Below are 53,342 nucleotides of genomic sequence, written 5' to 3' on the forward strand. Positions count from 1 at the left end.
CCTGATCCCATGCCGAACTCAGAAGTGAAACGCCGTAGCGCCGATGGTAGTGTGGGGTCTCCCCATGTGAGAGTAGGGAACTGCCAGGCATCAAATTTAGCGTGCTGATATGGCTCAGTTGGTAGAGCGCACCCTTGGTAAGGGTGAGGTCCCCAGTTCGACTCTGGGTATCAGCACCACTTTATACTTAGGTTAAAGTTCGGCAAGAAGTAAAAGAATTTGTCTGGCGGCTTTAGCGCGGTGGTCCCACCTGACCCCATGCCGAACTCAGAAGTGAAACGCCGTAGCGCCGATGGTAGTGTGGGGTCTCCCCATGTGAGAGTAGGGAACTGCCAGACATCAAATAAGTGAGAAGGCCATCCGAAAGGATGGCCTTTTTGCGTTATGATTCTCGTGAAAACGGTAGGCCCGGCAAGCGCAGCGTCACCGGGCAAAAAGATCTGATTAATGAATCACCTGCGACAGGAATGCTCGCGTACGTTCTGACTTCGGATGCGCAAAGAACTCATCCGGCGGCGCCTGCTCAACAATCTCCCCACGATCCATAAAGATCACCCGGTCGGCCACGGTTCTCGCGAATCCCATCTCATGCGTGACGCACAGCATGGTCATGCCGGATTGGGCCAGCCCAATCATGGTATCCAGAACCTCCTTCACCATTTCCGGATCCAGCGCAGATGTCGGTTCGTCAAACAGCATGATTTTGGGTTTCATGCACAGCGAACGGGCGATAGCCACACGCTGCTGCTGTCCACCCGATATCTGACCAGGAAACTTATTGGCATGCTCTGCGATACGTACACGCTCCAGATAGTGCATTGCCAACGCCTCGGCTTCCTTTTTCGGCATCTTTCGTACCCAAATCGGTGCGAGCGTACAGTTCTGCAGAACGGTCAGGTGCGGAAAAAGATTAAAGTGCTGAAATACCATTCCCACTTCCTGACGCACGCGTTCGATATTGCGGATATCTTCATTCAGCTCGATACCATCAACCACGATGCGTCCTTGCTGATGCTCTTCAAGGTGGTTAATACAGCGAATGGTTGTGGATTTCCCGGAGCCGGACGGGCCGCACAGGACGATGCGCTCTCCCTGCTTGACCTTAAGATTAATATCCTTCAGGACATGAAACTGTCCGTACCATTTGTTCACGTCTTCCAGCGTAATCATCGCGTCGGCGGGTGTCATAGTTATTTGGCTCATATTTTCCTCAGTGCGGTGTACGCCCGGTGTTAAAGCGCTTTTCCAGATGCTGGCTGTAGCGCGACATGCTAAAACAAAAGATCCAGTAGATCAGGGCAGCAAAGACATATCCTTCGGTGGACATGCCCAGCCAGACAGGGTCAACGGTTGCCTGTTGTACGCTGCTAAAGAGATCGAACAACCCGATGATGATCACCAGGCTGGTATCCTTGAAGAGGGCAATGATCGTGTTGACCAGGCCCGGGATGACCAGCTTGAGTGCTTGTGGAAGAATCACCAGTCCCTGCGTTTTCCAGTAACCGAGAGCCAGTGATTCCGCCGCTTCGTACTGGCCTTTAGGCAACGCCTGCAGACCACCGCGCACAACTTCAGCGACATAGGCGGACTGGAAGAGAATTACCCCGACCAGGGCACGAATCAGTTTGTCGATCGTTGTTCCTTCTGCCATAAATAGCGGCAGCATGACCGATGACATAAACAGAACGGTGATAAGCGGTACGCCGCGCCAGAACTCAATGAAGATAACGGAGAGCACGCGAACGATCGGCATTTTTGAACGCCGTCCGAGGGCAAGTAAAATCCCCCACGGCAGAGCACCGGCTATCCCCACTGACGCGATAATCAACGTCAGCGTCAGCCCACCCCATTGGCGTGTTTCAACGCGTTCCAGCCCCAGAAAACCGCCATACAAGAGCACCCAGACAATAATTGGATAAACCACTGCCCAGACGGCAATATAGCGTCCACGATGAGGTAACTTTTTCCAGAACATGACCGCAACAGAGAGCAGGCCGATAACCAGCGCCAGATTAATCCGCCAGCGCTGTTCATGCGGATACAATCCATACATGAACTGACCGAAACGTTCATGAATAAACACCCAGCAGGCACCGGCTTTTGTACAGTCAGCTCGGGTTGAACCGACCCAGTTGGCCTGTAAAAACGCCCAGTTCAGCAGGGGAGGAATCAATTCCCACATGAGCCACAGGCAGACAATCGTCAGCAGGCTGTTACTCCAGCTGGAGAACAGATTCTTTCGCGCCCAGAGAATGAAACGTCCACCTGTCGAGTTGGCAGGGCGCGAGGCGTGCGACAGTATCGCTTTTGTCATCATAGATCCTTAGCGCTCGACCAGTGCTATACGACGGTTATAGAGGTTCATCAGCAGTGAAATTACCAGGCTGATGATGAGATAGACAGACATGGTGATGGCGATGGTTTCAATGGCTTGTCCGGTCTGGTTAAGCACGGTTCCGGCGAAGAGGGACACCATATCCGGGTAACCAATAGCGGCGGCCAGCGACGAGTTTTTGACAATGTTGAGATACTGGCTGGTCAGCGGCGGAATGATGACCCGTAATGCCTGTGGAATGATGACCTGACGAAGCGTCACCGTATGCGGTAATCCTAGTGAGCGTGCCGCTTCGTGTTGCCCGTGCGGGACGGCCTGGATCCCGGCACGAATAATCTCAGCGATAAAGGCTGAGGTATAAATCGATAGCGCCAATGTCAGGGCCGCCAGTTCAGGAATTAACACCATTCCACCCTGGAAGTTAAAGCCTCGCAGATGGGGAACATCCCAGTGCAACGCGGCGCCAAACAGCCAGTGTGCCACTAGCGGCAGGCTAACGATCAGGATGACTGCGGTGGGCCAGGTTCTACGAAGCTGACCGGTTTTGATCTGATGCTTGCGGTTAAAACGGAATACCCCAGCGGAGAGGGCAAGCGCTATCACAATCGCGCCGATGAAAGCGTACAGTCCTTCGCCCGGCTGAGGAGAAGGAATGGACAACCCACGGTTACTCAGGAAAAACAGCTCAAACGCGTCGACGGCCTGACGGGGACCAGGAAGGTTACGCAGTACGGCGAAATACCAGAAGAAGATCTGCAGCAGCGGGGGGATATTGCGGAACGTCTCGATATAAACAGTCGACAGTTTCCGCAGGAGCCAGTTATCTGAAAGACGTGCCAGGCCAATAAAGAAGCCCAGTATCGACGCGAAGACGATACAAAGCGCCGATACCAACAGCGTATTCAGTAAACCGACCACGAATACGCGTCCGTACGTGTCACCTTCCTGGTAATCAATAAGATGCTGAACAATGCCAAAGCCCGCGCTGCGATCCAAAAACGCAAAACCGGAGGTAATGCCGCGATTGTTCAGGTTGGTGATGGTGTTGTGGATGAGATACACGGCGATGAGAACAACCGCAACAATAGCAATAATCTGGAATAGCCAGGCGCGGACCGCGGGATGAGAAAAGGATAGCGATCCTTTTACGGCTGAGCGGCGATGGGACATAAAGAAACCTCAGTAACCATGACTCTGGAGTGGGCACTGCATGAGCAGTGCCCGTTACAGCTATGACTTAACGTACTGGTGGCGCGTACTGAATACCGCCGTTGTTCCAGAGATTGTTCTGGCCGCGTTTGATCTTCAGCGGGCTTTCCGATCCCACGTTGCGTTCAAAGATCTCAGAGTAGTTGCCCACCTGTTTGATGATGTTGTAGGCCCACTTGTTATCCAGCTTCAGATCCTTGCCGAAATCGCCTTCTTTACCCAGCAGGTGCGCCATATCCGGGTTAGATGGATTAGCCGCTTTCTCATCCACGTTTTTCGAGTTGATGCCCATCTCTTCTGCGTTCAGCATGGCAAACAGCGTCCAGCGAACAATAGAGAACCAGTCTTCATCGCCGCGACGAACGACAGGGCCGAGAGGTTCTTTGGAGATCACTTCAGGCAGGACAATCCACTCTGCCGGATTGCTCAGCTTAATGCGTAAGGCATACAGCTGTGACTGGTCAGAAGCCAGCGTGTCGCAACGGCCGGATTCCAGCGCTTTAGCCGACTCATCCGAGCGGTCGAATGTCACTGGCGTGTATTTCATGTTATTTGCTTTGAAATAATCGGCGACGTTCAGCTCGGTATCGGTGCCCGCCTGAATACAAACGGTGGCACCATCCAGCTCTTTGGCGCTTTTCAGGCCTGCTTTATTGTGGGTCAGGAAGCCGATCCCGTCATAATAGGTCACGCCCGTAAATGACATCCCCATACCCGCGTCGCGGGAGGAGGTCCAGGTGGTATTACGGGAGAGCATGTCAACCTCGCCGGACTGCAGTGCCGTAAAGCGTTCTTTTGCCGTCAGCGGGGTATATTTTACCTTGCTGTCATCGCCAAAAACGGCGGCGGCAACACCGCGGCAGACATCTACATCAATACCGGTAAATTTACCGTTCGCATCGGCATAAGAGAAGCCAGGCAAACCGTCACTGATACCACATTGAACAAAACCTTTCTTTTTAACGGCATCCAGTGTCGTTCCCGCATGGGCTTGACCGGCTACGGCAAACATCATACCTGCAGCGGCCAGGCTGGCTATCATCGTCTTTTTCATAATGCTTCCTGTGTGGCGAAATTTATCGTTATAGAGGCGTTTTTAAACGCTTTACCTGTCTGTGGCTTTGGCCAACGTTTATAAAGCAAACGTAATGCCAGTTTTGCGTTCGGCAAAATAAGAGATGAGTGAACGCTTAATGCTGAGTGTAGACAGGCTTAAATAAAACGAGCGCCCTGGAACGGTGCGAAATTACAACCTGTGCCACAAATTGGAGCAAAAGTTTTGAGTCGCGCCAGAGAAAAGAAGAGATAGTTTCCAGAGTGAATATTGGCAGGGTAGTCAATAATATTAATGTGTGAAAATCATCACAATAGAACAGGTAATTTAAAAAAGTGTACGAAAAAGATGTGACTGGCTTCAGGCTGAAATGAAAGGCACGAATAAATACGGGGCTATTTTTTTACTTCTTTGAAAATAGTGCACTGATTAAAAGCAAAAGCGCGGCCAGAGCCGCGCTTTCTTAACTGATGTTACTTCGTCAGGGCAACAATACCCAGCGTCAAGCCCGCCACTGCGGCAGCGCCGCCAGCGATAGCACCTGCTGTTTCCCAGTTGTCCTGGGTGGTGCCTTTCATACAGGTATTGGTATGAACCAGTCGGCCCTGGTCGTCGTAAACCGGTACACATGGAGAGTCGTGCGCGCAACCAGCAAGCAGCGCAGCGAGTAGTGCAACGGAAATGAATCTTTTCATGATGTTACCTCAGTATTATTTCTCGTCCGCTATAAAGCCAGGAGGGCAATTAACGAACTGGAGGTTATTTTACCACCGGGGTAAGTCCGCGTTACACGAGGAATAATCTCAAATTATGTAGTTTGTAAAAATCGTGGAGAAAAATCGATTTCCGGACGAATTAATGGAGACATTATGAAGGGGTAAGAGAGTGTTTTTACTTAATGCAAATCACTGTATTTTTTAACATGGCTTTTGCTTAATGCCTAATTCATTGTTTATGTTAAAAATAAAAAAGGCACCAGAGGTGCCTTTTTAGGGAAATGTTAATCTTTATGGCGGGTAAAGCGTCGACGAACAACCACAAAGAAGACGGGCACGAAGAAAATCGCCAGAAGCGTTGCGGAAAGCATTCCCCCCATCACACCCGTACCGACGGCGTTTTGCGCACCGCTCCCGGCTCCGGTACTGATCACCAGCGGCATGACGCCAAGGATAAAGGCCAGGGAGGTCATCAGGATCGGTCGAAGGCGCATCCTTGACGCTTCAAGCGTAGCTTCAATGATGCCTTTACCTTCTTTCTCCATCAGGTCTTTAGCAAATTCGACGATCAGGATGGCGTTTTTCGCCGACAGACCAATTGTGGTCAGCAGGCCGACCTGGAAATAGACGTCATTGTTTAACCCGCGCAGCGAGGCTGCGAGAAGGGCCCCGATGACCCCCAACGGCACAACCAGCATAACGGAGAACGGAATGGACCAGCTTTCATACAGCGCTGCCAGACACAGGAACACCACGATCAGTGAAATGGCGTACAGTGCAGGCGCCTGGTTACCCGAAAGTCGCTCTCGGTAAGACATTCCTGTCCAGTCATAACCGATGCCGGAAGGCAATTTTGCCGCGAGGCTTTCCATCATAGCCATGGCCTCACCGGTACTTTTACCCGGGGCTGATTCGCCGAGGATCTCCATCGAAGGCATTCCGTTGTAGCGCTCCAGACGAGGTGAACCATAAACCCAGTGAGCGTTGCTAAAGGCTGAGAACGGCACCATTTCCCCGTTCGCGCTGCGCACATAAAGGTTGTTAATATCCCCTGGCAACATACGGAATTTCGCGTCGGCCTGTACATAGACTTTTTTCACGCGGCCATGATCGATAAAGTCATTCACATAGGTGCCCCCTAAGGCCGTCGAAATCGTCTGGTTGACGTCAGAAAGACTGACGCCCAGCGCCTGTGCTTTCTCCTGATCGACATCCAGTTTGAACTGAGGCGTATCTTCAAGACCGTTTGGACGTACGCGCACCAGCAGGTCAGGATGCTCTTTCACCATGCCGAGCAGCTGGTTACGCGCCTGCGTCAGCTGGGTATGCCCCAGGTTAGCCTGATCGATAAGTTCAAAGTCGAAGCCCGTTGCGGTACCTAACTCAATAATAGCGGGCAGGTTAAACGGGAATACAAGGCCGTCTTTAATCTGACTGAAAGCTTTTGTCGCGCGACCCACAATGGCTTCAACGCCATTTTCCGCCCCAGGACGCTCTTCCCAGGGCTTCAGGCTGATGAAGGCAATACCGGAGTTCTGACCCTGGCCGCTAAAGCTAAAGCCGTTTACGGTAAAGACGGATTCAACATTTGCTTTCTCTTTGTTCAGGTAGTAGTCCTGAACCTGGTCGAGAACCTGCTGAGTACGCGTCTGGGTTGCACCTGCGGGGAGTTGAACCATTGTCATAAACACCCCCTGATCCTCTTCGGGGAGGAAGGAGGTCGGTAAGCGCAGGAAGAGCACCGCCATTCCACCGACAATAATGACGTACACCAACAGATAGCGTCCGGTCTTGCGCAAGATACCGCTCACGCTGTTACTGTAGTGCTCAACACTCTTATCAAAGAGCGCATTAAACCAGCCGAAGAAGCCCCCTTTTTTCTCATGATGATCGGCTGAAACAGGCTTAAGCAACGTTGCACAGAGCGCTGGCGTCAGGATTAGCGCAACCAGTACTGACAATGCCATAGCGGAAACGATGGTCAGCGAGAACTGGCGATAGATCGCCCCCGTCGAGCCGCCAAAAAAGGCCATCGGGATAAAGACCGCCGAGAGCACCATGGCGATCCCCACCAGTGCTCCCTGGATCTGTCCCATCGATTTCTGCGTAGCCTCTTTCGGCGGCAGCTTGTCCTCGACCATGACGCGTTCAACGTTCTCAACGACCACGATAGCGTCATCAACCAGCAGACCTATCGCCAGCACCATGCCGAACATTGTCAGGGTATTGATGGAGAAACCGAACGCCGCCAGAACCGCGAAGGTACCCAGCAGAACGACCGGAACCGCGATAGTCGGGATGAGCGTTGCCCGCAGGTTTTGCAGGAACAGGTACATAACCAGGAAGACGAGAATAATCGCTTCAAACAGGGTCTTCACCACTTCGTGGATGGAGATTTTCACAAACGGTGTGGTGTCATAGGGGTAGACGACTTTTAGCCCCTGCGGGAAGAACGGCTGCAGTTGTGCCAGCTTGCTCTTGATGGCTGCCGCTGTATCCAGCGCATTTGCCCCTGTTGCCAGCTTAATCCCCAGGCCGGTTGCCGCCTGCCCGTTGATTTTTGTCACCATGTTGTAGTTTTCGCCACCCAGCTCAATGCGAGCCACATCCTTCAGATGCACCATTGAGCCGTCCTGGTTCACCTTGAGCGTCACGCGGCCAAACTCTTCCGGTGATTTCAGGCGGGTTTGCGCGATGATCGAGGCATTCAGCTGCTGTCCTGGGATGGATGGCGTCCCGCCCAACTGGCCTGCCGCTATCTGGTCGTTCTGCGTTTTCAGCTGGTTGATAATATCCAGCGGCGTCAGCTGGTATTTGTTCATCGCATTGCTGTCGAGCCAGATACGCATCGCATATTGGGCGCCGAACAGCTGCACGTCACCGACACCAGACGTTCGGCTGATTGCATCTTTGACGTTCGAGGCAACATAGTCGGAGATGTCATTCTGCGTGAGGTTTTTGTTGTCTGAAACAAAACCGGCGACCAGCAGGAAGCTACTGCTGGACTTCTCAACGCCAATCCCTTGCTGCTGCACCTCTTGCGGCAGCAGCGGCATGGCGAGCTGCAGCTTGTTCTGCACCTGCACCTGGGCGATGTCCGGATCGGTTCCGGACTCGAAGGTCAGGGTGATGGTGACGTTACCCGCTGAATCGCTGGTGGAGGACATATACATCAGGTTATCGATACCGTTCATGTTCTGCTCGATAACCTGGGTTACGGTATCCTGCACCGTTTGAGCATCTGCTCCCGGGTAGGTCGCGGATATCGCCACGGCGGGAGGCGCAATGGTCGGATACTGTGCGACGGGAAGTTTGAGAATGGCCAGCCCACCAGCAATCATCAAAATGATGGCAAGTACCCAGGCGAAAACCGGTCTCTGAATAAAGAAATTAGCCATGTCGTCGTCCCTTAACTGGCTGGAGCGGTGGTGGTATCAGGCGTAGCGACGACGGTTACGCCCGGTCTGACCTTTTGTAGCCCGCTAACAATCACGCGGTCACCGTTTTTCAGCCCTTCCGTCACCAGCCAGCGGTCGCCAATCGCCTGAGGCGCAACGACGGTGCGAGACTCAACCTGATTTTTATCGTTCACCACCATCACGGTGGCATCGCCTCGTGGCGTACGAGTCACGCCTTGCTGGGGAACCAGAATCGCATCCGGCTGCGTACCTTCATCAATCCGGGCGCGAACGAACATACCCGGTAACAGCAGATGTTGAGGATTCGGGAAAATGGCGCGCAGGGTAATCGAGCCGGTACTTTGATCCACCGTGACGTCTGAGAATTGCAATGTGCCTTTCAGCGGATAGGGCTGCCCGTTCTCCATCAGTAGCTCAACGCTGCTGGCGGTATCGCCTTTTTGCAGGCTCGTCTGCTTCAGGCGCAAAAAATCATTACTGGACTGGGTGACATCGACATACATCGGATCAAGCTGCTGAACCGTTGCCAGCGCCGCTGCCTGCCCGTTGGTGACCAGCGCCCCTTCCGTTACGCTGGATTTACCGATGCGACCATCAACGGGCGATGTCACTTTGGTATAGGCAAGGTTGATGCGCGCGCTTTCAACGCCCGCTTTGGCGGCGACGACGCTGGCGTCTGCCTGCTGGGCCGTGGCCACGGCCTGGTCATACTCCTGCTTGCTGACATACTGTGTACCGACCAGCGGGAGATAACGTTTCACCGTCAGGTGAGCAATATTGGCTGCCGCCTGGGCCTTCGCCAGCTCGCCTTTGGCGTTGTCGTAAGCCGCCTGATAGGTTGCAGGATCAATCTGGTAAAGCGAATCTCCAGCTTTTACATCGCTGCCCTCGGTGAAGTTGCGACGCAGGATAATACCGCTAACCTGCGGACGAACCTCTGCAACGCGGAACGCATCTGTTCTGCCCGGGAGTTCAGTGGTGACAGCCAGCGGTGCGCTTTTCACAATATGCACAGTGACCTGGGGAGCCTGCGGATGTTGTTGTTGGTTTTCCTGGCCATCGCATCCTGAGAGCAGCACAGCGCAGACAATGAAACCGGCTAAGGGTAAGCGTCTGAAATGATTCGTCATTACTGTTCCTTTAAATACCCGGTAACCGATATTTAGCATGAATCGGTAGCAGGGGCAGCGGGATAAAAAAATAAAATGTAGCTGCGTATAATAATGAGGGTATTTAATGTTTTTTAATTTATAAGTGCGAATGGCAAGGTCTGAGCAGAAAAATCAGAATCAGACTCGGTTTATTTCTCTGTCTTCTTCCTGCAAGCTAATCAGTTAAATAGCGCTTAATGTACCTCATTTATTCATGGCATGAATTTAAACTTAAATATGTATTTAGCTAAACTATAAATTAAGAAGATTGACTTTTTTTGTGCAAAACTAAAACGGGAATTGGTGAATACTTTCGTTCTCCTGACCTGTGTTACGTATAAACTTTGTGAGTAGCGAGTCGTTGTCTATGGCGCGGAAAAAGAAAGAAGAAGCTCAACAAACCCGGCAGCAGTTGATTGAGGCGGCTATCGGGCAGTTTGCGACGCGTGGCGTAGCCAACACCACGCTGACGGACATCGCGGATGCTGCAAATGTGACGCGCGGTGCAATCTATTGGCACTTCACCAGTAAAGCTGAAATATTTAATGCCATCTGGGAGCAGCAATTACCGCTTCGCGACATTATTCGCGACAGGCTTTCCCTTTCCGAAGGTGATGATCCATTGTTAATACTTCGTGAGCAATTTATTACTGCGTTGCAGTATATTGCGCGTGAGCCTCGACAATGCGCACTTTTACAAATTTTGTATCATAAATGTGAATTTAGCAGTGACATGATTTCAGAGAGAGACATCAGAAAACGGATTGGATTCAATTATGACACGCTGCGTGCCTCGCTGGAGGCCTGTATTTCACGGAACATCATTTCGCCAAAGGTAAATGTTGATCTGACCTTGATCGTATTCCACGGCTTTTTTAGCGGAATAATTAAAAACTGGTTAATGAATAACGAAAGTTTCAATCTTTATCAGCAGGCGCCCGCCTTGGTCGATAGCATTCTGGCGACACTCCCTGTCATTCGCGTATCGCCTGATGATGCTTACAGCCCTGCGCCAGGTAGCATCTCCCCTCGCGCACAAAGCGCCTCTATGGTTTGCGCGCTGACGGGTTTACCTAACAGATAACCCTGAAGGGTGTTGCAGCCCAACTCGGTCAAAAAGGCCTGCTGTGCTTCGGTTTCTACGCCTTCAGCCACGACTTTCAGATTGAGTGTTTTGGCGAGGGCCACAATCGCGGAGACAATGGTGGCATCCTCGCTTTCTCCACTGAGCTCTTTCACGAACGCCCTGTCGATTTTCAATTCACAGGCGGGTAAGCGCTTGAGGTACAGCAGGCTTGAATAGCCGGTGCCAAAATCATCAATGGAGGCCTTTACGCCCGCTTTCGTCAGCTCTGTCAGCACCCGTACACTTTCATCCGGGTTGCTCATGGCCGTGGTTTCCGTCACCTCCAGGATCAACATTTCTGGTGGCACATGATGAAGTGCCAGGCAGTTGAGAACCGTGTTGACCAGCGAAGGCTGTTCAAACTGCAGCGTCGACAGGTTTACCGCCATTGACCAGCTTTGATGTCCCTGAAGATGCCATTCACGCAGCTGGCGACAGGCTTCATTAATTACCCAGTTGCCGATAGGGATAATCAGCCCCGTTTTTTCCGCCAGCGGCAGGAAAAGGTCCGGGGTCAGTAACCCCTGCTTAGGATGCTGCCAGCGCAATAACGCCTCAAATCCAAGGAGAGGGCCGGCGGGGGCGTGAAATTTTGGTTGATACAGCAGGCGGAGCTCATTGCGATCGATCGCCATCCACAGATCGTTCATTAACTGAAGGTGGGTCTGCGCCAGCGTATTCATCGAGGGCTGGAAAAAGTGGTAACCGTTCCGGCCCATATGCTTAGTATGGTACATCGCCGCATCGGCGTTAAACATGAGCTCACGTTCGGTTTTGCCGTCGTGAGGATACAGCGCGATCCCAATGCTGAGGGTGACCATCAGTTCATAGTGCTCGAGGTTGAACGGGCTATCGATCGCGCGCACCAGCGAATTCGCCAGCGATGCCGCATCGTCCGGGCCTTCCCCCTCAGCCAGCAGAACAAACTCATCACCGCCGATACGTGCCAGGGTGAACTGGCCCTTCAGGAGATGCAGCAGGCGCTCCGTTACGGCAATCAGCAGCTTGTCACCGACATCATGGCCGTAAGCGTCATTGATGGCTTTAAAGCCGTCGAGATCCATGAACATCAGGGCAAAATGGGTTCCCTCGCGATCGGCTTTGCTGATGGCCTGATCGAGTCGGTCTTCCAGCAGGATACGGTTGGGCAGACGCGTCAGGGTATCGTGCAGGGCCAGCTGTGCGAGTTCCCGGTTAGCTTCTGCAAGGGACGAGGCCAGAAGGGCGGTACGCGCCTGAAGGCGGGCGTCCAGCATTGATACCAACAGGGTAATCCCAAGAATAGAGAGCGCGACAACGCTCACCAGCACCGCCAGCCAGCTCCCGTTAATACCCTCATGGTGAACCATTGTGGACATCGGAAACTGTGCGGCTTTCATCCCGGCGTAGTGCATCCCGGCAATGGCTATGCCCATGGTGATGGCGGCACCCGTGCGCATCAGCACGACCTGCGCGGCGTCGTGACGCAGGCGGAAGGTCAGCCATAATGCCGCGAGTGAAGCGGCAAGCGCAATGGCGACCGAAATGGCCACCCAGACCTTATCCCAGATAATCCCGGGCATCACTTCCAGCGCAGCCATGCCGGTGTAATGCATGGCAACAATACCGCTTCCCATCACCAGCGCACCGGGCAGCAGACGGCGCAAGCGTAATTGATCGCAGCTCACGAGCCAGAGCGCGAACAGTGACGATCCGACGGCGATGACCATGGATAACACCGTCAGGCTAGCGTTGTAGCTCATGCTCATGGAGAGATCCATCGCCAGCATGCCGATAAAATGCATGGCCCACACGCCGATGCCCATTGCAATACCGCCGCCAGCCAGCCAGACGCGGGCAGCGACACCCTCACTCCCGGCGACACGTGCCGCCATATTCAGTGCGGTATACGCCGCAAGGATGGCAACAACAAAGGAGAGGACAACAAGGATAGGGTTGTATTGGCTGACCAGCATGGACGGTTCTACTCGAGTGTGGGGTTACGCTAGAGCGGTTGAGAAGGGCGAGACATTATCACCGTCGGGTAATGGCTCAAAGGGATTTAAATCCCCGTTTTTAGTGGGTAATCACGGGGAGTTTGCGCAATCAGGCGGCTAGTCGAGCTCTGAACAGTTTACGAGTTTCAGGGGATTCACGGAGTTCATATTGCGACACTTATCGGTTTCGGTGCTCATCAGTTCAATCCACTGCATCAGAAGTGCATCGAAAATCAAAACGGAGATTGCAAAAACAACCAGCCACCAGTATTTACGAATCATTGTGTCATTCCGCGAGAAGAGCGCCAGTAAAGTGGGGGAAATATACACCAAAAGCGGCGGTTTTAAAGCGGGATAAGTGAAGGTTTACAAAGCGTTGACGGAGTGAAGCAGGGAATAAAAAAGGCGCTTCCCCATGCCGAAGAGCGCCTTTTTAAACAAGCATTTAACTGATTAGTATCAGTTCATGCCGTATTTTTTCAGTTTCTTACGCAGAGTACCACGGTTGATACCCATCATCAGCGCAGCGCGGGTTTGGTTACCGCGGGTGTATTGCATCACCATGTCCAACAGTGGCTGTTCAACTTCAGCCAGTACCAGCTCATACAGGTCATTAACATCCTGACCGTTCAGTTGAGCAAAATAGTTCTTCAGTGCCTGTTTAACCGAGTCACGCAGGGGCTTTTGAGTTACCTGATCCTGAGAGTTAACGGTAGAAACGGTCAGTACGTCAGAATTTACGCGTTGTTCGAACATAGTTCTGTCAGCTCTTTATTTCATTACGCAAGATTTTCGAAGTATGCCTCCAACGCCTCCAGCTGTTCGCTGGCATCCTCAATGGCGTTGAATGTGCGCCGAAACTGGTCATCTGGAGCGTGCTCCTGGAGATACCAGGAAACGTGTTTACGCGCAATTCGGTACCCTTTCGCCTGACCGTAGTGGTCATGCAGTTCCCGAACATGCGAACAAAGCAAGCGCTTAACCTCTGCCAGAGGCAGGGGAGCAAGCAGCTCTCCAGTGTCCAGATAATGCTGGATTTCCCGAAAGATCCAGGGTCTTCCCTGAGCGGCACGTCCTATCATCAGAGCATCAGCTCCCGTATAGTCGAGCACCGCTCTGGCTTTAAGCGGGTCAGTTATGTCGCCATTCGCGATAATCGGAATGGAAACTTTCTGCTTAACTGCCCGAATGCTGTCGTATTCAGCTTCACCGTTGAACAAACAGGCGCGCGTGCGTCCATGAATGGTCAGGGCCTGAATGCCACAGTCTTCGGCCAGTTGGGCAATCTCTACACAGTTACGGTGTTCCGGCGACCAACCCGTGCGAATCTTTAACGTAACAGGAACGTCCACTGCGCTGACAACCGCCGTCAGGATAGCTTTCACCTGGTCGGGGTATTGCAGAAGGGCTGAACCTGCAAGCTTGCGATTCACTTTTTTGGCCGGGCACCCCATATTGATATCAATAATCTGGGCACCACTTTCCACGTTGATACGCGCGGCATCTGCCATCTCTTCAGGCACGCTTCCGGCAATTTGCACGGTGCGAATACCGGGTTCATCAATGTGCACCATCCGAAGGCGGGATTTATCGCTTTCCCAAACCTGCGGGTTAGACGACATCATCTCGGATACGGTTAAACCGGCTCCCATCTCATAGCACAGCGTCCTGAACGGCCGGTCGGTAATACCTGCCATAGGGGCTGCGATCAGGCGATTTCTAAGCTGGTGGTGTCCGATGCGCATGAGTTAAGAAATGACCATACTGTGACTGCAAGGCGGCGTATATTACGCATTTTTTGCACGAGATGAAAGGCCAAACTTTGAACAATCCACTGTTGTAGATCAAGGAATCGCCGCTCAATCTTTCCGTTAAGAATTATTCACTATTTAAATCATTGTGTTAGGTAGGAATGGCTATTTTATGAGCGCTTACAATTTCCCGTAACTTCTCATCATTTCTGAATAAATGGCTTACCTGAGCGGGATAATCTGCTGTTTTTAGCAGCAGATTTTCCCTCTTCTTTGCGATCTACGTCGCATTTTAGAACATGATCTTAAGCCTCAGAATGGGCGTTATTCGACCACAACGCGCCCATGCAGAGACTGTACCGGGCGGTTATTATCGTGATGCATGGTATGGGTAAATTTCTCAAGCTGTTCTGCTGAGACGGTTAACGGCTGTTTGAGCACGATCCAGGTGACCCCTTCAGAACACGGTGGCGTGGTCAGAGATCCGCTAAAGCGCCAGTAGGTTTTCACCTTCGGCAGCAGTTTGTTCAGGTTGAGATCCTTCTCAATGGAGACGTTCTGTTCAGCCTGCTGCGGCATCACGCTCCACAGCTTATCCAGCTCCGGATTCGCAGCCCCTTTATCAAACATGACGGCTACCACAGTCAGCTCACCCGCGCTGTTTTTATGTACCAGATGCATCTCCATCGCGTACTTCTTGCCGTGCACGGTGTTTTCGCTTGGTGCATGGAAGTGGAACTGCTGGAGCGTCCAGGTTTGCTTGTCCAGAGTGATGGTGTCACGGGTGTCAGCCTGTTCGCTAGCCTGAATGGTATGGCCATTATTGGTCAGCGTTACAGGACCATCAATGTAGTGTGTTTGCAGCGGGGAGAGATGGGCGTTAGCGGTCGAATCAATATTTATCGGAGACTGGTTCATCCCGCTCTGGCAGGTCTTGTAGGCCTCGTCCAGTTCACCCCAGTGTTCCGGTGAACCTTCCCCTTCATAGCCCCAGTGTGATGCGAATGCTGAAGCCGAAACCATGCTCAGCGCAAACAGCGCTGCCTTGCCTGTAATGTGTTTCATCATATTCTTCCGGTGAATTTTTTAATACAAATCAACATGATTTGTGGGGTTATTTTACCGAAGAATGGCAGAGGGAGAGAGGATTATCAGAGGAAGAGGGGCGTGGTCAGAGGACCACGCCAAATGCTTATTTTTTACGACCGGTAATACGGCACCATTCTTCTTTCTCCACCACCGGGTCGAGAGCGAAAAGATCGGCGTAGGCTTCACACACGCTGTCTGCCTGGCTTGCCAGGATACCCGAAAGTCCCAGCAGACCGCCCTCAACGGGCAGCACGCTGATTAACGGAGCCAGCTCGCGCAATGGGCCCGCCAGAATGTTTGCAACCACCACATCGGCTTTCATGGCTTCTGGCTGCGCATCCGGCAGATACAGCTCCAGTCGATCGGAAACGCCGTTGCGCTCGGCGTTGTCGCGACTGGCCTGAATGGCCTGCGGATCGATATCGATCCCGATAGCTTTTGCCGCGCCCAGTTTCAGGGCGGCAATCGCAAGGATCCCGGATCCACAGCCGAAGTCGATCACCGTCTTACCATCCAGATCGAGACCATCCAGCCACTGCAGGCACAGGGAGGTCGTTGGATGGGTGCCGGTACCAAACGCCAGACCCGGATCGAGCATGACGTTAACCGCGTTTTCATCAGGAACCTCGCGCCAGCTTGGGCAGATCCACAGACGCTTGCCGAACTGCATCGGGTGGAAGTTATCCATCCATTCGCGTTCCCAGTCTTTGTCTTCCAGCTGTTCGATTTTGTGCGCAAAGCCCGCGCCCAGCAGAGGGTGGTTTTCCAGAATCGCGACGACCTCTTTCATGTCGGTTTCAGCATCGAACAGGCCAATCACGTCGGTATCGCCCCACAGGCGGGTTTCGCCCGGTAGCGGTTCAAAGACCGGCGTGTCATGCGTGTCCTGGAAGGTGATAGAGACCGAGCCGGCCTCCATCAGCGCATCGCTCAGCTCTTCGGCGTTCGCGCCGGTTGTATTCAGTTTTAGTTGGATCCACGGCATGGCAAAACTCTTTATTTATCAGTAGAAATCATAGCGGGCTGTGGGACGGGCTGACCGAAACGGTTCCCCACCACAAACGCCAGTAAACTTAGCAGTAACGAAGGCACAATCGGATGGAAGCCCAGGTACTGAATCTTAAACGTTGCGAGAACGGCGTACAGCACGCCGCCAACAATCATCGCGCTCAGCGCACCGGCAGCATTTGCGCGTTCCCAGTAGAGCCCTAACACCAGCGGCCACAGGAATACCGCCTCAAGCCCACCAAATGCCAGCAGGTTCAGCCAGATGATCATCTCCGGCGGGCGCCATGCGGCTAACAGCAGCAACGCGCCTAGCACCAGCGTAATCACCGCTGACATATGCTTCAGGCGACGTTCATTTTCAACCTGCTCAGGGCGCAGGTTTAGATAGAGATCTTTAATGATCGTAGCGGAACTTTGCAGTAACTGAGCGTTGATGGTCGACATAATGGCGGCCATTGGCGCGGCGAGGAAAATCCCGGCGGCAAAGGGGGGCAGTACTTTGACCATCAGCGTCGGGATAACCAGATCCGGCACGGTAAGATCGGGGATTACCGCGCGCCCTAATGCCCCCGCCAGATGCATACCAAACATCAGGACAGCGACCACAATCGTCCCGATGATGATGCCCTTGTGAACGGCTTTGCTGTCTTTATAGGAGATACAGCGCACGGCGGTATGCGGCAGACCAATTACTCCGAAGCAGACTAACACCCAGAATGAGGTCATAAAGGTCGGAGAGAGGATATCATCTGCGCCCTGCGGCGAGACCAGTTTCGGGTCAATCGCTTCCAGGGTTTCCACCGCGTGAGTGAGTCCACCCGCCGCATGGACAATCCCCACCAGCAGAACGATCGTACCGATGAGCATCACCATTCCCTGCAGCGTATCGTTCAGCACGCTGGCGCGGAATCCGCCAAACGCAGTATAGAGCGCGATGCTTACCCCGAAGATGATGAGGCCTGTCTCGTAAGGGATGCCGGCCGCCGTTTCCAGCAGACGCGCACCGCCGATAAACTGTACGGTCATCGCACCGATAAACGCCACCAGCAGGCTCAAGCTCGCCAGCCACACCAGCAAGCGGCTCTGGTAACGGGCAAAGAGCATATCGTTGAGCGTCACGGCATTGTAACGGCGCGCCAGAATGGCAAATTTTTTACCCAGTATGCCCAACGAGAGCCAGACGGCAGGCAGCTGGATCATCGCCAGCAAAACCCAGCCTAACCCGTATTTGTAGGCCGCACCGGGGCCGCCAATAAACGAGCTGGCGCTGATATAGGTCGCGGTCAGCGTCATTGCCAGCACAACGCCGCCCATCGAACGGCTGCCGAGGAAATACTCGTTCAGAAAGGCACCGGTCGTTCTTTTGCGCATGGCGTAAATGGACAATCCAAATACGACCAGCAGGTAAGCGACAAGCGGCAGAATGACTTCAAGCTGCATCATCGTCCTCCAGCGAAATATCCCGGTAGATAAATTTCACCATTGCCCAGCACAGCAGGATAAACACCAGCGGAACCAGCAGGCAGGCCAATTCGAACCAGTGCGGCAGGCCGGTGATGCCAATAGCAGAGTCTGGTAAGTAAGCGGTTACTAACCATGCAGCAAGATAGAGAAGGGTCAGCCACAGCGCCCAGCGCGCTTCTTTATGGGCCTGAACAAAACGTTTGTCCATTTTTTGTCCCTTGTGGATGAAGAAAGCGGGGATTGTACATGATGAGGCTTTCCAGGCCCCAGAAATAAAAAAGGCCGGATAATCCGGCCTTTTCACAACACAGGTCTCTTACTTCTCGTTCAGACCGAGTTTTTTCTCCAGATAGTGGATGTTGGTTCCACCATTCTGGAAGTGCTCGTCGCTCATGATGCGCATCTGCAGATCAACGTTGGTTTTGATTCCGTCGATGATCAGTTCCTGCAGGGCGTTCTTCATGCGGGCAATCGCCACGTCACGGTTTTCGCCGTAGCAGATGAGCTTGCCGATCATTGAGTCATAGTACGGCGGTACGGTGTAACCGGCGTAGATATGAGACTCCCAGCGCACGCCAAAGCCACCCGGCGCGTGGAAACGCGTGATTTTACCCGGGCTTGGCAGGAAGGTGTTCGGGTCTTCGGCGTTGATACGGCATTCTACCGCATGGCCTTTCACCACAACTTCTTCCTGCTTGATGGACAGCGGCTGACCGGCTGCGATACGCAGCTGCTCTTTAATCAGGTCAACGCCGGTGATCATTTCGGTAACCGGGTGTTCAACCTGAATACGGGTGTTCATCTCAATGAAGTAGAACTCGCCGTTTTCGAACAGGAACTCAAAGGTACCCGCTCCACGATAGCCGATATCGACACACGCTTTAGCGCAACGCTCGCCGATGTAGCGACGCAGTTCCGGAGTAATGCCCGGCGCTGGCGCTTCTTCGACCACTTTCTGGTGACGACGCTGCATGGAGCAGTCACGTTCAGCCAGATAGATCGCGTTACCCTGACCGTCAGCCAGCACCTGAATTTCGATGTGGCGTGGGTTTTCCAGGTATTTTTCCATGTACACCATGTCATTGCTGAAAGCGGCTTTCGCTTCTGCTTTGGTCATGGAGATGGACTGCGCCAGTTCAGCATCGCTGCGCACAACGCGCATACCGCGACCGCCGCCGCCGCCGGACGCCTTGATGATAACCGGGTAGCCAATGCGTTTAGCATGAGCACGGTTAGCATCCATGTCGTCGGTCAGAGGGCCGTCAGAGCCTGGTACGGTTGGTACACCGGCTTTTTTCATCGCGGTGATCGCAGACACTTTGTCGCCCATCAGGCGGATGGTGTCGGCTTTCGGGCCGATGAAGATAAAGCCAGAGCGTTCAACCTGCTCAGCAAAGTTGGCGTTCTCAGAGAGGAAGCCGTAACCCGGATGAATTGCCACCGCGCCGGTGATTTCAGCGGCGCTGATGATAGCCGGGATGTTCAGATAGCTTTTTACGGACGGAGCCGGGCCAATACAGACCGTCTCATCCGCCAGCAATACGTGTTTTAAATCGCGATCCGCGCTTGAGTGCACAGCGACAGTCTTGATGCCCAGTTCTTTACAGGCACGAAGAATACGCAGTGCGATCTCGCCGCGGTTGGCGATAACAATTTTATCCAGCATGTACGCCTCGTTACTCGATGACGACCAGCGGCTCGTCAAATTCAACCGGCTGACCACTTTCGACCAGAATCGCTTTCACAGTACCTGATTTGTCTGCTTCGATCTGGTTCATCATTTTCATCGCTTCAACGATGCACAGGGTATCGCCTACGTTGACTTTCTGACCCACTTCGATGAACGCCTTCGCGTCCGGGCTCGGGGTGCGGTAGAAAGTACCAACCATTGGGGAACGTACGATGTGACCACTGATTTCTGCTGCAGCGGCAGGTGCGGCTTCAGCTGCTGCTGGTGCAACGGCTGCGGAGAGCGCAGGCTGCTGCACTGGCGCAGCGTAAGCTTGCTGCATTACCGGGAAGCTAGCGGCTGGGGCTGCACGGCTGATGCGTACAGACTCTTCGCCTTCAGAAATTTCCAGTTCGGAGATGCCTGATTCTTCAACCAGCTCGATCAGTTTTTTAATCTTACGAATATCCATGAGTGGGTTCCGTACTCTTGTTTAGTGTGATTGTGACAAGCGTTTTACCGCTGTCTGTAAAGCGTATGAATAGCCGTCTGCGCCCAGTCCACAGATAACGCCAGCAGCGATATCCGACAGATACGAGTGGTGACGGAACGGCTCTCGGGCGTGCACGTTACTCAGGTGGATCTCGATAAACGGGATACTCACCGCAAGCAGTGCGTCGCGGATAGCAACACTGGTGTGCGTAAACGCGGCCGGATTGATCAGGATATAGTCCACATTGTCTTTAGCCTGATGAATACGGTCGATGATTGCGTACTCCGCGTTTGACTGAAAATGATCCAAATCCACATTCAGCGACGCTGCTTCCGTGCTCAAACGGTTAACAATTTCGCTTAATGTCAGCGTGCCGTACTTCTCCGGCTCACGGGTGCCGAGCATGTTCAGGTTCGGTCCGTTCAAAACTAAGATCTGGAACTTATCAGTCATTATGCCGCTATCTCCTGCGATTTTCGGGTAAAAAACAAAATATACCGTCGAAGCGCAAATGTCACCTTTTCAGAGGCCAAAAACCACTGTCAGGCGAACCAAGGTCGCACATTATAACGATTTCGTAGCATTTGGCAGCTAAATACTGGTCTTATCAGGGAAGATTATCAACCGCAATCCAAAAAAGATTTGCGGTTGAGAGGCAATCTGCGGGAAAACGCACAGTTTCGCGAACTATCGCAACCACTGGCGGAACTTCTTGTAACGCCATGCTAAAAGCGCCACGGCCGCCAGCGCGTAAAGGACCGGCTGCGGAGAGAGGATCTTCACCGACCACAGATAATGAATGGGGGCGAGGATCGCGACAAGATAGACGAAGTTATGCAGCAACTGCCAGCGACGGCCCAGCTTTCGCTGCGCATATTGCGTGGATGTCAGCGCTAACGCCAGTAAAATCACCCAGCTCACAATACCCAGCGTCAGATAAGGGCGCGTCACCAGTTCGCGGCCAAGCAGTGTCAGATTGTTAATTCCCAGTTCCAGCAGGGCATAGCTGGTCAGATGCAGCGTGGCCCAGGCAAAACACCATAGCCCCAAAAGCCGACGGGTGCGTATCAATAGTGGCTGTTTAGCGTAGCGCGCCAGCGGCGAGACGAGCAAGGTGGCCAGTAAAAATTTCAGAGCCATCCGACCGGTAAAATGCTGGATATCCTTGGCCGGATCGGCGCTAAAAAGCCCCTGGCTGGCGGCCCAGAACAGCCAGAGAAAGGGGAGTATTCCGGCTAAATGCAGCAGCACTTTCAGCCAGGTAATCTGTTTTGCCGTTAAACGCACTCAGAAGTTCTCCCGTAAATTGAGGCCACGGTACAGCGAGGCCACTTCATCCGCATAACCGTTAAATAGCAGCGTTGGCTGGCGCTTCACGTCCAGCGCGCCGCCGGAACCGATAAAACGCTCGGTCGCCTGCGACCAGCGCGGATGATCCACGTGCGGATTCACGTTGGCGAAGAAACCGTATTCGTCCGGAGCCGCCAGATTCCAGGTGGTTGGCGGACGCTCGCGGGTGAGCTTAATGCTGACGATAGACTTAATTCCTTTGAAACCGTATTTCCACGGCACGGTTAAACGGATGGGCGCGCCGTTCTGCGGCGGAAGCGCCTTGCCGTAAACGCCGACGGTCAGCAGCGTAAGAGGGTGCATGGCTTCGTCAAGGCGTAACCCTTCAACGTAGGGATACTCCAGCCCGCCGCCAATGAACCGGTCTTTCTGGCCCGGCATCTCGTCCGGCGCATAGCGCGTCTGGAAAGCGACATATTTTGCGTTGCTGGTGGGCTCCACCATCGCCAGCAATTTATGCAGCGGGAAGCCGATCCAAGGCACCACCATCGACCAGGCTTCCACGCAGCGCATGCGGTAGATACGCTCTTCGAGCGGGAAACGGGTGGTCAGATCGTGGTGGTCCAGCGTCAGGGGTTTTGCCACTTCGCCGTCGATTTTCAGCGTCCACGGATCGGTTTTGAGACTACCGGCGTTGGCCGCAGGATCGGCCTTGTCGAGGCCAAATTCGTAGAAGTTGTTATAGCCCGTCACTTTATCTTCTGGCGTAAGCGTCAGTTTGTTCTGCCATTGGGCGGGTTTCGTAAAGGTGAGCGGGGCGCCGGAAGGGGCCTTCGGCCGATCGTTGCCTTTAAACCAGTCGAGCAGGTCAGCGTGAGCCGAAGGCGAGAGCGAGAGCGCGGTGGCGCTGATGCCAAGCATTTTCAGGATCTGGCGGCGCTGTAACATAAAGACAGACTCGGACGTTACGTCGGCTTCCGTCAGTTTTCGGTTTTTCATGGCATCCTCCGTCATGCGTTTTCCTAAGCATGACGGAGGTGAGTGATTCGCGCGAATATGTCACGAAAATTTGAAGATTAGGCGATTTTCACCAGCGCGCGACCGTGGAACTGGTTATCCATGATCTTACTGGCATAGTCCGGTGCCTGGCTGAGCGTAATCTCCGTGGCGCTTTGGGTGTAGAAAGATTCCGGTAAATCGCGCACCAGACGTTCCCATGCCTCAGTACGACGAGCCGCAGGTGTCATCACGGAATCCACGCCCTGCAGGCGGACGTTACGCAGAATGAATGGCATCACGGTGGTTGGCAGGGCAAATCCGCCCGCCAGCCCGCAGGCGGCCACGCAGCCGCCGTAGTTCATCTGCGCCAGGACTTTTGCCAGCACTTTATCACCGACGGTATCCACCGCGCCCGCCCAGACCTGTTTTTCCAGTGGACGGGTTTCGGCGAATTCGTCACGGCTGAGAATGCGGTTTGCACCGAGCTGGCGCAGGTAATCGTGGGTACTTTCCCGACCGGAAACCGCCGCAACCTGATAGCCCAGCTTGTGCAGTAGCGTCACTGCCGTGCTGCCCACGCCCCCGCTGGCACCGGTGACGACAACTTCCCCCGATTCAGGGCGGATGCCTGCATCTTCCAGCGCCATCACGCACAGCATCGCGGTAAAGCCTGCCGTGCCGACGATCATCGCCTTGCGGCCATCCATACCTTTCGGCATCGGCACCAGCCAGTCGCCCTTCACGCGCGCCTGCGTGGCCAGCCCGCCCCAGTGATTTTCACCTACGCCCCAGCCGGTGAGCAGGACCTGCTGGCCCGGATGGAAGCGCGGATCCTCGCTGGTATGTACCCGGCCAGCGAAATCAATACCCGGCACCATAGGGAAATTTCGGATGATTTTACCCTTCCCGGTAATCGCCAGCGCATCTTTATAATTTAAACTGGACCAGTCGATGTCGACGGTTACTTCGCCTTCCGGCAGACGACTCTCTTCTACCGCCTGCACTGAGGCAAGCGTTTTGCCGTCCTGCTGTTCTAAGATCAAAGCCTGCATACGGGGTCCTCTCGACTCGTTTGATTGGAAAATAATTTCTGAAGACTATACTCGCTCAGGGAAACGCAGTGCCGATTTAACGCAATAAATTGCCAGATACACCCGATTTGGTAGTATGCCGCATTTGAAATGCAAGTTAGCGCTTACTCGCTACCCCATCAACCCACGGAGTAATCTCAAGGATGCGATTAACGACGAAGTTCTCAGCTTTTATCACCTTGCTGACGGGGCTTACCATTTTTGTCACCCTTCTGGGCTGCTCTCTGAGCTTTTACAACGCCATTCAGGACAAACTGGTTAACCGGGTACAGTCTGTCGCGTCGGTAATTGATACGCGTCTGCTGACGACGCCGCTACCGGCGCTCTCCAGAGAGCTCGATGAGTTGATGGTACCTGTTGATATTGTTCAGATCGACATTCAGCAGGGAAAGCATCGTGTGTTAAGCCACGAACGCCCGGGAAGCTATCGGCCTGCGGGCGTGGTGAGCCAGTATCGGGAAGTGACCGTACATTCCCTTAAAAATCCGGGGATGACCATACGCATGGTCTATCTCGATCCGATGGCCAGCTATTTTCGTTCCATGATGACCACTGCGCCGCTCACCGTCGCGGTGGCGTTTATCGTCCTGCTGATCTTTCTCGCGGTCCGCTGGCTGCGCCGCCAGCTCTCCGGCCAGGAGCTGCTGGAGATGCGCTCCGTGCGGATCCTTAACGGTGAACGCGGCCCGCAGGTCCGTGGTTCAGTCCACGAGTGGCCTTCACGCGCCAGCAGCGCCCTGGATACGCTGCTCTCGGAAATCCAGTTTGCCAGCGACCAGCGCAGCCGAATGGATACGCTGATCCGCTCCTATGCCGCCCAGGATAACAAAACCGGCCTCAACAACCGCCTTTTCTTTGATAATCAGCTCGCCACGCTGCTCGACGATTCGGAAAAAGTGGGGACGCACGGGGTGGTGATGATGATTCGCCTGCCTGATTTCGATCTCCTGCGCGACACCTGGGGACAGCGGGCCGCGGAAGAAAATCTCTTTACGCTGATCAACCTGCTCTCCACCTTTATTATGCGCTACCCGGGCGCGCTGCTGGCCCGCTACCACCGCAGCGACTTTGCCGTGTTGCTGCCGCATCGGACGCTGAAGGAGTCGGAAAGCATCGCCAGCCAGCTGCTGAAGGCGGTTGATGCGCTGCCGCAGAGCAAAATGCTCGACAGGGACGATATGGTCCACATGGGGATCTGCGCCTGGCGTGGCGGACAATCGACAGAACAGGTGATGGAGCATGCGGAAGCGGCCACCCGCAACGCCGTGCTGCAGGGCGCGAACGGATGGGCGGTCTATGATGATTCGCTGCCGGAAAAAGGGCGCGGTAACGTGCGCTGGCGTACGTTGATTGAGCAAATGCTAAGTCGCGGCGGACCGCGTATTTATCAAAAACCCGCGGTCATGAAAAACGGCAACGTTCATCACCGTGAACTGATGTGTCGTATTTTTGACGGTACGGAAGAGGTTATTTCTGCGGAATATCTGCCAATGGTGCTGCAATTTGGGCTGTCCGAAGAGTATGACCGTCAGCAAATTAGCCGCTTGATTCCGTTTTTATCATTCTGGCCTGAAGAGAGCCTGGCGTTACAGGTCACCGTGGAGTCATTAATACGCCCGCGTTTTCAGCGCTGGCTGCGTGATACATTAATGCAATGCGAAAAATCGCAACGCAAACGCATTATTTTTGAACTTGCTGAGGCGGATGTAGGTCAACACATCAGCCGGTTACGTCCGGTGGTTCGTTTGATCAACGCGCTCGGCGCGCGCGTCGCGGTGACGCAGGCAGGTTTAACGCTGGTCAGCACCAACTGGATCAAGGAGCTGGATGTGGAGCTATTAAAGCTACATCCGGGGCTGGTAAGGAATATTGAAAAGCGCACGGAAAACCAGCTGCTGGTACAGAGCCTGGTTGAGGCGTGCAAAGGAACGCGAACACAGGTGTTTGCCGCGGGCGTACGCGCCAGAGGCGAATGGCAAATGTTAACAGAGCGCGGTGTAATGGGTGGTCAGGGGGATTTTTTTGCTGCCTCTCAGCCGCTTGACACCAATGTGAAAAAATATTTGCAAAGATACTCGGTTTGACCTGCCGTTTACGCTGTTTTCACGTAGAATATCGCGCCTGTAGCTTTGAGTATGTCGAGCAAAAAGCCAGTGAACGACCTTTAACGGGTTACAAAGGTCAGTAAGGAATGCTGCTGTTTATTCAGCCCTGAGGGAGTCAGGGGATGATTTTGTAACATCAGGAAACGTACTGCACAAATTTTCACCGTTGCAGATGATTTTTGCGCCTTGTCGCTGCTGCGTGTGGTTGGTAAAGTAAGCGGATTTTGTTTTCCGCCCCAGCTTTCAGGATTATCCCTTAGTATGTTGAAAAAATTTCGTGGCATGTTTTCCAATGACCTGTCCATTGACCTGGGTACTGCGAATACCCTTATTTATGTAAAAGGACAAGGCATCGTATTGAATGAGCCTTCCGTTGTGGCCATTCGTCAGGATCGTGCAGGCTCGCCGAAAAGCGTAGCCGCTGTGGGTCATGACGCGAAGCAGATGCTGGGTCGTACCCCTGGCAACATCGCCGCTATTCGCCCAATGAAAGACGGCGTTATCGCTGACTTCTTCGTGACTGAAAAAATGCTTCAGCACTTCATCAAGCAGGTTCACAGCAACAGCTTCATGCGTCCAAGCCCGCGTGTTCTGGTGTGTGTGCCGGTTGGCGCAACCCAGGTCGAGCGTCGCGCAATCCGTGAATCTGCTCAGGGCGCAGGTGCGCGTGAAGTGTTCCTGATTGAAGAGCCAATGGCGGCGGCAATCGGTGCAGGTCTGCCTGTGTCTGAAGCGACAGGTTCCATGGTGGTGGATATCGGTGGTGGTACCACTGAAGTGGCCGTTATCTCTCTGAACGGCGTGGTGTACTCCTCTTCCGTACGTATCGGTGGTGACCGCTTCGACGAAGCCATCATTAATTATGTGCGCCGTAACTACGGCTCTCTGATTGGTGAAGCCACCGCAGAGCGTATCAAACACGAAATCGGCTCTGCATATCCGGGCGATGAAGTGCGCGAGATCGAAGTACGTGGCCGCAACCTGGCTGAAGGTGTTCCACGCGGTTTCACCCTGAACTCCAACGAAATTCTGGAAGCACTGCAGGAGCCACTGACGGGTATCGTGAGTGCGGTAATGGTCGCGCTGGAACAGTGCCCACCAGAGCTGGCGTCCGATATCTCCGAGCGCGGTATGGTTCTGACCGGTGGTGGTGCGCTGCTGCGTAACCTCGACCGCCTGTTAATGGAAGAGACAGGTATTCCTGTCGTAGTTGCAGAAGATCCACTGACTTGCGTCGCCCGTGGTGGTGGCAAGGCGCTGGAAATGATCGACATGCACGGCGGCGATTTGTTCAGCGAAGAGTAGTCGAGTTTGAGAGGGTAGCAATTTGCTACCCTTTCTCTCTGACGCGAGAATACGCATAGCCTATGAAGCCAATTTTTAGCCGTGGCCCATCGCTACAGTTTCGCCTCATTCTGGCGGTTCTGGTTGCGCTTGGGGTCATTATTGCCGATAGCCGCCTCGGTACGTTCAGCCAGATCCGAACGTACATGGATACCGCCGTCAGTCCTTTCTACTTTATATCAAATGGTCCCCGTGAACTGCTCGACTCCGTTTCTCAAACGCTGTCTTCACGAGACCAGCTCGAACTTGAAAACCGTGCATTACGCCAGGAACTGCTGCTGAAAAACAGCGAACTTCTGATGCTGGGGCAATACAAGCAGGAAAACGCGCGTCTGCGTGAGCTGCTCGGCTCGCCGCTGCGCCAGGATGAGCAGAAGATGGTTACCCAGGTGATCTCCACCGTGAACGACCCTTACAGCGATCAGGTTGTGATCGACAAAGGGAGCGTCAACGGGGTGTATGAAGGCCAGCCCGTCATCAGTGATAAAGGCGTAGTAGGCCAGGTTGTTGCCGTCGCCAAACTGACCAGCCGCGTGCTGCTGATTTGCGACGCCACGCATGCGCTGCCGATCCAGGTGCTGCGCAACGACATCCGCGTGATTGCGGCCGGGAACGGCTGTACGGACGATCTGCAGCTGGAACACCTGCCGGCCAACACGGATATCCGCGTGGGCGACGTGCTGGTGACCTCCGGTCTGGGTGGCCGCTTCCCTGAAGGCTATCCGGTTGCGGTGGTCTCTTCGGTGAAGCTGGATACGCAGCGTGCCTATACCGTGATTCAGGCGCGTCCAACCGCCGGTTTACAGCGTCTGCGCTACCTGCTGCTGCTGTGGGGCGCCGATCGTAACGGTACTAACCCGATGACGCCTGAAGAGGTCCATCGAGTGGCAAATGAACGCCTGATGCAGATGATGCCGCAGGTTCTCCCGCCTGCGGACTCTATGGGGCCGCCTGCGCCAGTCCCGGCACCGGCAACGGGGTTAACGCAGCCGCTGCCGGATGCGCCGCCACCGCCTAAACTCTCTTCGGGAGGGCAGTAGTGGCAAGCTATCGTAGCCAGGGACGCTGGGTCATCTGGCTCTCGTTCCTCATTGCACTGTTGCTGCAGATTATGCCCTGGCCGGATAACATTCTCGTTTTCCGGCCAAACTGGGTCTTGCTCATTTTGCTCTACTGGATCCTTGCCCTGCCGCATCGCGTAAATGTCGGCACGGGTTTTGTGATGGGTGCCATACTGGATCTCATTAGTGGCTCTACGCTGGGCGTACGCGCCTTGTCCATGAGCATTATTGCGTACCTCGTCGCACTGAAATTCCAGCTCTTCCGTAACCTCGCGCTCTGGCAACAGGCCCTGGTCGTGATGCTGTTGTCGCTTGCTGCGGATATCGTTGTTTTCTGGGCAGAGTTTTTAGTGATCAACGTCTCTTTCCGACCGGAAGTGTTCTGGAGTAGTGTAGTAAACGGTGTGCTCTGGCCGTGGCTATTCCTGCTGATGCGTAAGGTTCGCCAGCAGTTTGCTGTGCAATAAAAGGTTTCTATGACGTCTTTGTATCTCGCTTCCGGCTCCCCGCGCCGTCAGGAACTCCTGACGCAGCTTGGGGTCTCTTTTGAACGCATCGTGACCGGCATTGAAGAAATACGTGCTGAGGGCGAAAGTGCTCAACAGTACGTGTCACGTCTGGCGCGCGAGAAAGCGCAGGCGGGCGTGGCCTGCGTGCCGCGCGATCTGCCCGTGCTGGGAGCTGATACCATCGTTATCCTTAAGGGTGAAGTGCTGGAGAAACCGCATGACGCCGAACACGCGGCGCGCATGCTGCGCAAAATGTCCGGGCAAACGCATCAGGTGATGACGGCCGTCGCGCTGGCGGACCGCCAGCACGTGCTGGATTGCCTGGTGGTGACGGATGTCACGTTCAGAGTACTTACCGACGACGAGATCGCCGCTTATATTGCCAGCGGTGAACCGATGGATAAAGCAGGTGCATACGGTATTCAGGGGCTGGGTGGCTGTTTTGTCAGGAAGATTCATGGCAGCTATCACGCCGTAGTCGGCTTACCGCTGGTGGAAACGTATGAGTTGCTGAGCAATTTTAACTCACTGCGTGAGGGAAGGGATAATTATGACGGCTGAATTGTTGGTAAACGTAACGCCATCGGAAACCCGTGTGGCCTATATTGACGGTGGCATTCTTCAGGAAATTCATATTGAGCGTGAAGCGCGGCGCGGAATAGTAGGCAATATCTACAAAGGTCGTGTCAGTCGTGTACTGCCGGGTATGCAGGCGGCTTTTGTAGATATTGGACTGGATAAGGCGGCATTCTTACATGCCTCCGACATCATGCCGCACACCGAGTGCGTCGCGGGCGAAGAGCAAAAGCAGTTTGCCGTGCGCGACATTTCTGAACTGGTGCGTCAGGGGCAGGACTTAATGGTGCAGGTGGTGAAAGATCCTCTTGGTACCAAAGGCGCCCGTCTGACCACCGATATCACCTTACCTTCCCGCTATCTGGTCTTTATGCCCGGCGCGTCGCACGTGGGCGTTTCGCAGCGTATTGAGAGCGAAAGCGAGCGCGAGCGCCTGAAGAAAGTCGTCAGCGCCTACTGCGATGAACAGGGCGGATTTATCATCCGCACCGCCGCGGAAGGGATCAGCGAGGAAGACCTGGCGTCAGATGCGGCTTACCTGAAGCGCGTCTGGACAAAAGTGATGGAGCGTAAAAAACGCAACCAGACCCGCTATCAGCTCTATGGTGAGCTGGCGCTGGCGCAGCGCGTGCTGCGTGACTTTGCCGACGCGCAGCTCGACCGCATTCGCGTGGATTCCCGCCTGACGTATGAAGCGCTGCTGGAGTTTACCGCTGAATATATCCCGGAGATGCCAGGCCTGCTGGAGCACTACACCGGGCGTCAGCCGATCTTCGATCTCTATGATGTCGAAAACGAGATCCAGCGTGCCCTGGAGCGTAAGGTTGAACTGAAGTCCGGCGGCTATCTGATCATCGATCAGACCGAAGCGATGACCACCGTCGATATCAACACCGGCGCGTTCGTCGGCCATCGCAACCTGGACGACACCATCTTCAACACCAACATCGAGGCCACGCAGGCCATTGCGCGCCAGCTTCGTCTGCGCAATCTGGGCGGCATTATCATCATCGATTTCATCGATATGAGTAATGAAGACCATCGCCGCCGCGTGCTGCACTCGCTTGAGCAGGCCCTGAGTAAAGATCGCGTGAAAACCAGCATCAACGGCTTCTCACAGCTGGGGCTGGTGGAAATGACGCGTAAGCGTACCCGCGAGAGCGTGGAGCATGTGCTGTGTAATGAATGCCCGACCTGCCATGGACGCGGAACGGTAAAGACGGTTGAGACCGTCTGCTACGAGATCATGCGTGAAATCGTCCGTGTTCATCATGCCTACGACTCCGATCGTTTTCTGGTCTATGCTTCCCCTGCGGTGGCTGAAGCGCTGAAAGGCGAAGAGTCACACGCGCTGGCGGAAGTGGAAATCTTTGTCGGCAAACAGGTAAAAGTACAAATTGAACCGCTCTATAACCAGGAGCAGTTTGACGTCGTGATGATGTAAGCGCAGTACGCTGCGTGACCAAAGCTGACAAGGAGAGATGCGTGAGGCGATTGCCGGGGATTTTATTGCTTACAGGGGCAACGCTGGTCGTGATTGTCGCGTTGCTCGTGAGCGGGCTACGCCTCGTTTTACCGCATCTGGACAGCTGGCGTCCGCAGCTGCTGGCAAAAATCGAATCCACCACCGGCGTGCCGGTGAACGTCAGCCAGGTAAGCGCCAGCTGGCAGAATTTTGGCCCGACGCTCGATGTGCGGGATATCAACGCCAGCCTGAAAGATGGCGGCCACCTCAAAATCAAACGCGTGACCCTGGCGCTGGACGTCTGGCAAAGCCTGCTGCATCTGCGCTGGCAGTTTCGCGATCTCACCTTTTATCAGCTTCAGTTTCTGACCAATACGCCCATCTCGGGCGGCGACAGCAGCCAGGGGCTTGAGGCCAACCGTTTTAGCGATCTTTTCCTGCGCCAGTTCGATCATTTCGATCTGCGCGACAGCGAAGTGAGCTTTATTACCCTTTCCGGCCAGCGCGCGGAACTGGCGATCCCCCAGCTGACCTGGCTCAACGGCAGGAACCGGCACCGCGCTGAGGGGCAGGTGAGTCTCTCCAGCCTGAACGGTCAGCACGGCGTGATGCAGGTGCGCATGGATCTGCGTGACGATGACGGTCTGCTAAATAACGGCAAAGTCTGGCTGCAGGCCGACGATGTGGACGTCAAACCGTGGCTGGGCGACTGGCTCCAGCAGAATATGCAGCTGGAAACGGCCCGATTCAGCCTTGAAGGCTGGCTGACCCTGACGAAAGGCGAATTTGCCAGCGGTGATATCTGGCTCAAGCAGGGGGGCGCGAGCTGGAAAGGCGAAAACCAGCAGCATCAGCTTTCCGTCGATAACCTCACCGCCCACGTGACGCAGGAGAAAGAGGGCTGGCAGTTTGCCATTCCCGATACGCGGATCGCGATGGACGGCAAGCCGTGGCCGCGCGGTGCGCTGACGCTGGCCTGGATGCCGGAGCAGGACGTTGGCGGCACGGCCAGTAAACGCAGCGACGAGCTGCGCATCCGCGCCAGCAACCTGGATTTGGCCGCCATTGAAGGGCTGCGCTCAATGGCGGCAAAGCTCTCTCCAGACCTGGGCGAGATCTGGCTGGCTACGCAGCCGAGCGGAAAGATCGATTCTCTGGCGCTGGATATCCCGCTTCAGGCGACGGAAAAAACCCGTTTCCAGGCAACATGGAAAGATCTTGCCTGGAAGCAGTGGAAGCTGCTGCCGGGTGCGGAGCACTTTAGCGGCAAGCTGGAAGGCAGCGTGGAGAACGGCAGGCTGACGGTTGATATGCACGACGCCAAAATGCCGTACGAGACGGTCTTCCGCGCGCCGCTGGAAATCGAACAGGGCAACGCAGTGCTTAACTGGCTCCGTAACGACAAGGGTTTCCAGCTCGATGGCCGGCATATCGACGTCAAAGCCAAAGCGGTACACGCGCGGGGTGACTTCCGCTATCTGCAACCGCAGGGGGACGAGCCGTGGCTGGGTATTCTGGCCGGAATCAGTACCGATGATGGCTCGCAGGCCTGGCGCTATTTCCCGGAAAACCTGATGGGTAAAGCGCTGGTCGACTATCTGAGCGGCGCAATTCAGGGCGGTCAGGCGGAAAACGCCACGCTGGTCTACGGCGGTAACCCCCATCTGTTCCCGTACAAACATAATGAAGGTCAGTTCCAGGTGCTGGTGCCGCTGCACGACGCCACCTTCGCGTTCCAGCCGGGCTGGCCCGCGCTGAAAAACCTGGATATCGAACTTAACTTCCTCAATGACGGCCTGTGGATGAAGTCCGACAGCGTGGCGCTGGGCGGCGTAACGGCCAGCAACCTGACGGCCAACATTCCGGACTACTCAGAAGAGAAGCTGCTGATTGATGCCGACATCAACGGTCCCGGCAAGGCGGTGGGACCGTACTTTGAGGAGACCCCCCTGAAAGAGTCGCTGGCGGCGACGCTTCAGCAGCTGCAGCTTGATGGCGATGTGAATGCTCGCTTACATCTTGATATCCCGCTGGACGGTGAGATGACCACCGCGAAAGGCGACGTCCGTCTGAAGAACAACAGTCTGTACATTAAACCCCTTGAGAGCACCCTGAAAAATCTCAGCGGGCAGTTCAGCTTTGAGAACGGTAACCTGAAGAGCGAGCCGCTGACCGCCAGCTGGTTTAATCAGCCCGTGAATATCGACTTCACGACCACAGAGGGTGAAAAGGCGTATCAGGTGGCCGTCAATCTGGACGGTAACTGGCAGCCAGCGCGAATGGATGTCCTGCCGAAGCCGATTGAGGCGTCGGTGGAGGGGGCGGTCGCCTGGCAGGGTAAAGTGGCAATCGACCTGCCTTATCACGCGGGTGCCCAGTACAAGGTCGACATCACGGGGGATCTGAAGAATCTTCGAAGCCAGCTGCCTGCGCCGCTGGATAAACAGGCCGGACAGCCGCTGCCGGTGAAGCTGAACGTCGAGGGCAACCTGAACAGCTTCGCGCTGACTGGAAACGCGGGCGGGACGAACCACTTCAACAGCCGCTGGCTGCTTAACCGCAAGCTCACTCTCGACAGGGCCATCTGGACGACGGATAGCCGCTCCACGCCGCCGCTGCCAGAGCAGACGGGCGTTGAGCTGAATCTGCCGCCGATGGACGGTGCAGAGTGGCTGGCGTTGTTCCAGAAAGGCGTTGGGCAAAACGTTGATGAAACCGCCCAGTTCCCGCAAACCATTACCGTACGCACGCCGTCGCTGATGCTGGGCGGGCAGCAGTGGAACAACCTGAGTATTGTCTCGCAGCCTGCTGCTAACGGTACGAAAGTGGAGGCCCAGGGCCGGGAGATCAACGGCACGCTGACCATGCGCAATCACGCTCCGTGGCAGGCGGCGATCCGCTATCTCTACTACAACCCGGCCGCCGCGAGTAAAGATAAACCGGCGGATACCTCGCCGCTGAGTCAAACCTCCCGCGTCGACTTTAGCGGCTGGCCCGATCTCCAGCTGCGCTGCGCGGAGTGCTGGCTGTGGGGACAGAAATATGGTCGTATCGACGGTGATTTTGCCATTCAGGGAAATACGCTTACGCTCACCGGAGGATTGATCGACACCGGCTTTGGCCGCATGACGGCAGGCGGGGAATGGGTGAATAACCCGGGCGAGCAGCGAACGTCCCTCAAGGGCGACATTAAAGGCAACAAACTGGATGCGGCAGCCAATTTCTTTGGCATCAGCACGCCGCTGCGCGGTTCGTCATTTGACGTCGATTACGATCTTCACTGGCGCGACGCCCCGTGGAAGCCGGATGAGGCCTCGCTGAACGGCATTCTGAAAACCCGCTTCGGCAAAGGTGAAATCGCCGACGTGAGCACGGGGCGCGCCGGGCAGATCCTGCGCCTGCTGAGTTTTGATGCGCTGCTGCGCAAGCTGCGCTTCGATTTCAGCGATACCTTCAGCGAAGGGTTCTACTACGATTCCATCCGCAGTACGGCGTGGATCAAGGACGGCGTTCTGCATACGGACGATACGCTGGTGGATGGCCTGGAAGCGGATATCGCCATGAAAGGCTCGGTCAACCTCGTGCGCCGCGAGCTGGATATGGAAGCCGTGGTGGCGCCGGAAATTTCCGCGAGCGTGGGCGTTGCGGCGGCCTTCGTGGTGAACCCGATTGTCGGTGCGGCGGTGTTTGCCGCCAGCAAAGTGCTGGGGCCGCTGTGGAGCAAGGTCTCCATTCTGCGCTACCGCATTACCGGTCCGGTCGATAAACCGCAGATCAACGAGGTGCTGCGCCAGCCGCGCAAAGATGCACAGCAATGATTTGACGTGGGCAGGTAATTGCCTCACTCTCAATAAATACGATCTTTATACCGCCACGGGCGGCAACGAACGAGTAGCAATACGATGAGTCTGAACCTGGTAAGTGAACATTTGCTCGCAGCGAACGGCCTGAACCATCAGGACCTGTTCTCCATTCTTGGCCAACTGACCGAACGCCGTCTCGACTACGGCGACCTTTATTTCCAGTCGAGCTATCACGAATCCTGGGTTTTAGAAGACAGCATCATTAAAGATGGCTCTTATAACATCGACCAGGGCGTTGGCGTCCGCGCCGTCAGCGGGGAGAAAACCGGTTTTGCGTATGCCGATCAGATTAGCCTCGCCGCACTTGAGCAGAGCGCGCAGGCCGCGCGCACCATTGTGCGTGATACCGGCGATGGTCGCGTGAAAACCCTGGGAGAAGTGCAGCACTCTGCGCTCTATACCAGCATCGATCCGCTGCAGAGCATGAGCCGTGAAGAGAAGCTGGATATCCTGCGCCGCGTGGACAAAGTGGCGCGCGCGGCAGATAAACGCGTGCAGGAAGTTTCAGCCAGCCTGAGCGGTGTGTATGAACTGATTCTGGTGGCGGCAACGGACGGTACCCTGGCGGCAGATGTCCGTCCGCTGGTGCGTCTCTCTATCAGCGTGCAGGTCGATGAGGACGGCAAACGCGAGCGCGGTTCAAGCGGCGGCGGCGGTCGTTTTGGCTATGACTGGTTCCTGGGCGACGTTGACGGTGAAGCGCGCGCTGACGCGTGGGCAAAAGAAGCCGTGCGCATGGCGCTGGTGAATCTGAATGCCGTCGCGGCGCCGGCGGGTTCATTCCCGGTGGTGCTGGGTGCTGGCTGGCCGGGCGTGCTGCTGCATGAGGCGGTGGGCCATGGTCTGGAAGGCGACTTTAACCGTCGCGGAACGTCGGTATTCAGCGGTCAGATTGGTCAACTTGTCTCCTCTGAACTGTGCACCGTGGTGGATGATGGCACCATGCGCGATCGTCGCGGCTCGGTGGCTATCGACGATGAAGGTACGCCCGGCCAGTACAACGTGCTGATCGAAAACGGCGTGCTGAAAGGCTACATGCAGGACAAACTCAACGCGCGCCTGATGGGCGTTGCGCCAACGGGTAACGGCCGTCGTGAATCCTACGCGCACCTGCCGATGCCGCGCATGACCAATACCTACATGCTGCCGGGCAAATCCACGCCGCAGGAGATTATCGAATCCGTTGATTACGGTATCTTTGCGCCTAACTTTGGCGGCGGCCAGGTGGATATCACCTCCGGTAAGTTTGTCTTCTCTACCTCAGAAGCGTACCTGATCGAGAAGGGCAAAGTGACCAAAGCGGTGAAAGGTGCAACGCTGACCGGCTCCGGTATTGAAGCCATGCAGCAGATCTCCATGGTCGGTAACGATCTGAAGCTGGATAACGGCGTGGGCGTTTGCGGTAAAGAGGGTCAGAGCCTGCCGGTTGGCGTGGGCCAGCCAACGCTGAAAGTGGACAACCTGACGGTGGGCGGCACGGCCTGACCTGAATCGGCATAAAAAAATGGCGCTACTGATGTAGCGCCTTTTTTTTAACGTAAGTTACCCAGCGGTATCTCCGGATCCGGCTCGTGTGTGATGCGGTTACGCAAGTCACGACGAATAATTTCGATCGACCAGAACCAGACCAGATGGCCTACGATCTCTGAAACGTGTTCATACCACGGCAGCTCAAACAGCGGTGGCGTCAGCCCCATCAGCGGGAAGGAGATCATATGCACAAAGAGCTGAGCTAACGCACCTGCCAGCAAACCCTGCCAGAGTTTAATTTTCGGGAAGACTTCAGCCACGACACAATAGCCAACAGCGAAGACGATGGAGAAAATAATATGCGTTACGCCGACCCAGTTAAATATATGTCCGGCAAATGTATAAACTGCTGCGTTAGGATCGACAACGCCAAGCCAGTCGCGTAAAAATACATAGGGAGGATTTAAAAAATTGCGGGAGCAGTCAATCTGACCTGCTGCTCTTATTAATTGCTCAGGTCCGCATGCGCCGGTGAATAAGTCGGCGGGACTGCGTGGCGGAAGCGGCACTTCGGCTCCCCATTTGACAAAAGCGGAGACGATCCCTGCAATTAAACCGATGAACGCAGCGAGTCCATAGCGCCTGCGTGAAGGCGGTGTTTGTTCAAATAGATTCATTTCTTTTCCTTGTTTAACGTCATCCTGCGAAATACATTTTATTATTCATATCAGCAACAAATTAATAACAGCCTGACGAGCAGACTGCATATAAACTAATGGGCTGATGGCGGCAGTGTCAATTCTCTATTCCTGATAGTGGCGAAGGAATATTCCTGATTGAATACGGGATTCATCCTGGGAATATTCATCGATCCTATACGTTCTGGAATAAATGGATTATTCCTTTCGTCTTCCCCGCATCCCCTGAAACAGCTCCGCCACGTCCACAAAATACTCGGACAGATAGTTAATACACACCTGGACTTTCAGCGGAAGCTTGTCTTTTTCGGTATACAGGGCGTACACCGGACGCGGATCGGATTGATAGCGTGGGAAGAGGATCTCCAGCACGCCGCTGTTGATCTCGTTGATCACCCACATCAGCGGCACGTAGGCGATCCCGGCGCCAGCCACCAGCCAGCGCGAAATGGTCATGGGGTCGTTAGTGACAAACCGCCCCTCCGGCAGCAGTTTGGTGGAGATCCCTTCCGGGGCAATCAGCTCAAATTCATTGTCGGGCCGCACGCTGTACTCCAGCCACGAGTGGTTGGTGAGATCGGCGGGTTTCTCCGGCACACCGTACTGGGCCAGATAGCTCTTCGAGGCGCAAACCACCATCGGCATGCTCCCCAGCCGACGTGAGAACAGGCTGGAATCCTGCAGCGCACCAACGCGGATCACCACGTCCAGACCATCGGCAATCAGATCCGGCGCCGGGATACCCGTCACCAGATTGACGGTAAGCCCGGGGTACTCTTTCAGCATATCCGCCGTCATGGCAGCGAGAACATTTTGTGCCATAGTTGAAGAACACCCGATGCGCAGCGTGCCGATGGGGGTGTTGTTGAAGGCGTAGAGCTGTTCGTGAACATCCCGCACTTCCAGAAGCATGCGACGACAGCCCTGATAGTAAATTTTACCCGCTTCCGTCAGACCAATGCTGCGGGTACTGCGGTTGAGCAGCTTGACCTGAAGCTCATCTTCCAGTTTGGACACCGTCTGGCTGATAGAGGAGACGCTCATCTGAAGCTGGCGTGCAGCGGCGGTAAAGGAGCCCAGTTCAACCACTTTGGCGAAGACTGACATGCGTTTTAAACGTTCCATTGTTCACTCTGGCTTAAAAGTGATTTAGATCACATATTATAGATAACAGCATAACAGTTACGTTAATATATTATTAATTACATAACGGCTGCGCCATTCTCGCCCGGCGTTTCTTGCTCTCCTGCGGTGGCGTGCGCTAAAAAATTCTGAAGTCTGCACTCTCTCTTATCAAGGTCAACATGAGTCTGTTTCCCGTTATCGTGGTGTTCGGTCTGTCGTTCCCACCGATATTTTTCGAGCTTCTTTTATCACTGGCGATCTTCTGGCTGGTGCGCAAGGTGCTGGTCCCTACCGGGATCTATGATTTCGTCTGGCACCCTGCATTGTTCAATACCGCGCTGTATTGCTGCCTGTTTTACCTGATATCGCGCATGTTTGTCTGAGGTTGATGTGAAAACGCTAACAAGAAAAATCTCCCGCACTGCCATCACCATGGCGCTGGTTATCCTCGCCTTCATTGCCATTTTCCGCGCCTGGGTCTATTACACCGAATCACCGTGGACGCGTGATGCACGCTTCAGCGCCGATGTGGTGGCCATCGCCCCTGACGTGGCCGGTCTTATCACGGCGGTTAACGTTCACGATAACCAGCTGGTGAAAAAAGATCAGGTTCTCTTCACCATCGACCAGCCTCGATACCAGAAAGCGCTGGAAGAGGCGGAAGCGGACGTGGCCTATTACCAGGCGCTGGCTGCGGAGAAACGCCGTGAGGCGGGCCGCCGTAATCAGCTTGGCGTTCAGGCAATGTCCCGTGAAGAGATTGACCAGTCCAACAACGTGCTGCAAACCGTGCTGCACCAGCTGGCGAAAGCAGAAGCAACGCGCGATCTGGCGAAGCTCGATCTGGAGCGTACCGTGATCCGCGCGCCGTCTGATGGCTGGGTGACCAACCTTAACGTCTATGCCGGGGAATTCATTACCCGTGGCTCAACCGCCGTGGCGCTGGTGAAACAGAACTCTTTCTATGTACTCGCCTATATGGAAGAGACCAAGCTGGAAGGCGTACGTCCCGGCTATCGGGCAGAAATCACGCCGCTGGGCAGCAACCGCGTCTTTAAAGGTACCGTCGACAGCGTCGCCGCAGGGGTCACCAACTCCAGCAGTTCGCGTGATGCAAAAGGGATGGCAACGGTGGATTCCAACCTCGAGTGGGTGCGTCTGGCCCAGCGCGTGCCGGTCCGTATCCACCTGGATGAACAGCAGGGCAATCTGTGGCCTGCGGGTACCACGGCGACGGTGGTGATTACCGGTGAGAAAGATCGGGATGCCAGCCAGGACTCGTTCTTCCGTAAAATCGCCCACCGTCTGCGCGAGTTTGGTTAATCGCTATGGGCATCTTTTCCATCGCCAGCCAGCACATTCGCTTCGCCGTGAAGCTGGCGTGTGCCATTGTGTTGGCGCTGTTTGTTGGCTTCCACTTCCAGCTTGAAACCCCGCGCTGGGCAGTGCTGACGGCCGCGATTGTCGCGGCGGGTCCCGCCTTTGCCGCGGGTGGGGAACCCTATTCAGGCGCGATCCGCTATCGCGGAATGCTGCGTATCATCGGGACGTTCATCGGCTGTATCGCGGCGCTCACCATTATTATCCTGATGATCCGCACGCCGCTGCTGATGCTGATGGTGTGCTGTATCTGGGCGGGCTTCTGCACCTGGATCTCATCCCTGGTGAAAGTGGAGAACTCCTATGCCTGGGGTCTGGCGGGCTATACCGCGCTGATTATTATCATCACCATCCAGTCCGAGCCGCTGCTGGCTCCGCAGTTTGCGGTGGAGCGATGCAGTGAGATTGTCATTGGTATCGTGAGTGCAATTGTCGCGGACCTGCTGTTCTCCCCGCGCTCCATCAAGCAGGAAGTCGACCGTGAGCTTGATGCGCTGATTGTCGCCCAGTACCAGCTGATGCAGCTCTGCATTAAGCACGGCGATAGCGAAGAGGTGGATAAAGCCTGGAGCGGGCTGGTTCGCCGCACGCAGGCGCTGGAAGGGATGCGCAGCAATCTCAATATGGAGTCGTCACGCTGGGCTCGCGCTAACCGTCGTCTGAAAGCCCTTAATACGGTCTCGTTAACGCTGATTACCCAGGCATGTGAAACCTACCTGATTCAGAACACGCGCCCGGAAGTGGTCACCGATACGTTCCGCGAACTGTTCGCTGAGCCAGTGGAAACGGTGCAGGACGTGCACAAGCAGCTTAAGCGTATGCGCAGGGTTATTGCCTGGACAGGGGAACGTGACACGCCGGTAACGATCTACACCTGGGTCGGCGCCGCGACGCGCTACCTGCTGCTGAAACGCGGCGTGATCGGGAATACCAAAATCAGCGCGGCGGAAGAAGAGGTACTGCAGGGCGAAGTGGTGATCAAGCCGGAATCCGCCGAGCGCCATCACGCGATGGTCAACTTCTGGCGTACGACGCTTGCCTGTATGCTCGGCACGCTGTTCTGGCTGTGGACGGGCTGGACGTCCGGCAGCGGCGCGATGGTGATGATTGCCGTCGTGACCGCACTGGCGATGCGTCTGCCTAACCCGCGTATGGTCGCCATCGATTTCCTGTACGGCACCCTTGCCGCCCTGCCGATCGGCGCGCTCTATTTTCTGGTCATCATCCCGTCGACGCAGCAGAGCATGCTGCTGCTCTGTATTAGCCTGGCGGTGATGGCGTTCTTTATCGGTATAGAAGTGCAAAAGCGGCGTCTGGGATCGCTGGGGGCGTTGGCGAGTACGATTAACATCATCGTGCTGGATAACCCGATGACCTTCCATTTCAGCCAGTTCCTCGACAGCGCGTTAGGTCAGCTGGTGGGCTGTTTCCTGGCGATGATGGTGATTCTGCTGGTCCGCGATAATTCGCAGGCAAGAACGGGCCGCGTGCTGTTGAACCAGTTTGTGTCGGCCGCCGTGTCGTCGATGACAACCAACACCGCGCGCCGTAAAGAGAACCACCTGCCCGCGCTCTACCAGCAGCTGTTTTTACTGCTGAACAAGTTCCCGGGCGACATTGCGAAGTTCCGCCTGGCGCTGACCATGATCATTGCACACCAGCGTCTGCGCAATGCGCCGGTGCCGATCAACGACGATCTGTCGGCCTGGCACCGCCAGCTGCGTCGTACCGCGGACCACGTGCTTTCCGCCAGCAGTGATGACAAACGACGTCGCTACTTTACGCAGCTGCTTGCAGAGCTTGATATTTACCAGGAGAAGCTTAAAACCTGGGAAGCGCCGCCTCAGGTGACCGAGCCGGTAGGACGGCTGGTGTTGATGCTGCATCGCTACCAGAATGCCCTCACGGATAGCTGACTGAAGTAAAAAAACCGACGCCAAAAGCGTCGGTTTTTTTGTGGCTATACTTATTCCAGCACGTTCTTACATTTCAGGAAGGGAGGACACATGACGACCCAGGCGCTTCAGGATCACATCCTTTTTCAGACCGGTTATCTGGTCAACGGGATCTGGAAAACGCTGGACACGACCTTCGATGTGCTTAACCCCGCTACCGGGGAAGTCATCGCGAAAGTCGCGAAAGCGGGTAAAGCACAAACCGAAGAGGCTATCGCAGCGGCCACCAAAGCCTTCCCGGCCTGGCGTGCCAAAACCGCGAAAGAGCGCTCGGCGATTCTTTATCGCTGGTACGAACTGATTATTGAGAATAAAAGCTGGCTCGGGCAGTTAATGACCACCGAGCAGGGCAAGCCGCTGAAAGAAGCGGAAGGTGAGGTGGAGTACGCTGCCAGCTTTATCCAGTGGTTTGCCGAAGAGGCCAAGCGCGCCAACGGTGAAATTATTCCGCCGATCAAACCCGGCTCGCGCATTCTGGCGACCCGCGAACCCATAGGCGTGGTGGCGGCGATAACGCCGTGGAACTTCCCAATGGCCATGCTCACCCGCAAATTAGGCCCGGCGCTGGCTGCGGGGTGCACCGGAGTGATCAAACCGGCCAATAACACGCCGCTCAGTGCCTTTGCGCTGCTCACCCTGGCAAAACAGGCCGGCGTACCCGACGGCGTGCTCAACGCCGTGGCCGGGAATACCCATGAAATCAGCGATGCGATTATGGCAAGCCGAGACGTGCGTAAAATCTCCTTTACCGGCTCGACCTCCGTCGGCAAAACGCTGGTGCGTAATGCTGCCGAAACCATGAAAAAAGTCTCGATGGAGCTGGGGGGAAATGCCCCGTATATCGTTTTTGAGGATGCAGATATCGACGCGGCGGTGAAGGGGGCGATTGCCAACAAGTTCCGCAATGCCGGGCAGGTCTGCGTCAGCGTGAACCGTTTTTATATTCAGGAAACCGTCTACGACAAGTTTGTGAATAAACTTGCCGATGCCGTGAAGGCGCTCAAGGTGGGGAATGGCCTTGACGAGGGCGTCGTTGTCGGACCGCTGATTGAATCTGCTGCGGTCGACAAGGTGCGTGAGCATGTCGACGATGCCGTCTCCCGGGGGGCAACCGTACTGGCAGGGGGTAAGCCCCATCCGCTTGGCGGGAATTTCTGGATGCCAACCGTGCTGGGCGACTGCCATGAAGGCATGAAGCTGGCAGAGGAAGAGACGTTTGGCCCGGTTGCGGCGTGTTTCCGTTTCACCTCGGAAGATGAAGTGATCCAGCGTGCCAACAATACGCCCTACGGGCTGGCGGCTTACTTCTATACCCAGAATCTCTCACGTGTTTTCCGCGTTTCGCAGGCGATCGAGAGCGGGATGATTGGTATTAACGAGTGTGCCGTCTCCACGGAGCTGGGGCCCTTTGGCGGCGTAAAAGAGTCAGGCCTGGGTCGTGAGGGCTCCGTGCTGGGCCTGGAAGAGTATCTGGAAGTGAAAACCCTTCACATTGGGGGATTATAATAGACAGGGCGGCATCTGCCGCTCGCCTGGACTGGGTGGCTGGCAATGAAAACCTATACCTTTGATTTTGACGAGATCGACAGTCAGGAAGACTTCTACCGTGAATTTATCCGGGTGTTTGATCTTGAACGGGAAAGCGTGACAAATCTGGATACGCTGTGGGACGTGGTGACCGGTAGCCTGCTGCCGCTACCGCTGGAAATTGAGTTCATCCATTTGCCCGATAAGCTGCGCAGACGTTTTGGCGCACTGATATTACTGTTCGATGAAGCGGAAGAAGAGCTGGAAGGGCAGCTGCGTTTTAACGTGCGGCACTGAATGAAAAAAGCCCCTGACCATCAGGCCAGGGGCAAGTCGTATGATGAGATACGACGAGGGTTTATTTATACAGTTCTGCAGTTGCATGCCAGTGGTCACCCTGATTCAGTTCGGTGACGCGATAGCTGCTGGCACCTGCTTTTTCAGCTTTGGCAGCCAGTTCGTGACGGATATCCATCGGAGAGCCGGTAACAGACGTCACGGAGATGCTGCCCATAGGCTGCAGATTTTGTGCCTGGTCGGCATTCACCTGCTGTACGGCTGCGCTTGCGCCGAAAGAGAGAACAGATGCCAGACCGAGGGTTGCGATGATCAATTTGGTTTTCATAGTCTTTACTCCTGAATAGGGTTTTTGCTCAACGGCGAGAAGGGTTGAACCGCTATTTTTATGCCTGGTGCCGTTGAGTGGAGATTTACGTGTTCAGTTATTACTAAAACTTATTTGTACAGCTCAGCGGTGGCGTGCCAGTGTGCACCAGAGCGCGCTTCGATGATGCGATAGGATGACGCACCCTTTTCTTCCGCTTTTTTGTTCAGCATCTCATGCATGTCCATTGGCGATGTGCCGACCGCGCCGACAGAAACCGTACCGATGGCCTGGCGGGATTGCGCCTGGTCAGCATTGATAGCGTCAGCCGCGAAGGCACCGAATGACAGGACAGACAGGACGCTCAGCGCCGCTACAGTTGATTTGATTTTCATGATTCTTACCTCGTCGAATTTTTTAGTGGGGTCTTGTTTCGTGACCCTCATCACAAAATCAAGTATACACTAATAACGGAAAAAATTAATACCAGACTAATGGTTTCTATTGTTATTACGTGTTAACCAGTCTTTTTTTTATAACCAAATTGCATAATATTGGGTGTTTTTTGCACATTTTAGTTGGTTATATCTAATGAAATCATATGGATATCAGCTTTTGATTTTTTGTGCGATTTTTTGATTTAGCATTCACCAGGTGAATGTTAATGGGTGGTAAAAAGCACTATTTGTCAAAGGCAGAGGCAGTGAAAAAGAGGGGGAAACGGTGTGGAGGCAGAACGATCCCCGCAGCGGCGCCACGGGGAAAGGGGATTAGAGTTCCTGTTCGAACAGAACCAGAATCGCTTCGTGGAGATCTTTAACGGAGAAACCGCTGGCTGGCGTGGTAAAGATGGTGTCATCACCGGCGATAGTCCCGAGGATACCTTCCGTTTTACCCAATGAGTCCAGCATGCGGGCAATCAGCTGTGCGGCACCTGGGCTTGTGTGGATCACCACAACGGCATCGTTGTAGTCGATATCCAGAACCAGATTCTTGAGCGGGCTGGAGGTGGTCGGCACGCCAAGTTCAGCCGGCAGGCAATAGACCATCTCCATCTTGGCGTTACGGGTACGTACCGCGCCAAATTTCGTTAACATGCGGGAGACCTTCGACTGATTGATGTTGTCGAAGCCCTGTTCCTGCAGCGCCTGAACAATTTCTCCCTGAGAACTGAATTTCTCTTCTTTAAGTAGCGCTTTAAACGCCTTTACTAATTCTTCTTGCTTAGACGAGCTTCGCATAAGTCACCCGGAATATGACGATAGAAACAACATTATTATGCATGTGGATGAATTTTTATGCAAATTATCTACTCAGCGCCAGGCTGAAATAATGTTATGAAAGGGGGTGATTTTATCAGAATTCGTTATCAGAAAACATGCCTGGGTCACGCCGCGCAAATAAGCTTAAAAGTAAATTAAATGTTATCAAAATGATGTTGTTTTGGTGGCGGGGCAGGGTGTATTGTAACCACCTCTTAATTCGTTGCCGTCTGTCGTCAGATAGCCTTCTGAAGAGAGATAAAGTCGCGCGACCTCAAATTCTTTAGCTACGAAAATTGTAATTAAACACTTGCTGAATTATGGTCGCCGCAACGGATTTACAGATACTTAAGTTAACCATAATAAGGAGTTTAGGATGAAAGTCGCAGTCCTCGGCGCTGCTGGTGGTATCGGCCAGGCGCTTGCCCTACTACTGAAAACCCAACTGCCTTCAGGCTCAGAACTCTCCCTGTACGATATTGCTCCGGTAACCCCAGGCGTGGCGGTTGACCTGAGCCACATCCCTACCGCTGTAAAAATCAAAGGCTTCTCCGGTGAAGATGCGCGTCCTGCTCTGCAGGGTGCCGACGTGGTGCTGATTTCTGCAGGCGTGGCGCGTAAGCCAGGCATGGATCGTTCAGACCTGTTCAACGTCAACGCGGGCATCGTGAAAAACCTGGTGCAGCAGATTGCTGAAGTGTGCCCGAAAGCGTGCATCGGTATCATCACTAACCCGGTGAACACCACCGTTGCTATCGCGGCAGAAGTGCTGAAGAAAGCAGGTGTTTACGACAAAAACAAACTGTTCGGCGTAACCACGCTGGATATTATTCGCTCCAACACCTTTGTTGCTGAGCTGAAGGGCAAACAGCCAACAGAAGTGGAAGTGCCGGTCATCGGCGGTCACTCTGGCGTTACCATCCTGCCTCTGCTGTCGCAGATCCCAGGCGTGAGCTTCACCGAGCAGGAAGTGGCTGACCTGACTAAACGCATCCAGAACGCGGGCACCGAAGTGGTGGAAGCGAAGGCGGGTGGCGGTTCTGCAACCCTGTCTATGGGCCAGGCGGCTGCACGTTTCGGTCTGTCGCTGGTTCGCGCTCTGCAGGGCGAGAAAGGCGTTGTTGAATGCGCTTACGTTGAAGGCGATAGCGAACACGCTCGCTTCTTCTCTCAGCCGCTGCTGCTGGGCAAAAATGGTATCGAAGAGCGTAAATCCATTGGTACGCTGAGCGCGTTTGAACAACACGCGATGGAAGGCATGCTGGATACGCTGAAGAAAGATATCACCCTTGGTGAAGAGTTCGTTAACAAGTAATACGAACCGTCTCCCGGCAAAAAAACGGAGCTTATCGCTCCGTTTTTTTATGCCTGTCAGTTCGTTGCCGGGTATTCCTGAATGGTGACCTGCAGCGTCAGTTTCTTATCGTTGCGCATGACTTCAACAGGGATGATAGAGCCCGGGCGAATTTCTGCCACCTGATCCATCGTCTCCAGCGCAGAAACCGCCGGCGTGCCGTTGACCGACACAATGACGTCATTGACCTGAATCCCCGCGTTGGCCGCCGGACCCCCTGGCGCCACCTCGTTCACCACGATGCCCTGGATCTGATCGATCCCGCCACCCTGGGTATGCATCGGCGCAATTTCACGGCCACCGATACCGATATAGCCGCGGATCACGCGTCCGTCGCGGATCAGCTTATCCATAATTTTGGTCGCCAGCTGGAACGGAATGGCAAAGCCGATCCCTTCCGGCGTCTCGCCGTCGTTACTCTTATCGAACGAGAGGGTGTTGATGCCCATCAGTTCGCCCAGCGAGTTGACCAGCGCACCGCCGGAGTTACCGTGGTTGATGGAGGCATCGGTTTGCAGGAAGTTCTGCCGTCCGGATGGGTTGAGGCCAATACGCCCGGTCGCGCTGATAATCCCCTGGGTGATGGTCTGGCCCAGGTTGTAAGGGTTACCAATCGCCAGGACGACGTCGCCAATATGCGGGGTACGTTTACGGTTGATCGGGATGACCGGCAAACCGCCCGTGGCGTTAATCTTCAGGACGGCGAGGTCAGTCAGGCTGTCAGAGCCAACGAGTAATGCCTCAAACACGCGGCCATCCTGCAGGGCGACGATGATCTGGTCGGCATCGTTTATCACGTGCTTGTTGGTAATAATGTAGCCGCGCTCGTCCATGATTACCCCGGAGCCGAGAGTGCGGATCTCCAGCTGGTTATGGGCTGAGGTATTCAGGCCACGGTTATAGACGTTAACTACGGCAGGTGCGGCACGGCGAACGGCCTGGTTATAGGTAGCCGGCGTTTCATCCGTGCTATCGAACTGAGGGGCCGACAGTTTATTGAACTGACGTAAAGACGGCAGCGCCAGCAGCAGCAGGCCAGCGACAATCAAACCGATGACAATAGAACGTAAGAGCTTTAAAAGCATGATGCGCGTGTCGTTAAAAAAGGAACGATTTGCAGCATAACATGAGTTATCCGGACATCACACGCAGCGGTGATGTCCGGGTCGCAAATGCTTAGCGCAACAGAATATAGATAGACTCATTGCCGCGCATGACCTGCAGGGCAATAACCGCCGGTTTACTCTCCATCACCTTGCGCAGTTCGGCAATGGACTGCACGCGATTGCGGTTTACCCCAATGATCACATCTTCCTGATGCAATCCGGCCTGTGCGGCAGGGCTGCTCTTCTCAACGGTGTCGATGCGAATGCCTTTCGTACCGTCTTTCAGCTGTCCATCGCTCAGCGTCGCACCCTGCAGCGCCGGGGCGATCAGCTCCGCACTGGCAGAGGAGGAGGTGCTCTTATCCAGCGTCACTTCAACGTCCAGCGGCTTACCGTCACGGATCAGACCCAGCTTCACTTTGGCGCCGGGTTCGGTGGTCGCTATCCGCGAGCGCAGCTCGGCAAAGCTGCTCAGCGGCTTGTCGTTGAGGCTGACGATCACATCGCCCGATTTGATACCTGCTTTTGCCGAGCCGGAGTTAGGCAGCACTTCACTGACAAACGCCCCGCGCTGTACGTTGATGTTGAATGCTTTGGCGATATCGGCGCTCATCTCCATACCTTTAATACCCAGCAGCCCGCGTTTGATTTCGCCGAACTGAATGAGCTGCTGCGCCAGGGTTTTGGCCATATTGCTGGGAATCGCAAAACCGATCCCGATGCTTCCGCCACCCGGGGCCAGAATGGCTGTGTTGATCCCAATCAGCTCACCGTTAAGGTTAAGCAATGCCCCGCCGGAGTTCCCACGGTTGATTGAGGCATCGGTCTGGATAAAGTTTTCCAGCCCTTCCAGATTGAGGCCGCTGCGTCCCAGCGCGGAGACGATCCCGGATGTGGCGGTTTGCCCTAAGCCAAAGGGGTTGCCCACGGCGACGGCAAAATCACCGACGCGCAGTTTGTCGGAGTCCGCGATGGCAATCTGGGTCAGGTTACTCGGGTTTTGTACCTGCAACAGCGCAATGTCGCTCTGGTCATCACCGCCAATCAGTTTGGCATCAAATTCGCGGCCATCGTTTAGCTGGACGCTGATTTTATCGGCCTGGCTGATGACATGATTGTTAGTCAGAATGTAGCCTTTTGCCGCATCAATAATGACGCCGGAACCCAGGCCTTCAAAAGGCTGGGCCTGCTGGTCGGGAGACTCATCGCCAAAATATTTTTTCAGTTCTTCAGGGACGCGTTGGCTTTGTACCGCCGTGCCCTCAACCTGAACGCTGACCACCGCAGGCAACACTTTTTCCAGCATGGGTGCGAGGCTTGGAATGGCCGCCTGGCCAGGCACCTGGGAGGGAAGGGCGGCAAATACAGGGACGGACGCCGAGAGAGATAACCCGACACTTAACGCGATAGCGCTCAACAGCTGGTTTTTTTTCTTCATCGATGTTGACTCTCGTAACCTGGAATAAAGGAAAAACGGCCCCAAAAACACGTTGATGTTATTGAATTTTAAACCGCTGAACAATGAGGTGTTTAACTAAATGATAGCTGGGGTCAGGAAGAAAGGACGGGCGCAATCGCTGCGCCCGTAAAATAAATTCAGGTTGTGCGATTAATCGCGTTTTACACCGCCGCGCAGCAGGCCGGACGCGCCGTCTGAATAGTCGCGAGGCATCTGAACAGGCGCCTGGTCGTTACCGGCTTCAGAGTCTGCCAGACGGTTGCGGAACGGATTGGTTTCCGCCGTCATTTCCGGCAGCAGGCTGCTGGAGCTTTTTGCCATATGCTGATACAGCTGACGATAGTCGGTCGCCATGTTGTCCAGCAGCTCGGCGCTACGGGCAAAATGGCTGACCAGCTCTTCACGATACTCTTCCAGCTCGGCTTTGTTCTTTTCCAGTTCGTACTGCAGTGACTGCTGCTGACGCAATTTGCGATTACCGAAACGCATGGCCACAGCACCGATGACGATGCCGACGACTAAACCGATTAGCGCATATTCCCAGGTCATGAACTTCTCCCGTTGTCTTGTTGTTCCGTAGGGTGTTGGCTCGGCTCCTGCCTGTGCCTGATAATGCCACTATAACCGCTATTTCCGTAGAAGTGGAATCCTGACGTATCATCGCGTAGTGTAGAACGGCCTTTTTTTCATCAGTCACGTCTGCTGGTGAGCGTTAATTGAAGGAATAACAATAAGATTATGCAAAACCTGTCCCCTGCATCGCGATATCAACTGGCCCTAAACGAGGGCACTCATCAGCCGGATGACGTACAGCGTGAGGCGGTAAGTCGTCTGGAGATGATTTATCAGGAACTCACGGCCAAACCCGCTGAAACCGAACAGAATGGCGGGCTAAAGGCGGCATTTGGACGGTTGCTCGGAAAAAAAACGCCACAGGCCCACGCGCCGGTGCGCGGTCTTTATATGTGGGGCGGGGTCGGTCGCGGAAAAACCTGGCTGATGGACATGTTCTACCAGAGCCTGCCGGGGGCGCGTAAACAGCGTCTGCACTTCCACCGCTTTATGCTGCGTGTGCATGAAGAGCTGACTGCGCTGCAGGGTAAAAGCGATCCGCTGGAGATTGTGGCCGACAGGTTCAAGGCGGAAACGGACGTGCTCTGCTTCGATGAATTTTTTGTGTCTGACATCACCGATGCCATGCTGTTAGGCGGCCTGATGAAAGCGCTTTTTGCCCGCGGGATCACGCTGGTGGCCACGTCGAATATTCCGCCGGATGAGCTTTACCGCAACGGCCTGCAGCGGGCACGCTTCCTGCCTGCCATCGACGCCATTAAGCAGCATTGTGACATTATGAACGTTGATGCCGGTGTCGATTATCGCCTGCGCACCTTAACCCAGGCGCACCTGTGGCTCTCGCCGCTAAATGCAGAGACCACCCGCGAGATGGATAAACTCTGGCTGGCGCTGGCGGGGGCAAAACGCGAGCACGCCCCGGAACTCGAGATTAACCATCGCCCGCTGCCAACGCTCGGCGTTGAAAACCAAACGCTGGCGGTCTCCTTTACGACGCTGTGCGTTGATGCCCGCAGCCAGCACGACTACATTGCGCTTTCACGTCTGTTCCACACCGTGATGGTGCTGGATGTGCCGGTGATGACGCGACTGATGGAGAGCGAGGCGCGGCGCTTCATCGCGATGGTGGACGAGTTTTACGAGCGCCACGTTAAGCTGGTGATTAGCGCCGAGGTTCCTTTATATGAGATCTACCAGGGGGAGCGGCTAAAGTTTGAGTTCCAGCGCTGCCTGTCTCGCCTGCAGGAGATGCAGAGCGAGGAATACCTGAAGCTGGAGCATATGCCATAAACGCTACCCTCTCCCTGTGAAGGGGGACTTGTAGGCCGGGTAAGGCGCAGCCGCCACCCGGCATTTTCCACCGCCTCGAAAAACCCAATTTGAATCACATTTAAGGGTCGATCTTTGACCTCAACTTCTCTATAATCTTGCGACCCCACGTTACGAGAAGGTTTTTTTCCCGAAACTTTCTATGTGTCGGCATGTGCTATTCGAAGGGGTAGGTTTGCCGGACTTTGTCGTGTGAACCTCAACTGACTAAACGTTTGGGTGTTCACCAACGTGTAACTTATTATTTGGGTAAGCTTTTAATGAAAACTTTTACAGCTAAACCAGAAACCGTACAGCGCGACTGGTATGTTGTTGACGCGACCGGTAAAACTCTGGGCCGTCTGGCTACTGAACTGGCTCGTCGCCTGCGCGGTAAGCACAAAGCGGAATACACTCCGCACGTTGATACCGGTGATTACATCATCGTTCTGAACGCTGACAAAGTTGCTGTTACCGGCAACAAGCGTACTGACAAAATGTACTACCACCACACCGGCCACATCGGTGGTATCAAAGAAGCGACCTTTGAAGAGATGATTGCCCGCCGTCCTGAGCGTGTGATTGAAATCGCGGTTAAAGGCATGCTGCCAAAAGGCCCGCTGGGTCGTGCTATGTTCCGTAAACTGAAAGTTTACGCAGGCAACGAGCACAACCACGCGGCACAGCAACCGCAAGTTCTTGACATCTAATCGGGATTATAGGCAATGGCTGAAAATCAATACTACGGCACTGGTCGCCGCAAAAGTTCCGCAGCTCGCGTTTTCATCAAACCGGGCAGTGGTAAAATCGTAATCAACCAGCGTTCTCTGGAACAGTACTTCGGTCGCGAAACTGCCCGCATGGTAGTTCGCCAGCCGCTGGAACTGGTTGATATGGTAGAAAAACTGGATCTGTACATCACCGTTAAAGGTGGTGGTATCTCCGGTCAGGCAGGTGCGATCCGTCACGGTATCACCCGCGCTCTGATGGAGTACGACGAATCCCTGCGTTCTGAACTGCGTAAAGCTGGCTTCGTTACTCGTGACGCGCGTCAGGTTGAACGTAAGAAAGTGGGTCTGCGTAAAGCACGTCGTCGTCCACAGTTCTCCAAACGTTAATCCATTCTGCTTACGCAGAACGATTGGCGAAAAACCCGCTTCGGCGGGTTTTTTTATGGATAATGCGCAGGTTATCCACAATATCCATGCATATATCTTCTCTTTTTCCACATTTCCAGAATCCCCTCACCACAAAGCCATCAAAATCTGGTAAACTATCATCCAATTTTCTGCCCAAATATCGGTGAATACTCGATTTTTGTTCGATTCTTGAACAATGTGTCTTCTCTGGGATGGGCGATACAACATCTGGCTGGCCCCTGTTGGGCTGGTAGCAGTAAAAATTCTGAATATACCTGGAGGTTTTCATGGCTGTCGCTGCCAACAAACGTTCGGTAATGACGCTGTTTTCTGGTCCTACTGACATTTATAGCCATCAGGTTCGTATCGTGCTGGCCGAGAAGGGTGTCAGTTTTGAGATCGAGCATGTGGAAAAGGATAACCCGCCTCAGGATCTGATCGATCTCAACCCGAGCCAAAGCGTACCGACGCTGGTGGATCGCGAGCTGACCCTGTGGGAATCCCGTATCATTATGGAATACCTGGATGAGCGTTTCCCGCATCCGCCGCTGATGCCTGTTTACCCTGTTGCGCGTGGTGAAAGCCGCCTGTACATGCAGCGTATCGAAAAAGACTGGTATTCGCTGATGAACGTGATTACCAGCGGATCCGCTGCCGAAGCCGACGCTGCGCGTAAGCAACTGCGTGAAGAGCTGCTGGCAATCGCCCCGGTGTTTGGTCAGAAGCCGTTCTTCCTGAGTGATGAGTTCAGTCTGGTAGACTGCTACCTGGCACCGCTGCTGTGGCGTCTGCCAACCCTGGGCGTAGAATTCAGCGGTCCTGGCGCGAAAGAGCTGAAAGGCTACATGACTCGCGTATTCGAACGCGACTCTTTCCTGGCATCTTTAACTGAACCGGAACGTGAAATGCGTCTCGGCCGAGGCTAATGACTGTGGAAATGTCACAACTTACCCCACGCCGTCCGTATCTGCTGCGCGCCTTCTATGAATGGCTGCTGGATAACCAGCTCACGCCGCACCTGGTTGTGGATGTGACGTTGCCGGGCGTGCTGGTTCCAATGGAATACGCACGTGACGGACAGATTGTACTGAACATCGCCCCGCGCGCGGTGGGTAACCTGGAGCTGGCAAACGATGAAGTGCGCTTCAACGCGCGTTTCGGCGGCGTACCGCGCCAGGTTTCCGTACCGCTGGCTGCTGTGCTGGCTATCTACGCGCGTGAAAACGGTGCGGGTACCATGTTCGAGCCGGAAGCGGCATATGATGAAGACGTTGCCAGCCTGAATGATGACAACGCGTCTGATGGGCGTGAAAGCGACACGGTGATGTCAATTATCGATGGCGACAAACCCGATCATCAAGATGACAATGACCCTGATGACGATCCGCCTCCGCGCGGTGGTCGTCCAGCGCTACGCGTTGTGAAATAAATCCGCTTGCGCCGTTTGTAAAAAGCCAGTGATATCACTGGCTTTTTTTATTTCTGTATCAATCTACCGTTGTAATATTTTTAAATAAGCATTGTTTGGTAATGACTCCAACTTACTGATAGTGTTTTATGTTCAGATAATGCCCGATGACTTTGTCATGCAGCTCCACCGATTTTGAGAACGACAGTGA

General features: G+C 54.6%; 51 protein-coding genes, 1 tRNA gene and 2 rRNA genes. 23 read left to right on the forward strand and 31 right to left on the reverse strand.

What is annotated here, in order from left to right:
- From rrf (ACOTXF_RS18910) to rrf (ACOTXF_RS18920), 3 genes are all read left to right on the forward strand, one after another.
- Positions 1-89 (forward strand): 5S ribosomal RNA (gene rrf / locus ACOTXF_RS18910); the annotation flags it as partial.
- A gap of 14 nt (positions 90-103) precedes the next feature.
- A tRNA-Thr gene (locus ACOTXF_RS18915) sits at positions 104-179 on the forward strand.
- A 43-nt stretch (positions 180-222) separates the two neighbouring features.
- A 5S ribosomal RNA gene (rrf, locus tag ACOTXF_RS18920) occupies positions 223-338 on the forward strand.
- A gap of 106 nt (positions 339-444) precedes the next feature.
- On the opposite strand, the gene ACOTXF_RS18925 is transcribed toward rrf (ACOTXF_RS18920), so the two are convergent.
- From ACOTXF_RS18925 to ACOTXF_RS18955, 7 genes are all read right to left on the reverse strand, one after another.
- Positions 445-1,203, reverse strand: coding sequence for an amino acid ABC transporter ATP-binding protein (locus ACOTXF_RS18925; RefSeq protein WP_008502871.1), 759 nt, complete (start codon positions 1,201-1,203; stop codon positions 445-447).
- 7 nt (positions 1,204-1,210) lie between these two features.
- Positions 1,211-2,314 carry an amino acid ABC transporter permease gene (locus ACOTXF_RS18930; RefSeq protein WP_023326203.1) on the reverse strand — a complete coding sequence of 368 codons (1,104 nt, stop codon included), beginning with the start codon at positions 2,312-2,314 and terminating at the stop codon, positions 1,211-1,213.
- A gap of 9 nt (positions 2,315-2,323) precedes the next feature.
- The gene (locus tag ACOTXF_RS18935; protein WP_047746920.1) at positions 2,324-3,505 is read right to left on the reverse strand and encodes an amino acid ABC transporter permease; all 1,182 of its coding nucleotides are present in this window, start codon (positions 3,503-3,505) and stop codon (positions 2,324-2,326) included.
- Positions 3,506-3,572: 67 nt separating this feature from the next.
- A complete protein-coding gene (locus ACOTXF_RS18940) occupies positions 3,573-4,598 on the reverse strand; it encodes an amino acid ABC transporter substrate-binding protein (protein WP_021242295.1) in 1,026 nt (341 codons plus the stop codon).
- Between the two features lie 473 nt (positions 4,599-5,071).
- Entirely contained in the window at positions 5,072-5,293 is a 222-nt protein-coding gene (locus ACOTXF_RS18945; protein ID WP_008502867.1) for a lipoprotein, read from the reverse strand.
- 305 nt (positions 5,294-5,598) lie between these two features.
- Complete coding sequence (locus tag ACOTXF_RS18950) at positions 5,599-8,712, reverse strand: efflux RND transporter permease subunit (RefSeq protein ID WP_234115331.1); 3,114 nt, start codon at positions 8,710-8,712, stop codon at positions 5,599-5,601.
- 11 nt (positions 8,713-8,723) lie between these two features.
- The gene (locus tag ACOTXF_RS18955) at positions 8,724-9,863 is read right to left on the reverse strand and encodes an efflux RND transporter periplasmic adaptor subunit (protein WP_045372042.1); all 1,140 of its coding nucleotides are present in this window, start codon (positions 9,861-9,863) and stop codon (positions 8,724-8,726) included.
- Positions 9,864-10,251: 388 nt separating this feature from the next.
- Here ACOTXF_RS18955 and envR point away from each other — a divergent pair, with 388 nt between their 5' ends.
- Entirely contained in the window at positions 10,252-10,968 is a 717-nt protein-coding gene (envR, locus tag ACOTXF_RS18960; protein WP_048967401.1) for an acrEF/envCD operon transcriptional regulator, read from the forward strand.
- Here the strand turns inward: envR and ACOTXF_RS18965 are convergent.
- The 14 genes from ACOTXF_RS18965 to ACOTXF_RS19030 all read right to left on the reverse strand — a co-directional run bounded on the left by ACOTXF_RS18965 (position 10,884) and on the right by ACOTXF_RS19030 (position 23,801).
- Positions 10,884-12,965, reverse strand: coding sequence for a putative bifunctional diguanylate cyclase/phosphodiesterase (locus ACOTXF_RS18965; protein ID WP_045417925.1), 2,082 nt, complete (start codon positions 12,963-12,965; stop codon positions 10,884-10,886). The genes envR and ACOTXF_RS18965 overlap by 85 nt on opposite strands.
- Before the next feature lie 138 nt (positions 12,966-13,103).
- A complete protein-coding gene (locus tag ACOTXF_RS18970) occupies positions 13,104-13,268 on the reverse strand; it encodes a DUF2556 family protein (RefSeq protein ID WP_008502862.1) in 165 nt (54 codons plus the stop codon).
- 177 nt (positions 13,269-13,445) lie between these two features.
- Complete coding sequence (fis, locus tag ACOTXF_RS18975) at positions 13,446-13,742, reverse strand: DNA-binding transcriptional regulator Fis (RefSeq protein ID WP_000462905.1); 297 nt, start codon at positions 13,740-13,742, stop codon at positions 13,446-13,448.
- A gap of 23 nt (positions 13,743-13,765) precedes the next feature.
- A complete protein-coding gene (gene dusB / locus ACOTXF_RS18980; RefSeq protein ID WP_008502861.1) occupies positions 13,766-14,731 on the reverse strand; it encodes a tRNA dihydrouridine synthase DusB in 966 nt (321 codons plus the stop codon).
- Positions 14,732-15,061: 330 nt separating this feature from the next.
- Entirely contained in the window at positions 15,062-15,802 is a 741-nt protein-coding gene (locus tag ACOTXF_RS18985; protein WP_021242291.1) for a carbonic anhydrase, read from the reverse strand.
- Positions 15,803-15,929: 127 nt separating this feature from the next.
- Positions 15,930-16,811, reverse strand: coding sequence for a 50S ribosomal protein L11 methyltransferase (prmA, locus tag ACOTXF_RS18990; RefSeq protein ID WP_008502859.1), 882 nt, complete (start codon positions 16,809-16,811; stop codon positions 15,930-15,932).
- Between the two features lie 11 nt (positions 16,812-16,822).
- A complete protein-coding gene (panF, locus tag ACOTXF_RS18995; RefSeq protein WP_008502858.1) occupies positions 16,823-18,274 on the reverse strand; it encodes a sodium/pantothenate symporter in 1,452 nt (483 codons plus the stop codon).
- Entirely contained in the window at positions 18,264-18,506 is a 243-nt protein-coding gene (locus ACOTXF_RS19000) for a YhdT family protein (RefSeq protein ID WP_045417922.1), read from the reverse strand. The genes panF and ACOTXF_RS19000 overlap by 11 nt, the downstream gene beginning before the upstream one ends.
- Positions 18,507-18,614: 108 nt before the next feature.
- Complete coding sequence (gene accC / locus ACOTXF_RS19005; protein ID WP_003860388.1) at positions 18,615-19,964, reverse strand: acetyl-CoA carboxylase biotin carboxylase subunit; 1,350 nt, start codon at positions 19,962-19,964, stop codon at positions 18,615-18,617.
- A gap of 10 nt (positions 19,965-19,974) precedes the next feature.
- Positions 19,975-20,439, reverse strand: coding sequence for an acetyl-CoA carboxylase biotin carboxyl carrier protein (gene accB / locus ACOTXF_RS19010; RefSeq protein WP_008502856.1), 465 nt, complete (start codon positions 20,437-20,439; stop codon positions 19,975-19,977).
- 21 nt (positions 20,440-20,460) lie between these two features.
- Complete coding sequence (gene aroQ, locus ACOTXF_RS19015; protein ID WP_008502855.1) at positions 20,461-20,913, reverse strand: type II 3-dehydroquinate dehydratase; 453 nt, start codon at positions 20,911-20,913, stop codon at positions 20,461-20,463.
- 234 nt (positions 20,914-21,147) lie between these two features.
- On the reverse strand, positions 21,148-21,747 hold the full coding sequence (gene msrQ, locus ACOTXF_RS19020; protein WP_008502854.1) for a protein-methionine-sulfoxide reductase heme-binding subunit MsrQ: 600 nt from the start codon (positions 21,745-21,747) through the stop codon (positions 21,148-21,150).
- The gene (msrP, locus tag ACOTXF_RS19025) at positions 21,748-22,749 is read right to left on the reverse strand and encodes a protein-methionine-sulfoxide reductase catalytic subunit MsrP (protein WP_008502853.1); all 1,002 of its coding nucleotides are present in this window, start codon (positions 22,747-22,749) and stop codon (positions 21,748-21,750) included.
- 77 nt (positions 22,750-22,826) lie between these two features.
- Entirely contained in the window at positions 22,827-23,801 is a 975-nt protein-coding gene (locus ACOTXF_RS19030) for an MDR family oxidoreductase (protein ID WP_023294684.1), read from the reverse strand.
- Between the two features lie 182 nt (positions 23,802-23,983).
- Here ACOTXF_RS19030 and csrD point away from each other — a divergent pair, with 182 nt between their 5' ends.
- On the forward strand, positions 23,984-25,924 hold the full coding sequence (csrD, locus tag ACOTXF_RS19035; protein ID WP_025912568.1) for an RNase E specificity factor CsrD: 1,941 nt from the start codon (positions 23,984-23,986) through the stop codon (positions 25,922-25,924).
- A gap of 80 nt (positions 25,925-26,004) precedes the next feature.
- Here csrD and ACOTXF_RS19040 read toward each other — a convergent pair whose 3' ends face one another.
- On the reverse strand, positions 26,005-26,238 hold the full coding sequence (locus ACOTXF_RS19040) for a hypothetical protein (RefSeq protein ID WP_162269491.1): 234 nt from the start codon (positions 26,236-26,238) through the stop codon (positions 26,005-26,007).
- Here ACOTXF_RS19040 and mreB point away from each other — a divergent pair.
- From mreB to tldD, 7 genes are all read left to right on the forward strand, one after another.
- Positions 26,207-27,250 (forward strand): rod shape-determining protein MreB, encoded by a 1,044-nt coding sequence (gene mreB, locus ACOTXF_RS19045; RefSeq protein ID WP_000913396.1) that lies wholly within the window; start codon positions 26,207-26,209, stop codon positions 27,248-27,250. The genes ACOTXF_RS19040 and mreB overlap by 32 nt on opposite strands.
- A gap of 62 nt (positions 27,251-27,312) precedes the next feature.
- Positions 27,313-28,329 (forward strand): rod shape-determining protein MreC, encoded by a 1,017-nt coding sequence (gene mreC / locus ACOTXF_RS19050; RefSeq protein ID WP_008502850.1) that lies wholly within the window; start codon positions 27,313-27,315, stop codon positions 28,327-28,329.
- Positions 28,329-28,817, forward strand: a complete 489-nt coding sequence (mreD, locus tag ACOTXF_RS19055; protein ID WP_008502849.1) for a rod shape-determining protein MreD — start codon at positions 28,329-28,331, stop codon at positions 28,815-28,817. The genes mreC and mreD overlap by 1 nt, the downstream gene beginning before the upstream one ends.
- 9 nt (positions 28,818-28,826) lie before the next feature.
- A complete protein-coding gene (locus ACOTXF_RS19060) occupies positions 28,827-29,420 on the forward strand; it encodes a Maf family protein (protein WP_045417913.1) in 594 nt (197 codons plus the stop codon).
- Positions 29,410-30,879 (forward strand): ribonuclease G, encoded by a 1,470-nt coding sequence (gene rng, locus ACOTXF_RS19065; protein ID WP_008502847.1) that lies wholly within the window; start codon positions 29,410-29,412, stop codon positions 30,877-30,879. Before ACOTXF_RS19060 ends, rng begins: the two co-directional genes overlap by 11 nt.
- A gap of 41 nt (positions 30,880-30,920) precedes the next feature.
- Complete coding sequence (gene yhdP, locus ACOTXF_RS19070) at positions 30,921-34,718, forward strand: AsmA2 domain-containing protein YhdP (protein WP_047746918.1); 3,798 nt, start codon at positions 30,921-30,923, stop codon at positions 34,716-34,718.
- 84 nt (positions 34,719-34,802) lie between these two features.
- The gene (gene tldD / locus ACOTXF_RS19075; RefSeq protein WP_047746917.1) at positions 34,803-36,248 is read left to right on the forward strand and encodes a metalloprotease TldD; all 1,446 of its coding nucleotides are present in this window, start codon (positions 34,803-34,805) and stop codon (positions 36,246-36,248) included.
- A 47-nt stretch (positions 36,249-36,295) separates the two neighbouring features.
- Here tldD and ACOTXF_RS19080 read toward each other — a convergent pair whose 3' ends face one another.
- Positions 36,296-36,910, reverse strand: coding sequence for a YagU family protein (locus tag ACOTXF_RS19080; RefSeq protein WP_008502844.1), 615 nt, complete (start codon positions 36,908-36,910; stop codon positions 36,296-36,298).
- A 219-nt stretch (positions 36,911-37,129) separates the two neighbouring features.
- Entirely contained in the window at positions 37,130-38,056 is a 927-nt protein-coding gene (gene aaeR / locus ACOTXF_RS19085; RefSeq protein WP_047746916.1) for an HTH-type transcriptional activator AaeR, read from the reverse strand.
- Positions 38,057-38,235: 179 nt separating this feature from the next.
- Between aaeR and aaeX the strand changes: the two genes are divergently transcribed.
- The 5 genes from aaeX (at position 38,236) to ACOTXF_RS19110 (ending at position 43,215) form a co-directional block, all read left to right on the forward strand.
- Positions 38,236-38,439 carry a p-hydroxybenzoic acid efflux pump operon protein AaeX gene (gene aaeX, locus ACOTXF_RS19090; RefSeq protein WP_003860416.1) on the forward strand — a complete coding sequence of 68 codons (204 nt, stop codon included), beginning with the start codon at positions 38,236-38,238 and terminating at the stop codon, positions 38,437-38,439.
- Between the two features lie 7 nt (positions 38,440-38,446).
- The gene (gene aaeA, locus ACOTXF_RS19095) at positions 38,447-39,379 is read left to right on the forward strand and encodes a p-hydroxybenzoic acid efflux pump subunit AaeA (protein ID WP_021242282.1); all 933 of its coding nucleotides are present in this window, start codon (positions 38,447-38,449) and stop codon (positions 39,377-39,379) included.
- Between the two features lie 5 nt (positions 39,380-39,384).
- On the forward strand, positions 39,385-41,352 hold the full coding sequence (aaeB, locus tag ACOTXF_RS19100; RefSeq protein ID WP_008502841.1) for a p-hydroxybenzoic acid efflux pump subunit AaeB: 1,968 nt from the start codon (positions 39,385-39,387) through the stop codon (positions 41,350-41,352).
- 90 nt (positions 41,353-41,442) lie between these two features.
- The gene (locus ACOTXF_RS19105) at positions 41,443-42,897 is read left to right on the forward strand and encodes an NAD-dependent succinate-semialdehyde dehydrogenase (RefSeq protein WP_008502840.1); all 1,455 of its coding nucleotides are present in this window, start codon (positions 41,443-41,445) and stop codon (positions 42,895-42,897) included.
- Between the two features lie 45 nt (positions 42,898-42,942).
- The gene (locus ACOTXF_RS19110; RefSeq protein ID WP_047746915.1) at positions 42,943-43,215 is read left to right on the forward strand and encodes a barstar family protein; all 273 of its coding nucleotides are present in this window, start codon (positions 42,943-42,945) and stop codon (positions 43,213-43,215) included.
- Between the two features lie 61 nt (positions 43,216-43,276).
- Here the strand turns inward: ACOTXF_RS19110 and yhcN (ACOTXF_RS19115) are convergent, their stop codons facing one another.
- From yhcN (ACOTXF_RS19115) to argR, 3 genes are all read right to left on the reverse strand, one after another.
- A complete protein-coding gene (yhcN, locus tag ACOTXF_RS19115) occupies positions 43,277-43,543 on the reverse strand; it encodes a peroxide/acid stress response protein YhcN (RefSeq protein ID WP_008502838.1) in 267 nt (88 codons plus the stop codon).
- Positions 43,544-43,653: 110 nt separating this feature from the next.
- Positions 43,654-43,917, reverse strand: coding sequence for a peroxide/acid stress response protein YhcN (gene yhcN / locus ACOTXF_RS19120; RefSeq protein ID WP_008502837.1), 264 nt, complete (start codon positions 43,915-43,917; stop codon positions 43,654-43,656).
- 375 nt (positions 43,918-44,292) lie between these two features.
- The gene (gene argR, locus ACOTXF_RS19125; protein ID WP_008502836.1) at positions 44,293-44,763 is read right to left on the reverse strand and encodes a transcriptional regulator ArgR; all 471 of its coding nucleotides are present in this window, start codon (positions 44,761-44,763) and stop codon (positions 44,293-44,295) included.
- A gap of 397 nt (positions 44,764-45,160) precedes the next feature.
- On the opposite strand from argR, the gene mdh reads away from it, so the two are divergent.
- Positions 45,161-46,099: a malate dehydrogenase gene (gene mdh / locus ACOTXF_RS19130; protein WP_045415331.1), complete on the forward strand. Its 939-nt coding sequence runs from the start codon at positions 45,161-45,163 to the stop codon at positions 46,097-46,099.
- 56 nt (positions 46,100-46,155) lie between these two features.
- On the opposite strand, the gene degS is transcribed toward mdh, so the two are convergent.
- The 3 genes from degS to zapG form a co-directional block, all read right to left on the reverse strand.
- On the reverse strand, positions 46,156-47,223 hold the full coding sequence (gene degS, locus ACOTXF_RS19135; protein WP_008502834.1) for an outer membrane-stress sensor serine endopeptidase DegS: 1,068 nt from the start codon (positions 47,221-47,223) through the stop codon (positions 46,156-46,158).
- A 91-nt stretch (positions 47,224-47,314) separates the two neighbouring features.
- A complete protein-coding gene (gene degQ, locus ACOTXF_RS19140; protein ID WP_021242281.1) occupies positions 47,315-48,682 on the reverse strand; it encodes a serine endoprotease DegQ in 1,368 nt (455 codons plus the stop codon).
- A gap of 171 nt (positions 48,683-48,853) precedes the next feature.
- Complete coding sequence (zapG, locus tag ACOTXF_RS19145; RefSeq protein WP_008502832.1) at positions 48,854-49,252, reverse strand: Z-ring associated protein ZapG; 399 nt, start codon at positions 49,250-49,252, stop codon at positions 48,854-48,856.
- Between the two features lie 189 nt (positions 49,253-49,441).
- On the opposite strand from zapG, the gene zapE reads away from it, so the two are divergent.
- The 5 genes from zapE to sspB all read left to right on the forward strand — a co-directional run bounded on the left by zapE (position 49,442) and on the right by sspB (position 53,152).
- On the forward strand, positions 49,442-50,566 hold the full coding sequence (zapE, locus tag ACOTXF_RS19150) for a cell division protein ZapE (RefSeq protein WP_008502831.1): 1,125 nt from the start codon (positions 49,442-49,444) through the stop codon (positions 50,564-50,566).
- A gap of 299 nt (positions 50,567-50,865) precedes the next feature.
- Complete coding sequence (gene rplM, locus ACOTXF_RS19155; RefSeq protein WP_003860434.1) at positions 50,866-51,294, forward strand: 50S ribosomal protein L13; 429 nt, start codon at positions 50,866-50,868, stop codon at positions 51,292-51,294.
- A 15-nt stretch (positions 51,295-51,309) separates the two neighbouring features.
- A complete protein-coding gene (gene rpsI / locus ACOTXF_RS19160; protein WP_003860436.1) occupies positions 51,310-51,702 on the forward strand; it encodes a 30S ribosomal protein S9 in 393 nt (130 codons plus the stop codon).
- Between the two features lie 308 nt (positions 51,703-52,010).
- Complete coding sequence (sspA, locus tag ACOTXF_RS19165; RefSeq protein WP_025756674.1) at positions 52,011-52,649, forward strand: stringent starvation protein SspA; 639 nt, start codon at positions 52,011-52,013, stop codon at positions 52,647-52,649.
- 5 nt (positions 52,650-52,654) lie between these two features.
- Positions 52,655-53,152, forward strand: coding sequence for a ClpXP protease specificity-enhancing factor (gene sspB / locus ACOTXF_RS19170; protein ID WP_048962188.1), 498 nt, complete (start codon positions 52,655-52,657; stop codon positions 53,150-53,152).
- A 112-nt stretch (positions 53,153-53,264) separates the two neighbouring features.
- On the opposite strand, the gene ACOTXF_RS19175 is transcribed toward sspB, so the two are convergent.
- The coding region (locus ACOTXF_RS19175) for an IS1 family transposase (RefSeq protein ID WP_001401901.1) at positions 53,265-53,342 on the reverse strand (78 nt) is incomplete at its 5' end.

This window comes from Enterobacter cloacae complex sp. IR53041, assembly GCF_049238285.1.
GTDB lineage: Bacteria > Pseudomonadota > Gammaproteobacteria > Enterobacterales > Enterobacteriaceae > Enterobacter > Enterobacter roggenkampii.

Coding starts and splice junctions, on each gene's coding strand:
- ACOTXF_RS18955 (WP_045372042.1), bottom strand. CDS start 9,863: ATGACGAATCATTTCAGACGCTTACCCTTAGCCGGTTTCATTGTCTGC.
- aaeR (WP_047746916.1), bottom strand. CDS start 38,056: ATGGAACGTTTAAAACGCATGTCAGTCTTCGCCAAAGTGGTTGAACTG.
- ACOTXF_RS18950 (WP_234115331.1), bottom strand. CDS start 8,712: ATGGCTAATTTCTTTATTCAGAGACCGGTTTTCGCCTGGGTACTTGCC.
- prmA (WP_008502859.1), bottom strand. CDS start 16,811: ATGCCGTGGATCCAACTAAAACTGAATACAACCGGCGCGAACGCCGAA.
- yhcN (WP_008502837.1), bottom strand. CDS start 43,917: ATGAAAATCAAATCAACTGTAGCGGCGCTGAGCGTCCTGTCTGTCCTG.
- msrP (WP_008502853.1), bottom strand. CDS start 22,749: ATGAAAAACCGAAAACTGACGGAAGCCGACGTAACGTCCGAGTCTGTC.
- ACOTXF_RS19110 (WP_047746915.1), top strand. CDS start 42,943: ATGAAAACCTATACCTTTGATTTTGACGAGATCGACAGTCAGGAAGAC.
- ACOTXF_RS18925 (WP_008502871.1), bottom strand. CDS start 1,203: ATGAGCCAAATAACTATGACACCCGCCGACGCGATGATTACGCTGGAA.
- ACOTXF_RS19030 (WP_023294684.1), bottom strand. CDS start 23,801: ATGCAGGCTTTGATCTTAGAACAGCAGGACGGCAAAACGCTTGCCTCA.
- mdh (WP_045415331.1), top strand. CDS start 45,161: ATGAAAGTCGCAGTCCTCGGCGCTGCTGGTGGTATCGGCCAGGCGCTT.
- argR (WP_008502836.1), bottom strand. CDS start 44,763: ATGCGAAGCTCGTCTAAGCAAGAAGAATTAGTAAAGGCGTTTAAAGCG.
- degS (WP_008502834.1), bottom strand. CDS start 47,223: ATGCTTTTAAAGCTCTTACGTTCTATTGTCATCGGTTTGATTGTCGCT.
- panF (WP_008502858.1), bottom strand. CDS start 18,274: ATGCAGCTTGAAGTCATTCTGCCGCTTGTCGCTTACCTGCTGGTCGTA.
- envR (WP_048967401.1), top strand. CDS start 10,252: ATGGCGCGGAAAAAGAAAGAAGAAGCTCAACAAACCCGGCAGCAGTTG.
- ACOTXF_RS18985 (WP_021242291.1), bottom strand. CDS start 15,802: ATGAAACACATTACAGGCAAGGCAGCGCTGTTTGCGCTGAGCATGGTT.
- mreB (WP_000913396.1), top strand. CDS start 26,207: ATGTTGAAAAAATTTCGTGGCATGTTTTCCAATGACCTGTCCATTGAC.
- csrD (WP_025912568.1), top strand. CDS start 23,984: ATGCGATTAACGACGAAGTTCTCAGCTTTTATCACCTTGCTGACGGGG.
- ACOTXF_RS18965 (WP_045417925.1), bottom strand. CDS start 12,965: ATGCTGGTCAGCCAATACAACCCTATCCTTGTTGTCCTCTCCTTTGTT.
- aaeB (WP_008502841.1), top strand. CDS start 39,385: ATGGGCATCTTTTCCATCGCCAGCCAGCACATTCGCTTCGCCGTGAAG.
- ACOTXF_RS19080 (WP_008502844.1), bottom strand. CDS start 36,910: ATGAATCTATTTGAACAAACACCGCCTTCACGCAGGCGCTATGGACTC.
- yhcN (WP_008502838.1), bottom strand. CDS start 43,543: ATGAAAACCAAATTGATCATCGCAACCCTCGGTCTGGCATCTGTTCTC.
- rpsI (WP_003860436.1), top strand. CDS start 51,310: ATGGCTGAAAATCAATACTACGGCACTGGTCGCCGCAAAAGTTCCGCA.
- aroQ (WP_008502855.1), bottom strand. CDS start 20,913: ATGACTGATAAGTTCCAGATCTTAGTTTTGAACGGACCGAACCTGAAC.
- ACOTXF_RS18945 (WP_008502867.1), bottom strand. CDS start 5,293: ATGAAAAGATTCATTTCCGTTGCACTACTCGCTGCGCTGCTTGCTGGT.
- mreC (WP_008502850.1), top strand. CDS start 27,313: ATGAAGCCAATTTTTAGCCGTGGCCCATCGCTACAGTTTCGCCTCATT.
- ACOTXF_RS19000 (WP_045417922.1), bottom strand. CDS start 18,506: ATGGACAAACGTTTTGTTCAGGCCCATAAAGAAGCGCGCTGGGCGCTG.
- ACOTXF_RS18970 (WP_008502862.1), bottom strand. CDS start 13,268: ATGATTCGTAAATACTGGTGGCTGGTTGTTTTTGCAATCTCCGTTTTG.
- fis (WP_000462905.1), bottom strand. CDS start 13,742: ATGTTCGAACAACGCGTAAATTCTGACGTACTGACCGTTTCTACCGTT.
- accC (WP_003860388.1), bottom strand. CDS start 19,964: ATGCTGGATAAAATTGTTATCGCCAACCGCGGCGAGATCGCACTGCGT.
- ACOTXF_RS18935 (WP_047746920.1), bottom strand. CDS start 3,505: ATGTCCCATCGCCGCTCAGCCGTAAAAGGATCGCTATCCTTTTCTCAT.
- ACOTXF_RS19060 (WP_045417913.1), top strand. CDS start 28,827: ATGACGTCTTTGTATCTCGCTTCCGGCTCCCCGCGCCGTCAGGAACTC.
- ACOTXF_RS18940 (WP_021242295.1), bottom strand. CDS start 4,598: ATGAAAAAGACGATGATAGCCAGCCTGGCCGCTGCAGGTATGATGTTT.
- rplM (WP_003860434.1), top strand. CDS start 50,866: ATGAAAACTTTTACAGCTAAACCAGAAACCGTACAGCGCGACTGGTAT.
- aaeX (WP_003860416.1), top strand. CDS start 38,236: ATGAGTCTGTTTCCCGTTATCGTGGTGTTCGGTCTGTCGTTCCCACCG.
- tldD (WP_047746917.1), top strand. CDS start 34,803: ATGAGTCTGAACCTGGTAAGTGAACATTTGCTCGCAGCGAACGGCCTG.
- accB (WP_008502856.1), bottom strand. CDS start 20,439: ATGGATATTCGTAAGATTAAAAAACTGATCGAGCTGGTTGAAGAATCA.
- ACOTXF_RS18930 (WP_023326203.1), bottom strand. CDS start 2,314: ATGACAAAAGCGATACTGTCGCACGCCTCGCGCCCTGCCAACTCGACA.
- sspA (WP_025756674.1), top strand. CDS start 52,011: ATGGCTGTCGCTGCCAACAAACGTTCGGTAATGACGCTGTTTTCTGGT.
- ACOTXF_RS19105 (WP_008502840.1), top strand. CDS start 41,443: ATGACGACCCAGGCGCTTCAGGATCACATCCTTTTTCAGACCGGTTAT.
- zapE (WP_008502831.1), top strand. CDS start 49,442: ATGCAAAACCTGTCCCCTGCATCGCGATATCAACTGGCCCTAAACGAG.
- degQ (WP_021242281.1), bottom strand. CDS start 48,682: ATGAAGAAAAAAAACCAGCTGTTGAGCGCTATCGCGTTAAGTGTCGGG.
- dusB (WP_008502861.1), bottom strand. CDS start 14,731: ATGCGCATCGGACACCACCAGCTTAGAAATCGCCTGATCGCAGCCCCT.
- rng (WP_008502847.1), top strand. CDS start 29,410: ATGACGGCTGAATTGTTGGTAAACGTAACGCCATCGGAAACCCGTGTG.
- zapG (WP_008502832.1), bottom strand. CDS start 49,252: ATGACCTGGGAATATGCGCTAATCGGTTTAGTCGTCGGCATCGTCATC.